The 56,776-nt window shown below is 67.5% G+C and carries 53 protein-coding genes (1 of these 53 only partly in view); 29 read left to right on the forward strand and 24 right to left on the reverse strand.

The annotated features are described in order from the left end of the window. Positions 1-100 precede the first annotated feature (100 nt). The 3 genes from ispE to H609_RS0111430 are packed head-to-tail and all read right to left on the reverse strand — an operon-like array spanning position 101 to position 3,353. Complete coding sequence (ispE, locus tag H609_RS0111420) at positions 101-982, reverse strand: 4-(cytidine 5'-diphospho)-2-C-methyl-D-erythritol kinase (protein ID WP_028484990.1); 882 nt, start codon at positions 980-982, stop codon at positions 101-103. Further along, entirely contained in the window at positions 979-1,623 is a 645-nt protein-coding gene (gene lolB / locus H609_RS0111425) for a lipoprotein insertase outer membrane protein LolB (protein WP_028484991.1), read from the reverse strand. Before lolB ends, ispE begins: the two co-directional genes overlap by 4 nt. Before the next feature lie 14 nt (positions 1,624-1,637). Then, positions 1,638-3,353, reverse strand: coding sequence for a tetratricopeptide repeat protein (locus H609_RS0111430; RefSeq protein ID WP_369773673.1), 1,716 nt, complete (start codon positions 3,351-3,353; stop codon positions 1,638-1,640). A gap of 158 nt (positions 3,354-3,511) precedes the next feature. On the opposite strand from H609_RS0111430, the gene hemA reads away from it, so the two are divergent. From hemA to prmC, 3 genes are read left to right on the forward strand one after another with little or no spacing between them, the layout of a single operon-like run. Beyond that, positions 3,512-4,810 (forward strand): glutamyl-tRNA reductase, encoded by a 1,299-nt coding sequence (gene hemA / locus H609_RS0111435; RefSeq protein ID WP_018865851.1) that lies wholly within the window; start codon positions 3,512-3,514, stop codon positions 4,808-4,810. After that, positions 4,807-5,892: a peptide chain release factor 1 gene (prfA, locus tag H609_RS0111440; RefSeq protein ID WP_018876034.1), complete on the forward strand. Its 1,086-nt coding sequence runs from the start codon at positions 4,807-4,809 to the stop codon at positions 5,890-5,892. Before hemA ends, prfA begins: the two co-directional genes overlap by 4 nt. Further along, on the forward strand, positions 5,892-6,746 hold the full coding sequence (gene prmC, locus H609_RS0111445) for a peptide chain release factor N(5)-glutamine methyltransferase (protein ID WP_028484993.1): 855 nt from the start codon (positions 5,892-5,894) through the stop codon (positions 6,744-6,746). The genes prfA and prmC overlap by 1 nt, the downstream gene beginning before the upstream one ends. Before the next feature lie 94 nt (positions 6,747-6,840). Here prmC and H609_RS0111450 read toward each other — a convergent pair whose 3' ends face one another. Next, positions 6,841-7,203 (reverse strand): hypothetical protein, encoded by a 363-nt coding sequence (locus H609_RS0111450; RefSeq protein ID WP_028484994.1) that lies wholly within the window; start codon positions 7,201-7,203, stop codon positions 6,841-6,843. A 179-nt stretch (positions 7,204-7,382) separates the two neighbouring features. On the opposite strand from H609_RS0111450, the gene H609_RS0111455 reads away from it, so the two are divergent. Then, entirely contained in the window at positions 7,383-8,138 is a 756-nt protein-coding gene (locus tag H609_RS0111455; RefSeq protein WP_028484995.1) for a molybdopterin-synthase adenylyltransferase MoeB, read from the forward strand. An 18-nt stretch (positions 8,139-8,156) separates the two neighbouring features. Here the strand turns inward: H609_RS0111455 and H609_RS0111460 are convergent, their stop codons facing one another. From H609_RS0111460 to gatC, 5 genes are all read right to left on the reverse strand, one after another. After that, entirely contained in the window at positions 8,157-8,573 is a 417-nt protein-coding gene (locus H609_RS0111460; RefSeq protein ID WP_018865856.1) for a hypothetical protein, read from the reverse strand. Positions 8,574-8,720: 147 nt separating this feature from the next. Continuing rightward, complete coding sequence (gene hslO, locus H609_RS0111465; RefSeq protein WP_028484996.1) at positions 8,721-9,617, reverse strand: Hsp33 family molecular chaperone HslO; 897 nt, start codon at positions 9,615-9,617, stop codon at positions 8,721-8,723. A 21-nt stretch (positions 9,618-9,638) separates the two neighbouring features. Continuing rightward, positions 9,639-11,072 (reverse strand): Asp-tRNA(Asn)/Glu-tRNA(Gln) amidotransferase subunit GatB, encoded by a 1,434-nt coding sequence (gatB, locus tag H609_RS0111470; protein ID WP_028484997.1) that lies wholly within the window; start codon positions 11,070-11,072, stop codon positions 9,639-9,641. A 10-nt stretch (positions 11,073-11,082) separates the two neighbouring features. After that, entirely contained in the window at positions 11,083-12,537 is a 1,455-nt protein-coding gene (gatA, locus tag H609_RS0111475) for an Asp-tRNA(Asn)/Glu-tRNA(Gln) amidotransferase subunit GatA (RefSeq protein ID WP_018877269.1), read from the reverse strand. An 81-nt stretch (positions 12,538-12,618) separates the two neighbouring features. Next, positions 12,619-12,906 carry an Asp-tRNA(Asn)/Glu-tRNA(Gln) amidotransferase subunit GatC gene (gatC, locus tag H609_RS0111480; RefSeq protein ID WP_018865860.1) on the reverse strand — a complete coding sequence of 96 codons (288 nt, stop codon included), beginning with the start codon at positions 12,904-12,906 and terminating at the stop codon, positions 12,619-12,621. 128 nt (positions 12,907-13,034) lie between these two features. Between gatC and H609_RS0111485 the strand changes: the two genes are divergently transcribed. From H609_RS0111485 to rnd, 5 genes are all read left to right on the forward strand, one after another. Then, positions 13,035-14,081 carry a rod shape-determining protein gene (locus H609_RS0111485; RefSeq protein WP_018865861.1) on the forward strand — a complete coding sequence of 349 codons (1,047 nt, stop codon included), beginning with the start codon at positions 13,035-13,037 and terminating at the stop codon, positions 14,079-14,081. A gap of 221 nt (positions 14,082-14,302) precedes the next feature. Next, positions 14,303-15,154, forward strand: coding sequence for a rod shape-determining protein MreC (mreC, locus tag H609_RS0111490; protein ID WP_028484998.1), 852 nt, complete (start codon positions 14,303-14,305; stop codon positions 15,152-15,154). Beyond that, the gene (mreD, locus tag H609_RS0111495; RefSeq protein WP_028484999.1) at positions 15,151-15,642 is read left to right on the forward strand and encodes a rod shape-determining protein MreD; all 492 of its coding nucleotides are present in this window, start codon (positions 15,151-15,153) and stop codon (positions 15,640-15,642) included. The genes mreC and mreD overlap by 4 nt, the downstream gene beginning before the upstream one ends. A 98-nt stretch (positions 15,643-15,740) precedes the next feature. Continuing rightward, positions 15,741-16,043, forward strand: a complete 303-nt coding sequence (locus H609_RS0111500; RefSeq protein ID WP_018877268.1) for a DUF1244 domain-containing protein — start codon at positions 15,741-15,743, stop codon at positions 16,041-16,043. Further along, entirely contained in the window at positions 16,036-17,184 is a 1,149-nt protein-coding gene (rnd, locus tag H609_RS0111505; RefSeq protein ID WP_028485000.1) for a ribonuclease D, read from the forward strand. Before H609_RS0111500 ends, rnd begins: the two co-directional genes overlap by 8 nt. Positions 17,185-17,212: 28 nt before the next feature. Here rnd and H609_RS0111510 read toward each other — a convergent pair whose 3' ends face one another. Beyond that, positions 17,213-17,659 (reverse strand): hypothetical protein, encoded by a 447-nt coding sequence (locus H609_RS0111510; RefSeq protein WP_028485001.1) that lies wholly within the window; start codon positions 17,657-17,659, stop codon positions 17,213-17,215. A gap of 380 nt (positions 17,660-18,039) precedes the next feature. On the opposite strand from H609_RS0111510, the gene H609_RS14035 reads away from it, so the two are divergent. Continuing rightward, positions 18,040-18,603 (forward strand): SprT-like domain-containing protein, encoded by a 564-nt coding sequence (locus H609_RS14035; RefSeq protein WP_231366510.1) that lies wholly within the window; start codon positions 18,040-18,042, stop codon positions 18,601-18,603. 73 nt (positions 18,604-18,676) lie between these two features. Here H609_RS14035 and H609_RS0111520 read toward each other — a convergent pair whose 3' ends face one another. After that, positions 18,677-19,939: a 3-deoxy-D-manno-octulosonic acid transferase gene (locus tag H609_RS0111520; RefSeq protein WP_028485002.1), complete on the reverse strand. Its 1,263-nt coding sequence runs from the start codon at positions 19,937-19,939 to the stop codon at positions 18,677-18,679. 20 nt (positions 19,940-19,959) lie between these two features. On the opposite strand from H609_RS0111520, the gene lpxL reads away from it, so the two are divergent. After that, positions 19,960-20,889, forward strand: coding sequence for an LpxL/LpxP family Kdo(2)-lipid IV(A) lauroyl/palmitoleoyl acyltransferase (lpxL, locus tag H609_RS0111525; RefSeq protein WP_255349536.1), 930 nt, complete (start codon positions 19,960-19,962; stop codon positions 20,887-20,889). Between the two features lie 181 nt (positions 20,890-21,070). Next, positions 21,071-21,814 (forward strand): FkbM family methyltransferase, encoded by a 744-nt coding sequence (locus H609_RS0111535; protein ID WP_231366511.1) that lies wholly within the window; start codon positions 21,071-21,073, stop codon positions 21,812-21,814. A 110-nt stretch (positions 21,815-21,924) separates the two neighbouring features. Here H609_RS0111535 and H609_RS0111540 read toward each other — a convergent pair whose 3' ends face one another. Both H609_RS0111540 and H609_RS0111545 read right to left on the reverse strand, forming a co-directional pair. Continuing rightward, complete coding sequence (locus tag H609_RS0111540; protein ID WP_028485004.1) at positions 21,925-22,896, reverse strand: mitochondrial fission ELM1 family protein; 972 nt, start codon at positions 22,894-22,896, stop codon at positions 21,925-21,927. Between the two features lie 28 nt (positions 22,897-22,924). Next, entirely contained in the window at positions 22,925-23,596 is a 672-nt protein-coding gene (locus H609_RS0111545; protein ID WP_028485005.1) for a 2OG-Fe(II) oxygenase, read from the reverse strand. 115 nt (positions 23,597-23,711) lie between these two features. Between H609_RS0111545 and H609_RS0111550 the strand changes: the two genes are divergently transcribed. Next, entirely contained in the window at positions 23,712-24,821 is a 1,110-nt protein-coding gene (locus H609_RS0111550; protein ID WP_028485006.1) for a glycosyltransferase family 4 protein, read from the forward strand. Here H609_RS0111550 and H609_RS0111555 read toward each other — a convergent pair. Continuing rightward, a complete protein-coding gene (locus H609_RS0111555; protein ID WP_028485007.1) occupies positions 24,797-26,110 on the reverse strand; it encodes an O-antigen ligase in 1,314 nt (437 codons plus the stop codon). The two genes, H609_RS0111550 and H609_RS0111555, sit on opposite strands and share 25 nt — an antisense overlap. Before the next feature lie 138 nt (positions 26,111-26,248). Between H609_RS0111555 and H609_RS0111560 the strand changes: the two genes are divergently transcribed. After that, positions 26,249-26,656, forward strand: coding sequence for a DUF6165 family protein (locus tag H609_RS0111560; RefSeq protein WP_018877257.1), 408 nt, complete (start codon positions 26,249-26,251; stop codon positions 26,654-26,656). On the opposite strand, the gene H609_RS0111565 is transcribed toward H609_RS0111560, so the two are convergent. The 4 genes from H609_RS0111565 to glnE form a co-directional block, all read right to left on the reverse strand. Further along, positions 26,653-27,564, reverse strand: coding sequence for a glycosyltransferase family 9 protein (locus tag H609_RS0111565; RefSeq protein ID WP_018877256.1), 912 nt, complete (start codon positions 27,562-27,564; stop codon positions 26,653-26,655). The genes H609_RS0111560 and H609_RS0111565 overlap by 4 nt on opposite strands. Positions 27,565-27,631: 67 nt before the next feature. Then, entirely contained in the window at positions 27,632-27,856 is a 225-nt protein-coding gene (locus tag H609_RS0111570) for a zinc-finger domain-containing protein (RefSeq protein ID WP_018877255.1), read from the reverse strand. A 39-nt stretch (positions 27,857-27,895) separates the two neighbouring features. Then, a complete protein-coding gene (locus H609_RS0111575) occupies positions 27,896-28,816 on the reverse strand; it encodes a branched-chain amino acid transaminase (protein WP_018865877.1) in 921 nt (306 codons plus the stop codon). Between the two features lie 12 nt (positions 28,817-28,828). Continuing rightward, positions 28,829-31,756 (reverse strand): bifunctional [glutamate--ammonia ligase]-adenylyl-L-tyrosine phosphorylase/[glutamate--ammonia-ligase] adenylyltransferase, encoded by a 2,928-nt coding sequence (gene glnE / locus H609_RS0111580; RefSeq protein ID WP_028485008.1) that lies wholly within the window; start codon positions 31,754-31,756, stop codon positions 28,829-28,831. A 152-nt stretch (positions 31,757-31,908) separates the two neighbouring features. Here glnE and H609_RS0111585 point away from each other — a divergent pair, with 152 nt between their 5' ends. From H609_RS0111585 to H609_RS0111605, 5 genes are all read left to right on the forward strand, one after another. Then, the gene (locus H609_RS0111585) at positions 31,909-32,946 is read left to right on the forward strand and encodes a Fe(3+) ABC transporter substrate-binding protein (protein ID WP_018865879.1); all 1,038 of its coding nucleotides are present in this window, start codon (positions 31,909-31,911) and stop codon (positions 32,944-32,946) included. Between the two features lie 181 nt (positions 32,947-33,127). After that, positions 33,128-34,894, forward strand: coding sequence for an iron ABC transporter permease (locus H609_RS0111590; protein WP_038028299.1), 1,767 nt, complete (start codon positions 33,128-33,130; stop codon positions 34,892-34,894). 11 nt (positions 34,895-34,905) lie between these two features. Continuing rightward, positions 34,906-36,015 (forward strand): ABC transporter ATP-binding protein, encoded by a 1,110-nt coding sequence (locus H609_RS0111595; RefSeq protein ID WP_038028334.1) that lies wholly within the window; start codon positions 34,906-34,908, stop codon positions 36,013-36,015. A 66-nt stretch (positions 36,016-36,081) separates the two neighbouring features. After that, on the forward strand, positions 36,082-37,905 hold the full coding sequence (locus H609_RS0111600) for an autotransporter assembly complex family protein (protein ID WP_028485010.1): 1,824 nt from the start codon (positions 36,082-36,084) through the stop codon (positions 37,903-37,905). 8 nt (positions 37,906-37,913) lie between these two features. Beyond that, positions 37,914-42,053, forward strand: coding sequence for a translocation/assembly module TamB domain-containing protein (locus tag H609_RS0111605; protein ID WP_028485011.1), 4,140 nt, complete (start codon positions 37,914-37,916; stop codon positions 42,051-42,053). Between the two features lie 292 nt (positions 42,054-42,345). On the opposite strand, the gene H609_RS0111610 is transcribed toward H609_RS0111605, so the two are convergent. From H609_RS0111610 to H609_RS0111630, 5 genes are all read right to left on the reverse strand, one after another. Beyond that, positions 42,346-42,846 (reverse strand): thioredoxin fold domain-containing protein, encoded by a 501-nt coding sequence (locus H609_RS0111610; RefSeq protein WP_018876009.1) that lies wholly within the window; start codon positions 42,844-42,846, stop codon positions 42,346-42,348. 209 nt (positions 42,847-43,055) lie between these two features. After that, entirely contained in the window at positions 43,056-43,697 is a 642-nt protein-coding gene (locus tag H609_RS0111615) for an OmpA family protein (RefSeq protein ID WP_018865885.1), read from the reverse strand. A 427-nt stretch (positions 43,698-44,124) separates the two neighbouring features. Further along, the gene (gene groL / locus H609_RS0111620) at positions 44,125-45,789 is read right to left on the reverse strand and encodes a chaperonin GroEL (protein WP_018865886.1); all 1,665 of its coding nucleotides are present in this window, start codon (positions 45,787-45,789) and stop codon (positions 44,125-44,127) included. A gap of 50 nt (positions 45,790-45,839) precedes the next feature. Next, positions 45,840-46,130 carry a co-chaperone GroES gene (groES, locus tag H609_RS0111625; RefSeq protein WP_017942807.1) on the reverse strand — a complete coding sequence of 97 codons (291 nt, stop codon included), beginning with the start codon at positions 46,128-46,130 and terminating at the stop codon, positions 45,840-45,842. 150 nt (positions 46,131-46,280) lie between these two features. Further along, positions 46,281-46,763 (reverse strand): FxsA family protein, encoded by a 483-nt coding sequence (locus tag H609_RS0111630; protein WP_018865887.1) that lies wholly within the window; start codon positions 46,761-46,763, stop codon positions 46,281-46,283. 217 nt (positions 46,764-46,980) lie between these two features. Here H609_RS0111630 and H609_RS0111635 point away from each other — a divergent pair, with 217 nt between their 5' ends. From H609_RS0111635 to ubiA, 7 genes are all read left to right on the forward strand, one after another. Continuing rightward, positions 46,981-47,520, forward strand: a complete 540-nt coding sequence (locus H609_RS0111635; protein ID WP_018865888.1) for a thioredoxin family protein — start codon at positions 46,981-46,983, stop codon at positions 47,518-47,520. Between the two features lie 35 nt (positions 47,521-47,555). Continuing rightward, complete coding sequence (locus H609_RS0111640) at positions 47,556-48,932, forward strand: TolC family protein (protein ID WP_018865889.1); 1,377 nt, start codon at positions 47,556-47,558, stop codon at positions 48,930-48,932. 38 nt (positions 48,933-48,970) lie between these two features. Next, positions 48,971-49,768, forward strand: coding sequence for an efflux RND transporter periplasmic adaptor subunit (locus H609_RS0111645; protein WP_028485012.1), 798 nt, complete (start codon positions 48,971-48,973; stop codon positions 49,766-49,768). Between the two features lie 3 nt (positions 49,769-49,771). Next, positions 49,772-50,113 (forward strand): divalent-cation tolerance protein CutA, encoded by a 342-nt coding sequence (cutA, locus tag H609_RS0111650; RefSeq protein WP_018876006.1) that lies wholly within the window; start codon positions 49,772-49,774, stop codon positions 50,111-50,113. Further along, the gene (gene dsbD / locus H609_RS0111655) at positions 50,101-52,431 is read left to right on the forward strand and encodes a protein-disulfide reductase DsbD (protein ID WP_018877246.1); all 2,331 of its coding nucleotides are present in this window, start codon (positions 50,101-50,103) and stop codon (positions 52,429-52,431) included. The genes cutA and dsbD overlap by 13 nt, the downstream gene beginning before the upstream one ends. Continuing rightward, the gene (locus tag H609_RS0111660; RefSeq protein WP_038036298.1) at positions 52,428-52,994 is read left to right on the forward strand and encodes a peroxiredoxin; all 567 of its coding nucleotides are present in this window, start codon (positions 52,428-52,430) and stop codon (positions 52,992-52,994) included. Before dsbD ends, H609_RS0111660 begins: the two co-directional genes overlap by 4 nt. A 350-nt stretch (positions 52,995-53,344) precedes the next feature. Continuing rightward, complete coding sequence (gene ubiA / locus H609_RS0111665; protein ID WP_018865894.1) at positions 53,345-54,214, forward strand: 4-hydroxybenzoate octaprenyltransferase; 870 nt, start codon at positions 53,345-53,347, stop codon at positions 54,212-54,214. 17 nt (positions 54,215-54,231) lie between these two features. Here ubiA and H609_RS0111670 read toward each other — a convergent pair whose 3' ends face one another. Then, positions 54,232-54,792, reverse strand: a complete 561-nt coding sequence (locus H609_RS0111670; RefSeq protein ID WP_019558430.1) for a ComF family protein — start codon at positions 54,790-54,792, stop codon at positions 54,232-54,234. Between the two features lie 246 nt (positions 54,793-55,038). Here H609_RS0111670 and H609_RS0111675 point away from each other — a divergent pair, with 246 nt between their 5' ends. The 3 genes in view from H609_RS0111675 to H609_RS0111685 are tightly spaced (at most 12 nt apart) and all read left to right on the forward strand, a layout consistent with a single transcriptional unit that may run on beyond the window. Then, a complete protein-coding gene (locus H609_RS0111675; RefSeq protein WP_026329810.1) occupies positions 55,039-55,497 on the forward strand; it encodes a hypothetical protein in 459 nt (152 codons plus the stop codon). Next, the gene (gene bioB / locus H609_RS0111680; RefSeq protein WP_028485014.1) at positions 55,494-56,489 is read left to right on the forward strand and encodes a biotin synthase BioB; all 996 of its coding nucleotides are present in this window, start codon (positions 55,494-55,496) and stop codon (positions 56,487-56,489) included. The genes H609_RS0111675 and bioB overlap by 4 nt, the downstream gene beginning before the upstream one ends. A gap of 12 nt (positions 56,490-56,501) precedes the next feature. Beyond that, positions 56,502-56,776, forward strand: the 5' end (the start) of a protein-coding gene (locus H609_RS0111685) for a methyltransferase domain-containing protein (protein WP_028485015.1). Its footprint extends 478 nt past the window's final position; the window shows 275 of its 753 coding nt (coding positions 1-275); its start codon is at positions 56,502-56,504; the stop codon falls past the right edge of the window.

Consider the following 56,776-nt stretch of genomic DNA (forward strand, 5'->3'; position numbering starts at 1 on the left):
GCGACGGTCGGTCGCGGCTGCGCCGCTCGCGTCGAACCTGCGCATGGCGGGATCAAAACCCGCTGCCTTACCGCTTGGCTACGGCCCAATAACTCTGGACTTATTCTGTCTCGACACCGCCTGGCGGCAGCCAGGCCCGCAGGGGCGACACGTTTACCAGCGGTGTCACCCAGCTGCGCCACGGAGCCGGCTGCGCGGACTGCGCCGCCCCAGCTGCCGCTTCGTCGGGGAACACCCCGAACACGCAACCGCCACTCCCGCTCAGGCGCGCCCGCGGCGTCTGCTCCGCCAGCCAGTGCAGCGCCCGATCCACCTCCGGATAACGAGCCCGCACCACCGGTTCGAACACGTTGACGAACCGGCTGGCGTCGACGGCGGACGAAATTGTCTCGGTGGGGCAGTCGCGTGTCAATTCCGCACACCCGAACATCGCTCCGGTGGCGACCGAAACCCCGGGGTCGATCAGCAGGATCCAGCCGGTATCCGGGACCACGGCCGTGAGCCGCTCGCCCACACCCTCGGCCCAGGCTGCCTGGCCGACCACGAACACCGGTACGTCGGCACCCAGCTCCAGGCCGATCCCCACCAGCTGCTCGACATCACACCCCAGCTCGAACAGGGCATTCAAAGCCACCAGCGTGGTGGCGGCATCGGAACTGCCGCCCCCCAGGCCACCGCCCACCGGGATCCGCTTGTCGAGATGGATACGCACGCCAAAAGGGGTCTTCGCCACCCGGGCCAGGCGCCGGGCCGCGCGCAGGCACAGGTTGTCGGCCCCGTCGATGGCCGCGCCCGCCATCTCGAAGCGCCCCGCCGGCAGGGGCTCGAAGCGCAGGCGATCCTCCAGCCCGAGGAACTGGAACACCGTCTGCAGCTCGTGATATCCGTCCGCCCGCCGGCCGGTGATATGCAGGAATCGATTGATCTTGGCGGGCGCGGGAAAAGTGGTGTCGAAGGCCCCGCCCGCGACGGCAGCGGTCATGACGGATCACCACCAAGCTGCCAGCGACCGATGCGGGCCCGCAATTCCACCCCTTCGCGCTCCAGCACCATGGTGACCGGCATCGCCAGGCCGTCGATTTCCTCGAACTCGTTGTACTCGATGGTCCAGCCGGACTGGTGGATCTCCAGTGGCCGCCCGTCCGCGTCGATATCCAGCTGGTACGAGGCCTCGGGGTGGAGGAGGCCACGCACCCAGTAGACCATGCCGCTGACCGGGATCGACTCGCCCAGGACCCGCGCGACGAGCGCATCCGGGTCCTGCGCCTGGAAACGCTCGCCGGACCGGGTCACCAGCAGCGCGCGCCCGCTTTCGGACAGCGTCAGCCGACCACCACCGCGCCCCATCGGGCCGGACAGGTCCAGCACGTGCTGACCTTCCTGCACCCGCCAGTTGAGCTGGGCGGACCAGTATTCCTCGCCGGAGGCCAGCCCCAGGCGCGCGACCAGTCGCCAGCTGTCCAGCGCCTCCAGCTGTGCGGTGCGGGCCTCGAAGGCGGCCTCGGCGGCCGGCGAGGTATCCGCCTCCGGCAGGGGCGCGGCACAGCCACCCAGCAGAAGACCCAGGCCGACCAGCAGACCGGCCAGCCTCGCCCCGCCCGCAAGACTCTCGGGCTTCCGCATCCCCGCAGCCCGGCTCATTCGATCAGGTCGTTGCGTACGCGCTGCAGGCGTTCATGATCGGGCTCGCGCTCCAGCGCAGCCTCGAGGATCTCCCGCGCCTCGTCGCGCGCACCTCGCTCCCAGAGGACGACGGCCAGATTGCTGGCGATCTCGCCGTCGTCCGACAGCGAGTACGCCCGGCGAAGCTGCGTCTCGGCCTCCTCCAGCCGGCCCAGGCGGTACAACACCCAGCCGTAGCTGTCGATGATGGCGGCATCGTCCGGCTCCTGCTCGTAGGCACGCAGGATCAGGTCATAGGCCTCGTCATACCGCTCGGTGCGATCCGCCAGGGTGTACCCCAGCGCGTTCAGGGCCGCGACGTTCTCGGGATCGGACTCGAGGATCGTGCGGAAATCGGCCTCGGCGGCCGCGATGTCGTCTTCGCGCTCGTGGACCAGACCCCGCAGGTACAGCAGCCGGGTATCCCCGGGGAACTGCACCAGCCCGCGATTCAACCGGGCGCGTGCCTCGGCATAGTCGCCGATCTCGCGCAGTGCGTTCGCCTCCGCCAGATAGGCGCGCCGGGCCAGATCGTCGTCCACGCCCTGCTGCATCGGCGCAAACAAGTCGCGCGCCGCTTCTTGGCCGTCGTGCCGCAGCGTCAGGCGCGCACTGCGCAGGCGTGCATCATCGGCGTGATCGCCCCCCTCTACGCGGCCATAGGCGGCCAGGGCGGCGTCCGGCTCGTCGGCCATCTCGTGCAGCCGACCGAGGTAGTAGGCGACATCGTTCTCGCGCTCCCCCAGTGCGTCCAGGCGCTCCAGATAATCCCGGGCCGGCCCCAACTGCTCCGCCTCCAGGTTCATCAGGGCCAGCGCCAGCAGGAGCTGGGTATCCTCCGGCGCCAGCTCCACCAGGCGATCCATCTCCTCGCGGGCGAAGGCGTCATCCTCCATTTCGGTCAGGACGCGCGCGTAGCCCAGCCGGGCCTCGCGGCTCTCCGGATGCGCCTCCACCGTCGCGCGCAGGGTCTCGATCGCGGCGTCCTCCTGCCCGGCCTCGCTCTGGGCGCGCGCATGCAGCAGCTGCAGCGGCACCGAATCCGGGAAGCGCTCGCTGGCCGGCCCGGTCACCGCCAGCACCTCCTCGCCCGGCTCGCCGAAGCGCAGCGCGGCCTCGGCCAGTACACGGTGGACACCGACATCGTCGCTGCGCCGCTCGGCGAGCAGCCGCATGGTCTCCAGGGCGGCGGCCTGGTCCTGGGCCTGGCCGATCACACCGCCCAGCGTGGCGTTGGGGTCGCCACCCTGCACCACCACCCGATTCATCAGCGAATCCAGCTGCTCGGCCGCCTGTTCGGCATCCCCCGCATTGATCCGCAGCACCGTCGAGACCTGGCTGGCCTCCATGCTCTCCGGCGCGAGCCGCAGCCAGCGGTCGGCCGACCGCTGGGCCTGCTCGTGATCGCGCGCGAACAGCGCGATGCGCGTGGCGCGTTCGGCAATGGCGGGATCGTTACTCAGCAGAGCCGCCGCCCCGTAGTAACGCGCGGCCTCGGCATGCTCGCCGGAACGCACCGCGATCTCGGCGGCCAGCACGCTGAACATCAGCGCGGCCTCCGGATCCTCGGTCTGCATCAGCGGGAGCACCTCGGGGCGATCCGACTCCGGCGGTTCCGAGGCATCCAGTTGGGTGTGCGCGCAGCCCGCCAGGGAAAGCACGGCGGTCAGCGCGAGCAGGCTTCGAATCATCTTGTATCCAGTCGGCATCAGCTCGGGCATACCGGGTGGGACGGGCCAGGCAGCTGCGGGGTTCCATCCCCGCCGCAATCCAACGCAAGCCTACAGCACAGTACACTATCGGGAAATTCGGCCACGCGCCCGCGTTTTCCGGCACAATACGCGCCAGCATGCTGTTCACTCTCGGGATCAATCACAAGACGGCACCGGTCGCCATTCGCGAACGGCTTTCCGTCAACGAGCACGAGCTCGGCGAGGCCCTGCACTCGCTGCGCTCCGGCGTGCTGCTGCCGGAAACCGCGATCCTGTCGACCTGCAACCGCACCGAGGTCTACTTCCGCGAGGGCGACCCCCACAGCGAACAGCGCGTGCTCGACTGGATCGGCGGCTACCACGGCATCGACCGCGACGAACTGAAGCCCTACCTCTATCTGCACCACGACGGCTCCGCCGTGCGCCACACCCTGCGCGTGGCCAGCGGGCTGGACTCCATGGTCCTGGGCGAGCCGCAGATCCTGGGACAGATGAAGACCGCCTACCAACATGCCCACGACGCCGGCACGCTGGGGCGCTCGCTGGAACGGCTGTTTCAGCACGCCTTCGCCACCGCCAAGGACGTACGCACCCAGACCGCCATCGGCCAGAGCGCCGTCTCGGTCGCCTTCGCCGCGGTCTCGCTGGCACGCCAGATCTTCGGTGACCTGAAGCCCCTGACCGCGCTGGTCATCGGTGCCGGCGAGACCATCGAACTGGCCCTGCAGCACCTCTCCGGTGGCGGCATTGGCAACGTGATCGTGGCCAACCGCACGGTCGAGCGCGCCCGCGCGGTGGCCGGGCGTTTCGACGCCGAGGCCATCAGCCTCGACCAGCTCCCGGACCGCCTGGCCGATGCCGATATCGTGATCTCCTCCACCGCCGCGCCGTTGCCCATCCTGGGCAAGGGGGCGGTGGAACGCGCCCTGCGCAAGCGGCGCCACAAGCCGATGTTCATGGTGGACATCGCCGTGCCGCGCGACATCGAGCCCGAAGTCGGCCAGCTCGAGGACGTCTACCTCTACACCGTCGACGACCTGCAGGAGGTCATCGACGAAAACATGGCCTCGCGCCAGGCCGCGGCCGAACAGGCCGAAGAGATCATCACCCAGCGCGCCGGCGAATTCATGCGCTGGCTGCGGGCCCGCGACTCGGTGGACAGCATCCGCCAGCTGCGCCAGCGCGCCGACAGCGTGAAGGCGGAAGCCTTGGCGAAGGCCGAGGCGATGCTGCGCGCCGGCAAGTCGCCGGAGGAGGCGATGCAGCTCCTGGCGCACAACCTGACCAACAAGCTGATGCACGCCCCCTGCAAATCGCTGAACACCGCGGCCCACGAGGGCGACGCCCGCCTGCTGGAGGCCGCGCACCGCCTGTTCCAGCTACCAGCCCCGGAAGACGACCCCGGCAACGATCCCGACTCCGGCACCCATTCGTGAAGGCCTCGTTCCGCACCAAGCTCGAGGGCCTGGCCGAGCGCCACGCCGAGATCGCGCAACTGCTGGCCACCCCGGATGCCGCCGAGGACCCGGACCAGCTGCGTCGTCTGTCTCAGGAATACAGCCAGCTGGAGCCGGTCGCCGAGGCCTGGAAGGCCTGGCACGAAAACCACGCCGCACTGGACGAGGCGCGCGCGATGCTCGCGGAGGACGACCCCGAACTGCGTGCGATGGCCGAGGCCGAGATCGAGGCCCTGACCGAGCAGACCGAGGCCCTGGAGGCCGAGCTCTACCGCCACCTGATCCCGAAGGACCCGCACGACAACGCCAACGTGTTCCTCGAGATCCGCGCCGGCACCGGCGGTGACGAGGCCGCGCTGTTCGCCGGCGACCTACTGCGCATGTACACCCGCTACGCCGAGCAGAAGAACTGGAAGCTGGAGATCCTCAGCGCCAGCGAAGGCGAACATGGCGGCTACCGCGAGGTGATCGGGCGCCTGGCCGGTCAGGGCGCCTACTCGCGACTCAAGTTCGAATCCGGCGCCCATCGCGTGCAGCGCGTCCCCGAGACCGAATCCCAGGGCCGCATCCACACCTCCGCCGCGACCGTCGCCATCCTGCCGGAACTGGAGGAGGTCGAGATGCCGGAGATCAACCCGGCCGACCTGCGCGTGGACACCTTCCGCGCCTCCGGCGCCGGGGGCCAGCACGTCAACAAGACCGACTCCGCGGTGCGCCTGACCCACCTGCCCACCGGCATCGTGGTCGAGTGCCAGGAAGAACGCTCGCAGCACAAGAACCGCGCCAAGGCCATGACCTACCTGGCCGCGCGCATGTTCGAGGCCGAACGCGAGGCCCAGGCCGCCGCGCAGAGCGCGGAACGCAAGGGCCTGGTCGGCAGCGGCGACCGCTCCGAGCGCATCCGCACCTACAACTTCCCGCAGGGCCGCGTAACCGACCACCGCATCAACCTGACCCTGTACAAGCTGGAACAGGTGATGGCCGGTGATCTCGACCCGGTCATCGACCCGCTGATCCACGAATACCAGGCCGAGCAGCTCGCCACCCTCTCCGAAACGTAATGGAAACCCCGGCCACGCTGGACAGCCTGCTGCGGGACCTGCGTGCCCGCCTGGAGGCCGCCGGGATCGAGGCGCCCGGACTCGAGGCCCGCATGCTGCTGGGCGCCGCCACCGGCCTGGACACCGCGCAGCTGATCGCCCACGGCACCGACCCCGCCACGGCCGAACAGGCCGCCCGCGCCGACACGCTCTGCCAGCGCCGCTGCGCCGGCGAACCGATGGCCCACATCCTCGGCCGACGCAGCTTCTGGACACTGGACCTGGGCGTCTCCCCCGCCTGCCTGATCCCGCGCCCCGAAACCGAGCTGCTGGTGGAACAGGCCCTCCTGGCCATCGACACGCTCGCAACCGACACCCCCTGGGTGCTGGACCTCGGCACCGGCCCCGGTACCATCATCCTGGCACTGAAAAGCGAACGCCCGCGCATCCGGGCCTTCGCCAGCGACCGCAGTCATGCGGCGCTGCAACAGGCGCAGACCAACGCGCGCGACCTGGGGCTGCCGGTCGGGCTGTGGCAGGGCGACTGGCTGGACGCGCTGACGCCAACGGCAGGGCTGGACATCATCACCTGCAACCCGCCGTACATCGACCCGGATGATCCGCACCTGACCCGTGGCGACCTGCGCTTCGAACCGCGCTCGGCCCTGGCGGCGGACGCCCATGGCCTGGCCGACCTGTACCGGGTGATCGATACCGCCCGGCCCCACCTGAATCGCGGCGGATGGCTGCTGCTGGAACACGGCTTCGATCAGGGCCCGGCCGTGCGGGACCGCCTGCAACAGGCGGGCTACCGGGCGATCCGGACCTTGAGGGACCCCGCCGGCCACGAACGGACCACGCTGGGGATGCACTGACCCGGGGCAACCACTGAATCGGTTGGCGCTTGCAACCATCACAATAAGCCCCGGCCAGGGGCCGGGGCTCGCGTTGCATCAGGCTGCGTCCGGATCAGAGCGGCAGGCGCAGGTGCAGGTTGACCGAGCCACTGGGCGAAGAGCGGTGGCGGTAGCGGCTCGAGGGGTTGTCGTAGTAGTGATAGTGATGATGCTCGTAGCTGCGCGAGCCCTTGTGATGGCCGCGGCCGCGGTGTTTCGCGCGCTTCGCCTGCTTGTGGCCATGCGCCCCCGGATGCCCACGGTAGTGCTTGTGTCCGCGCGAATGGCCATGCCGCACCGGTTGCAGCGCGGCGGCATCGAAGCTGGCGGCACCCGCCGCCTGCATCGGGCCGGAGACCGGATGGGCCGCATGGGTGGGGGCGGCCAGGGCAAGCGCCAGCAGAGCCGCAGGTACCAGAATCGTGAGTCGCTTCATGAGTGATCCCTCCTTCCATTCGGGTCGTCCGCGCGCTCCTCAGGAGCGTCGACCGACCCGTGGTTGTGGCAGGATTGCCAGGATTCAGCCTATTCCGCGTTCCTGAACGGTACCCAACTGAGGCCGCCGGCGAGCGTGACGCCGGTTACAATTTCGGCCTTTCTCCGGAGACCTGCTCCATGGATGACGACCAGCTCCTGCGGTACAGCCGCCAGATCATGCTCCCCGGCGTGGGGGTGGAGGGTCAGGAGGCCCTGCAGCAGGCGCATGCGGTGATCATGGGACTGGGCGGACTGGGCTCTCCGGTCGCCGCCTACCTGGCCGCAGCCGGCGTGGGCCGCCTGACCCTGGTGGACCCGGACCACGTCGAGGTGACCAACCTGCAGCGCCAGATCCTGCATACCGATGCCGACATCGGCCGCGACAAGGTCGCCTCGGCGACCGACCGCATCGCCGCGATGAACCCCGCCTGCCGGGTGGAGGCGCGCGCCGAACGTCTCGACGACGCGGCCATGCGCCGGCTGTTCGCCGACGCCGACGCGGTCGTGGACGGCACGGACAACTTCGCCGCCCGCGGGGCCATCAGCCGGGCCGCGCTGGCGGCCGGCACGCCACTGGTCTCCGGCGCCGTGATCCGTTTCGAGGGGCAGCTGACCACCTTCGACTACCGCGATCCCGGGGCGGCATGCTACCACTGTCTCTACGGCGAAGGGGGCGGCGACGAGGACACCTGCGCCGCGAACGGGGTGCTGGCCAGCCTGCCCGGCGTGGTCGGCAGCCTGCAGGCCACCGAGGCGCTGAAGCTGCTGATGGGCCTGCCGACCCTGAGCGGCCGGCTGCTGATCCTCGACGGACTGGCCATGCAGTTCCGGGAGATTCGCCTGCGGCGCGACCCCGGCTGCCCCGCGTGTGGCCACCGCCACGCCCCGTCCTGAACCCGGGGCAACCCCGATTCAGGCGCAGGAGCGCGGATTAAACGGCAGGACCTTGCCGGAGGCCGCCGGCGGCCCGGCCTCGGCCAGTGCGGCCGCGAGCTCCGGCTCCATCGCCGACAGGGTGCGGTTCATCACCATGCTGGCCATGGCGTGGAACAGCAGCAGTTCGCAGGCCACTGGGCGATGCAGGCTGCGCCGCCCCCGGGAGTGAAAGGCGGTCCAGGCGACCACCGGCATATCGTTCAGCACCCGGTCGACCACAATCCACGCATCGCGCTGGAGGATCAGATCCAGATGCTTCAGCCCGGGCGGCGACAGGCGCACCTCCGGCCCCAGACGGGCCAGGGCACGCCGCACCTGGTTGAAGTAACGCGCCTCCACCAGCCAGCCGGGGCGGACATCCAGGGTCGGGATTTCGGTATGCCGGGAATACATTGCGCCCCCGTCTGCGAACGCTGCAAGGTCAGTCCTGCATCTATAGCAAGACCGCGGACGCTCGGGGGCACAGCCCACATCCGACTGGCCCCCGGGGGTCACGGCCGGCTAACGAGAGGGTACGTCCGAAGGATCGTACGGGGCGGACTACTGACGGGTATCCGGGGTCGGCGGCTGGGCACCCTCGGCGGCACACAGCGCCTCGGCATCGACCGGGTCGAAGTGGTAGTGGGCGTTGCAGAACTCACAGGTTACGTCCACCGAGCCCTGCTCCTCGATGATGCTGCGGATCTCGTCACGGCCCAGGCTACGCAGGGTTTCGCCGATGCGCTCGCGGGAGCAGGGGCAGTGGAAGCTGACACCGGTGCCGTCGAACAGGCGCACGCGCTCCTCGGCGAACAGCCGGCCCAGCAGGGTCCCGGCATCCAGCTCCAGCAGCTCGTCGGCGGTGGTGGTCTCGGCCAGGATCGTCGCGCGGTTCCATTCCTCCGAGTCCCGGGTCACCGCATCGCCACCCTCGCCCGGGAGCGCCTGCAGCAGCATGCCGGCCGCGGACTGCGCCCCACTGGCCAGCCACAGCCGGGTCGGCAGCTGCTCGGAACGCTCGAAGTAGACGTTCATCGCGTCCGCGAGGGTCTCGCCCTCCAGCTCGACCACGCCCTGATAGCGCTCGCCGCCATCCCCCGGGTCCAGGGTCAGCATCAGCCGTGCGTCCTCGCCGGCGCACTCGGCCAGTGTCGCGCCCTCGGGCGGCGTCTCGCGAAAGCGGGCCAGCCCGCGCAGCCGCCCCTGGCCGTCGGCCTGGGCCACGATCATGTGCACCGGGCCGGGGCCGGTGACCTGCAGGATCAGCGAGCCGTCGAACTTGAGGGTGGCCGCGGTCAGGGCGACCGCCGCATAGGCCTGGCCCAGCAGGTCGCGCACCACGGGCGGGTACTCGTGGCGTTCCAGCAGGGCCTGCCAGGCGGCATCCAGGTGCACCCATTCGCCGCGCACCCCGGCCTCCTCCAGCATGAACCGGTGCAAGGTATCGGCCTCACGCATCGCGGCTGACCTCGGACATGATCAAGCGTCGAGTTTCGCCTTCAGGCGCTCGTTCACCTGGGCGGGGTTGGCCTTGCCCTGGGTGGCCTTCATCACCTGGCCAACGAAGAAGCCAAACAGCTTGTCCTTGCCGCCCCGGTACTGCTCGAGCTGCTGCGGGTTGCTGGCCATCACCTCGTCGATGATGGCGTCGATCGCGCCGGTATCGGTGATCTGCTTGAGGCCCTTGGCCTCGATCACCGCATCGGCGTCGCCCTCGCCGTTCCACATCGCCTCGAAGACCTCCTTGGCGATCTTGCCGGAGATGGTCTCGTCCTGGATGCGCGCGAGGAGGCCGGCCAGCGCCTCGGCGTTCACCGGGGCATCCTCCAGTTCCACCTCGGACCGGTTGAGCGCGGCGGAGAACTCGCCCATCACCCAGTTGGCGGCCAGCTTGGGGGCATCGCAGCCGGCGGCCACGGCCTCGTAGAAGTCGCCCATCTCGCGGGTCGCGGTGAGCACACCGGCATCGTAATCGGACAGGCCGTACTGCTCGACGAAGCGGGCGCGCTTGGCGTCCGGCAGCTCCGGCAGCTTTTCGCGCACGGAGTCGATGAAGGCACCGTCCACGACCAGCGGCAGCAGGTCCGGATCCGGGAAATAGCGGTAGTCGTTCGCCTCTTCCTTGCTGCGCATGGAACGCGTCTCGTCGCGGTCCGGGTCGTACAGGCGGGTCTCCTGGACCACCGTGCCGCCACTCTCGATCACGTCGATCTGGCGTTCGACCTCGAAGTTGATCGCGCGCTCGACGAAGCGGAAGGAGTTCAGGTTTTTCAGCTCCGCGCGGGTACCGAACTCGGTCTGCCCCTTCGGCCGGATCGAGACGTTCGCATCACAGCGGAAGCTGCCTTCCTGCATGTTGCCGTCACAGATATCGAGATAGCGCACCAGCGAGTGCAGCTTCTTCATGTAGGCCACGGCCTCCTTCGCGGAGCGCAGCTCCGGCTCGGAGACGATCTCGATCAGCGGGGTACCGGCGCGGTTGAGGTCGATACCGGTCATCGCCTCGAAGCCCTCGTGCAGGCTCTTGCCGGCGTCCTCCTCGAGGTGCGCGCGGGTCACCCCGATGCGCTTGGTCGTGCCGTCTTCCAGCTCGATATCCAGGTACCCCAGGCCCACGATCGGCAGCTCGAACTGCGAGATCTGGTAGCCCTTGGGGAGATCCGGATAGAAGTAGTTCTTGCGCGCGAACACCGAGCGCGGGGTGATCTCGGCGTTGATCGCCAGCCCCAGCATCACGGCCCGCTCCACCGCGCCCTGGTTCAGGACGGGCAGCACACCCGGCATGCCCAGATCCACCGGGCAAGCCTGGCGGTTGGGCTCGGCGCCGTAGGCGGTGGGCGCCCCGGAGAAGATCTTGGAGACGGTATTGAGCTGGGCATGAATCTCCAGCCCGATGACGGTTTCCCATTCCATGCGGCGATCCTCAGGCGAAGGCCGCCGGCACACGCGTGTGCCAGTCGGTCTCTTGCTGATACTGGTGGGCGACGCCGAGCAGGCGCGCCTCGTCGAAGTAGTTGCCGATCAGCTGCAGGCCCACCGGCAGGCCGTCGATCTCGCCGGCCGGCAGCGACATCGCCGGCAGCCCGGCGAGGTTCGCGGCGATGGTGTAGATGTCGGACAGGTACATGCTGACCGGGTCGGCCTTGGCACCGAGTGCGAACGGCAGCTCCGGGGTGGTCGGGGCCAGCAGCACGTCCACGTCCGCAAACGCGCGGCGGAAGTCATCGGCGATGATACGGCGGACCTTCTGTGCCTTCAGGTAGTAGGCGTCGTAATAGCCGGCGGACAGCACGTAGGTGCCGACCATGATGCGCCGCTTCACCTCGTCGCCGAAGCCCTCCCCGCGCGAGCGGGTGTAGAGGTCCATCAGGTCCTCGGGGTTCTCGCAGCGATAGCCATAGCGCACGCCGTCGAAACGCGCGAGGTTGGAGGAACACTCCGCCGGGGCGACCACGTAGTAGGCCGGTACCGACAGGTGGCTGTTGGGCAGACCGACCTCGCGCACCTCGGCGCCGCGGCCCTTGAGCACCTCGATGGCCGCGTCGATCACGCCGCGCACGCGCTCGTCGAGGCCCGCCTCGCCGAAGAACTCGGTCGGCAGCCCGATGCGCAGGCCCTTGAGGTCCTGGTTCAGACCGGCGGTGAAGTCCTCGGCGGGGCGTTCGACGCTGGTGGAGTCGCGCTCGTCGAAGCCCGCCATCGCGTTCAGCATCCGGCCGCAGTCCTCGGCGGTCGCGGCCATCGGCCCGCCCTGGTCGAGACTGGAGGCGAAGGCGATCATCCCGTAGCGCGAGACGCGGCCGTAGGTCGGCTTGAGCCCGGTAATGCCGCAGAACGCGGCCGGCTGGCGGATCGAGCCGCCGGTGTCGGTGCCGGTGGCCCCCGGCACCAGGCGCGCGCCCACCGCGGCGGCGGAGCCCCCGGAGGAACCACCCGGGACACGCTCGGTATCCCAGGGATTGCGCACGGGCCCGTAGAAACTGGTCTCGTTGGAGGAGCCCATCGCGAACTCGTCCATGTTGGTCTTGCCCAGCATCACCGCCCCGGCGGCGTTCATGCGCTCGACCACGGTGGCGTTATAGGGCGAGACGAACGGATCCAGCATGCGCGAGCCGCAGGAGGTGCGCACGCCCTCGGTGCAGAAGATGTCCTTCTGCGCGATCGGCACACCCAGCAACGGCGCTTGCTCGCCCTGGGCCAGACGCGCATCGGCGGCGTCGGCCTGCGCCAGCGCCTGCTCGGCGGTCACGGTGATAAAGCTGTTCAGTTGCGGATCGAGGCGCTCGATCCGGTCCAGATACAGCTGGGTCAGTTCGCGCGAACTGATCTCGCGGGCCTGGAGCTTGCGCACCCAGCCGGACAGGGTTTCCTGGGCCATGGTTTCGGGGACTCTTGCTGGCTAGAAGCGTGACGGATTCAACAGAACGGTGACAACGTGGAGTGGATCACGCGCGGGGGATCACTCGATCACGCGCGGGACCAGGTACAGCCCGCCCTCGACGGCCGGGGCGATCGCCTGGTAGGCCTCGCGCCGGTCCGGCTCGGTGACCGCATCCGGGCGCAGGCGCTGCTCGGCGTCCAGCGGGTGGGCCATCGGCTCGACACCCTCGATGGCCGCCCCATCCAGTTGTTCGACAAAGGCAAAGATATCGCTCAGCCCTCCCGCGAAATCCCGGGCCTGGTCGTCATTCATGGCCAGACGGGAGAGGTGGGCGATGCGCCGGACTTCGGAGGTATCGACGGACATGGCGGGAAGGGTCCTGTTGCGGGCAAAACGGAGCGCAAACTTACCACAAAGCCGTTGTTGCCCAAACCCCGGGCGCTTGCTAGAGTCGACGGCTTTCCCGCCCGCCCACTCAAGCAGGTTTCTTCTTCATGTTCAAACGCCTTCTGGGGTTGTTCTCCAACGACATCTCCATCGATCTCGGCACCGCCAACACCCTTATCTATATGCGCGGCCAGGGCATCGTCCTGAACGAACCCTCCGTGGTCGCCATTCGTCAGGACCGCGGCCCGGGCGGCCCGCGCTCCATCGAGGCCGTGGGGATCGAGGCGAAGAAGATGCTCGGCCGTACGCCGGAGCACGTGGTCACGGTGCGCCCGATGAAGGACGGCGTGATCGCCGACTTCACCACCACCGAGAAGATGCTGCAGTACTTCATCAAGAAGGTGCACGAACGCCGGATCTTCCGGCCCAGCCCGCGCGTGCTGGTCTGCGTGCCCTGCGGGGCCACCCAGGTGGAACGCCGCGCGATCCGCGAATCGGCCTTCGGCGCCGGGGCGCGCAAGGTCTACCTGCTGCAGGAACCGGTGGCCGCGGCCATTGGCGCCGGCATCCCGCTGGACGAAGCGGTCGGTTCGATGGTGCTGGACATCGGCGGCGGCACCTCCGAGGTGGCCGTGCTGTCGATGAACGGCATCGTCTACTCCGAATCCGTGCGCATCGGCGGTGACACCTTCGACGAGGCCATCATGGCCTATGTGCGCCGCAACTACGGCGTGCTGATCGGCGAGGCCACGGCCGAACGCATCAAGCACGCGGTGGGCTCCGCCTATCCGGGCAAGGAGCTGCTGGAGATCGAGGTCAAGGGCCGCAACCTGGCCGAGGGCGTGCCGCGCTCGTTCACCCTGAACTCCAACGAGATCCTCGAGGCCCTGCAGGACCCGCTGTACGGCATCGTCTCCGCCGTGCGTACCGCGCTGGAGCAGACCCCGCCGGAACTGGGCGCGGACGTTGCCGAGCGCGGCATCGTGCTGACCGGCGGCTCCGCCCTGCTGCAGCAGCTGGACCGCCTGCTGATGGAGGAAACCGGCATTCCGGTGGTCATCGCCGACGACCCGCTGACCTGCGTCGCCCGCGGCGGCGGCCGCGTGCTCGAGATGCTCGACGAAAAGCGGGTCGACTTCCTGGCAATGGAATAACCCCCACTCCGGCCACGGGGCCCCGGCTCTCCCGCGGCCGGTGACTCGGGTTACACTCCGGACCGCAACTGGTCGGCAGGATCGCGGGTACAACACTCCGCAACCCTGCCTCGTCGACGCGATCCGCAACCGGAGGTCACGCCATCAGCAAGCCGCTGTTCAGACTGGGTGTCTCGCCCACTCTGCGCCTGCTCGCGGTCATCCTGCTGGGCCTGGCGCTGATGGCGCTGGACCACCGCGTCAATGAACTGCAGTTTGTCCGCAGCACCATGGCCACCGTGACCTACCCGCTGCAAGTCGCAGTGGACACACCGGTCCGTGCGGTCAGCCGGGTGTTCGAGTCGTTCACCCGCCGCGAGGACCTGATCACCGAGAACCGCATCCTGCGCAGCGAGAACGCGGAACTGCGCGCCCGCCAGCTGCGTTTCGAGGCCCTGCAGCAGGAGAACGACCGCCTGCGGGCCCTGCTCAATACCGCGCAGCAGGCCGAGGAACGCGTCGAGATCGCCAAGCTGCTGGCCGTGGACCTGGACCCCTTCCGCCAGCAGATCGTGCTCAACAAGGGGCGCGCGGACGACGTCTACGCGGGCCAGCCGGTCATCAATGCCGACGGCGTGATCGGTCAGGTCCTGTCCACCCGCCTGACCAGTTCCGTGGCCCTGCTGATCTCCGATCCCAGCCATGCCCTGCCGGTGCTCAGCGCGCGCACGGGCCTGCGGGGGCTGGTGGTCGGGACCGGCAACCCGCAGCGCCTCGAGATGCGCCACGTCCCGCTGCAGGAAGACGTCGAACCCGGCGACCTGTTGCTGACCTCCGGACTGGGCGGCCGTTTCCCGGCCGACTATCCAGTCGCCCGGGTCACCTCCGTCGAGCGCCCGCAGGGCCAGCCCTTTCTGAGCATCCAGGCCGAGCCGCTGGCGGCGCTGGATCGTTCCCGCGAGGTCCTGCTGCTGTGGACCGAGGGTATCATGCCGGGCATCGCCCCCCTTGAACTGGATGAGGACGCGGAGGCAAGGCCGGGCGCATTCACGCCGGAACCCGAGCCGGACGACAACGCGCCGGCAACGCCATGACCCGCGCCATCGGCATCCCCTGGCCGGTGGCGCTGACCCTGCTGGCGGCCCTGGCCCTGGCCATCGTGCCAATCCCCGAGACCCTGCGCCCCGCTCGGCCGGAGTGGCTGGCACTGGTCCTGATCTACTGGGCCATGGCATTTCCGACCCGCGCGGGCATCCTGACCGCCTTTGTCGCCGGCTTGCTGCTGGATACCCTGATGGGGCAACTGCTGGGGCAGAACGCCATCGCCCTGGCGGTGATCATCTACATCGTGCTGCAGATCCATCCGCGCCTGCGGGTGTACCCGGTCTGGCAGCAGATGATGGTGGTCGCGATCCTGATCGCCCTGTACAAGCTGCTGGCCCTGTGGCCCCAGGGGATTACCGGTTTTCCACCGGACCGGATTACGTACTGGGCTCCGGTGATCACCAGCGCCCTGCTCTGGCCGCTGATCTTTTTCCTGCTGCGCGACGTGCGCCGGCGCTGGCTCCTGCACCTGACCTGAGGGAGACGCCGATTCGTGCACATACCCGCGCCCGGCTCGAAGCAGCGTGAACGGTCACGCATACTGTGCCCCGCCAACCCGAAACAAGGAGCCCTGCCATGGACACGAACAAGCAAACCGAGATCGAGGCCGCCGTATTCCGCCGCCTGCTGCAGCATCTGGACGAGCGCAAGGACGTGCAGAACATCGACTTGATGAACCTGGCCGGCTTCTGCCGCAACTGCCTGTCCAAATGGTACGTGGCCGCCGCCGAGGAACGCGGCGAGTCGATCGACTACGAAGGGGCGCGCGAGATCGTCTACGGCATGCCCTACAGCGAATGGAAGGCGCGCTACCAGAAAGAAGCGACCCCCGAGCAGAAGGCGGCATTCGAGGCCAGCCAGAAATCGCACGATGCATGATCATGGCCTGATCGAGACCCCGGAGGCCCTGCAGGGCTTTCTCGACACCATTGCCGGGACCGACTGGATCGCGCTGGACACCGAGTTCATGCGCGAGAAGACCTACTACCCGCGCCTGTGCCTGATCCAGCTGGCCACCCTCGACCAGATCGCCTGTGTCGACCCGCTGCGGCTGGATATGGGCCTGCTTGAGCCCCTGCTGTTCGATGCCGGCGTGACCAAGGTCTTCCATTCGGCATCACAGGATCTCGAGGTCCTGTATCGCGAGCTCGGGCGCGTCCCCGCCCCGGTATTCGATACCCAGATCGCCGCCAGCATGCTCGGCTACGGCGAGCAGATCGGCTATGCCAACCTGGTCAAGGCGATCCTCGACCGCGACCTCGACAAGAGCCAGACCCGCACCGACTGGTCACGCCGCCCGCTAAGCGAACAGCAGATCCACTACGCCGCGGACGACGTGCGCTTTCTGGCCACGGTATTCATGCGCCTGCTGCATGAACTGGAGAGCCACGACCGCATGCACTGGCTGCGCCCGGAGATGGAGGCGCTGAGCAACCCAGCCCTCTACGAGCCGGACCCCGAAGGTGCCTGGCAGCGCGTCTCCGGCGTCAAGCGGCTCAAGCCGCGCGAGCGCGGCGTGCTGAAGGCCGTGGCGGCCTGGCGCGAACGCGCCGCACAGGCGAGTGATCGCCCGCGACGCTGGATCCTGGCCGACGATATCCTGATCGACATCGCCCGGCGCACCCCTCAGGACACCGCGGCCCTGCACCAGCTGCGCGGCTTCCCCGACGGCATGAAGCCGCCGCGTCAGGAAGAACTGCTGGAGGCGATCCGCGAGGGCCAGGCCCTGCCGCGTGAGGAATGGCCACAGCTCCCGGAGAAGGCGAAGCTCACCGAGGCCGAGGAGGTCCTGGCCGACATCGGCATGGCCCTGCTGCGCGAATGCGCGCGGCGCAACCAGATCACCGCCGCCGCCATCGCCCAGCGCAAAGATGTCATCGAGCTGCTGAAAGGAGACGGCACAACCGGCCGCCTGGGCAGCGGCTGGCGCCACGAGATCGCCGGAAAGACCATCGCCCGCTGGTTTGCGGGCGATGGCGAACTGGCACGTACGGAGGAGGGCTTGCAGATCCGCCCGTGAGCATCGAACGGGCGGATCTGCGGGGCGGTCAGGCCGCCTTGTAGATCCCGCGACGCGGCGAGGTCAGCCGGCCCTGGCGCTTCAGGTAGGCCAGGGTCTGGCTGATGTTCTTGGTATCCAGACCGATCTTCTTGGCCTCGGCCTTGATCTCCTTGATACCCATCTCCGGCTTTTTCGCGACAATCTCGCACAGCTTCTGGCTGATCGACTCGACTCCGGCGCGCCGCCCGCGACGACCACCGCCGGTGCTGGCGGCTCGGCCCACACGGCCGCCCAGTTCGCGGATCTGGCGCTCCAGCTCGTTGAGCTCCTTGCGGTGGCGCGCCAGCATCTCCTTGCGCTTTTCCATCAGCTTCTCGCGCTTCTCGCGGCGCTCGGCCTCCTTGCGCTCGGCCTCTTCCTTTTCCCGCTGGCGCGCGAGGGCGTACAGTTCTTCGGCTGAAAGATCGGAGGCCTTCTTGTTATCCATGCTCATGCAACACTCCCGGATTCTGAAAAATCGATTCAATGACAGGTCTGGGCCACAGGGGTTCATAACCCCGCCCCATTCTCTAAAACTAGGGAAACACTGGTTAATGTACACACTCACGTTGGCTCCCCAGGTTTTCCGAGCCAAGGCGCGGTGTGCAGCCGGTAGTGGTTCTACCGGCAAGGGCGGCAACGCAGGATTGGGGAACCTGGGGTGCCAACCCCGAAGGGGCTCGGCCGCTTTTGTGCGTGAACGGCGTTGCGGCTCCCTTGTGCAGAATGACTGCACGGCAGTCACCGCGCCTTGTTCGCACACAAAAGCGACTCGAGCGTGAGCGTGTACATTAACCAGTGTTTCCCTTGGCCACGGCAGAATAATACGAACCCATGGAACGATGCCAGAAAGATTATAAGAATACGCAGGAAATACAAGCGTCCGCTCGCACTCTTTCTCCTGAAAAGAGAAAGCAGATATGTGACGAGGTGGCACGGCTGTATCATTTGATCGAAGGCACACCGGGCAAAGACCTCCCGGCCATTCGATTTGATCTGAAAGGCCGGGCAGCCGGGCAATGGCGCCTGAGCAAGAATGCGGAAACCCTGCGCTTCAATCCGGAAGCCTTCAGCCTGGAATGGGATCAGCATTTTCCCGAGACGGTGGCGCACGAGGTGGCCCACTCGCTGGTCTACCGCGCCCACGGCATACGAAGGGTTCGGCCCCATGGCCCCGAATGGAAAGGGCTGATGCGGGCGCTGGGTTTCCCCAATCCGAGTGTCACGCATGCGACGGCGCTGACCACTCGCACGATGCGCCAGTACGACTATGTATGCGGATGCGGTCCCCAGCCCCTGAGCGCCCGCCGACACTTTCTCATTAACAAGCGCGGCTATCGGTACCAATGCCGCCAATGCGGCCAGTGGCTGCGACGCTCCGGCAGGAGTTGCAGCTGATACCGCGCGCACCCACGATCAAGCACACGCATCCGGGCGCGCCGGGATCATATGAAAACCCGGCACCCCGCCGTCATCGTCCCGGGAAGGAATGTCGGTTCAGATACTCCAGTAAACGCGCCGTTGCACCCTGATTCTCTGCAATAAAAGCGGTTGCGCGCTGCCGAGTAATCTCGCGTCGGGACTCACCCTCCCCCAGCCACGCAGCCATCCGCGCGACCGCCTCCTCGGCATTCCTTGAACGCCATAGCAGATCCGCGGCCTCCATGCGTTCCACCAGAAGTTCAAAGTTGTCGACATGCGGCCCCATGACGACCGGACAATTCCACAATGCGGCCTCCAGCGGGTTGTGGCCACCAACACCGACCAGTGACCCCCCAATAAAGGCGACACCGGCCAGGCCAAAGAAACGTTTCAACTCCCCCAGCGTGTCCAGCAGCCAGAAATGCGTGGCGGCATCCGGCACACCTTCGCTGCGGCGAATGAAGCTTTGCCCGGAACGTTCCAGCAGGTCTGCCACTTCGGGAAACCGCTGCGGATGGCGTGGTGCCACGATCACCAGAAGGCGTGGATACTCGGCGCGCAAGGCGTTCAGCCCCGGCAGCAATTGGGCCTCTTCGTCGGCATGGGTACTGGCGAGAATCACCACCGGGCGCCCGTCAACCACCGGACGCAGAGACCGGACCTCCTGGCGATCGTCCTCCTCGATGTGGATGTCGAACTTGATATCGCCATTGACCGTCACGCGATCGGGCACGGCCCCAAGGGCGACGAAGCGCTCCCGGTCCAGCGCATTGCGACAGGCAATCCAGTCAAATCCGCTCATGGCCGGCGCGATCAGCCGCGGGATCCGGGCATAGCGTCGGGCCGAACGTCCGGACATCCGGGCGTTCGCCAGCACGACCGGCACCGCGGCACGCCGCGCCTCCGCCAGCATGTTCGGCCAGATCTCGGTCTCCATGACCACGATGGCGCGCGGTCGCACGGCACGCAGGAATCGGCGCTGCAGCCAGGGCAGGTCCAGTGGCAGGAAACGATGCATGACCTGACCGCCGAGCCGCTCCGTCAGCATGGCGGCACTGGTCGGCGTCGTGGTCGTCACCAGAATGCGCCGCGGGCCGGCGTCCAGCAGCCGGCGAATCAGGGGTTCCGCCGCCAGCACCTCGCCGACCGATACCGCATGAATCCAGATCTCGGCCGGCTCCGGCGCGCGCGCCCAGCCCATGACCTCGCCCAGCCGGACACGCACCGAAGCCCGACGGCTGCGCAAGCCGTGGCGGATCAGCAACAAGGGGGTCAGCAACGCAAGCAGCGCCGTGTAGACTACGCGGGTCATTCGCAGGGAGACTCCGATACGTGACGGCACGGCCCGAACCATCGAGCGCGACCGAACGCCCACCCCGCGGTCCCGCCACCTGGCCCATGTGGGCGGTCATCGGCCTGGCACGGCTGGTCATCCAGCTGCCCATCCGCTGGCAGCAGGCGCTCGGCCGCGGCATCGGGCGACTGTTCTACCGCTTCGGCCGCGAGCGTCGTGCGATCGCCCGGACCAACCTCGAACTGTGCTTTCCCGACCACTCCGCCGAGCAGCGCGAACAGTGGCTGCACGAGCACTTCGAGGCGGCCGGAATGGGGGTCCTCGAGATGGCCATGGCCTGGTGGGGACGCGACACACAACTCAAGGGACATTACACAATCCACGGGCTGGAACATCTGGACAGGGCACTGGAGCAGGGCAAAGGGGCCCTGCTGGTCAGCGCCCATTTCACCACACTCGAGCTCTGCGGGCGCCTGCTGGGCCTGCACCGGGACTTTGCCGCGATGTACCGGCCCAGCGAGCGCCCGCTGATCAATTACCTGTTCAAGGTCAACCGCGACCGGCACACGGCGGGCGTGATCGCCCGCGACGACGTGAAGGGCCTGCTGCGCACCCTGCGCAACAACATGCCCGTGTGGTACGCGCCCGACCAGGCCACCAGCGGGCGCCAGACCGAACTGGTCCCGTTCTTCGGCGAACCCGCGAACACGCAAACGGCCACCCATCGCATCGCCCGGGTCAGCGGCGCCCCGGTCCTGCCCTTCTTCGGCTACCGCCGGGACGACGGCCACTATGTCGTGACCATCCACCCCCCGGTGGAAGACTTCCCCACCGAGGACGCCTACGCCGACACCCTGCGCATCAACCACATCATCGAAGAAGCCGTGATGGACGCCCCGGGCCAGTACTTCTGGACCCACAAGCGCTTCAAGAAGCGCGCGGGCCTGCCCGATCCTTACGCGCACTAAGCGGAACTCTCAAAGGGCCATCGTCGGGCGGAAAGCAAACCCAGCGCTAACGGGTGATCTCAATACAGCAGCTATACTGGTGGCGTATTACAGCCGCCGTACTGAAGGTACTCAACTAGGCTTGCAACCGCGAGACGGCTTGTCCACTTCCCCCGTCCGAACCCAGCTGGATAAGAAACCTATGGAATTACCAAAAGAGCCTGTCTACTCACACTGGCGCCAACGCTTTGCCTGGTGGCTCCATTACCTGAAGGCCCGCCACAATCCCAAGGAACGCCCCCGTGTACAACGTCTCGCACATTTCATCCCTAAAGGCGGAACCGTCTTCGACGTTGGCGCACATTTTGGCTACCTGGCCAAGGAGTTCGCACTGATTCATGACGGCAGCTGCGAGGTCCATTGTTTTGAACCAGTCCCGTACACACGATCTATCCTCGAACGAGTGGTGGGTGGTTTCGACAACGTTCGCATTGATTCACGCGCTTTGTCGAACCAGGCGGGAAGCGAGAGGATCAGCATCCCTATCAAGGAATCTGGTCGGCTGGGTATCGGGCTAGCGCATTTTGGTGACGAGACAAAACGGGACCGGTACATCGTGGAAACCGTAGAAACAGTCACCTTGGACACGTACGTCGCCGAACGAGAACTGTCTCGGCTCGACTTCATCAAGATGGACGTGGAAGGTGCCGAGTTGCAGATTCTTCGGGGCGGAGAGAAGACTTTGAGGGAATTTCGTCCTCTCGTCTACTGCGAGATTGGCCCGGAAACCTGTGCACGCATGGGATACGAGCCCGACAATGTCTTCGATTTCTTTTCTCGATTCGGCTATTCGGCAGCCGTGCTGGATCAATCAGGAGGAAAATGCCCAGTGGGAGGGCTGGTCGAGGGCGAGGAGGATTATCTGTTCTACCCTGAAGACTCTTAGTCTTGGGATCCCGTCCGGGTTCAGCCCATTCACGTGGGCGAGGCAGAACCAACCGTAATCTTCAGCCCCATGCCACTTGGCAACACAGGCAAGCCTGACCGCCTGCTGGATTAGGGGCTGAATTCCCCGTCCAGACCCAATTCGCGGCGGATATGCGCAGCCACCTTCGGCGTATCGTTGACCGGCGCGTAGGACCACTGATCGAGCGCCCCGGTGAACGGTCGGGTCACGCCTTCCGCCTCCAGGGCAGAGTGAAAGGCCTGCAGGCGACGGCCGAGCGGCCCCAGGGCCACCGTGTATACGGGGACACCGGTCGCCGCCGCCTCCGAGACCATGGACACGGAATCGGCACTGACCACGATATGGTCGGCTGTTGCCAGCATTGCCATAAAGGGGTTCTCGCCCTGCCCGTCCCAGACAAACCCGGGAACATCCGCCAGCCCCTCGACCAGTCGTCGCGTACTGGCCGCGCCCGTCCGCCGCGAGGGCGTGACCAGCACACTCCCCCCGGAGGCTTCTGCGGCCGAACGCAGGTCACGGATCAGGGCATCCAGTCGCTCCTGCCCCAGATCACCGCGCTGGGTAGCACCCCCGATCAGCACCGCGACCCAGGGCCGGGGAAACGCCGCCCAGGCGTCACCCAGCCCCCTGCGCGCAGCCTCCAGCCGCTCGGCTGTCACCCGGTGCAGGGCGCCACGCGTCGCAATCACGTTGGGGCCGGCCAACCCGTCGTGACGCGGCGGCACCACCCAATCGAAGTGGCGCGGAGAGATCTGCGGGTCCTGCACATGCACGGTCATGATGGCGCCACCACTGGCGCGCTTGAGAGCGACCGCGACCGCAGCGCTCCGCCGCCCGCAAGAGATCAGCAGGCGTGGCCAGGGGGGCTCCAGAGCATCACTGCCAGCGGTCAGGCCCCGCAGCACACCGGGGACAAAGGAGCCGGGCATCCAGCGCCAGGGGCGTCGCAGCCCCACCGTCTTGTGCTCGTAGGGCAGCCCGACGGCCTCGGCCAGGCCACGGACCTGACTGGTCATCCCGGCCTCGCCGGTGGTCAGGGTCCAGCACGAGATCTCGTTCACAGCCAAGCGGCCCGCGTCCGGCTTTCGCTCAAGCGGGCACACCCCTCTGCACAGGGGTATCCGGCGAGGCCAGTTCGTGGCGATTGCGCCACTCTTCGGTGACGTAGTTGATGATCAGGGACCGGCGTACACCTTCAAGCGGGCGCCGATGATAGCCGTGCCAAGTGTTGTCGGCCGGCACAAATACCAAGGCGCTGTTATACGTACCGGGGGCGGTCTCGTAGTGCGTCTCGGCGTCCACGTACACATCCGTGCCCCAGTTCTCGTAGCCCGGATCGGTGGACAGGTACAGCAGCATGGTGAATTTCTTCACACCCAGGTCCGTATGCGGTGCCAACCAGAAACCCTCCGTATCCAGGCAGTGCTCAATGCGCAGGTAATTGCCGCTCACGTCCACGCCGCACACCTCAAAGATCGCATCCAGCACCTGCGGACTCTCGAAGGCCGCCGCAACGCTCTCGCAGACCTCGAAGGCCTTCCGATTCTCGGCGTCGAAGAAGCGGCGGGAGCTGTTGTGCGTCTCGCGCTTGCCCTCGGTATCGCCGATCGCCGGCGCTTCGAACGGCAGTGCCTCCACCGCTCGCGCCGCCGCCTCGGGCAGCACCGCCTGCGGATACCACCGCCGATACGGATACCCCTCGGACGGCGCCCCGCGCAACGACGCTTCAACCTGCTCTGCCACTTCGACCGCTGAAATCATTCAAGACACCTGAGGTTCCACTGGGATCATTGTATGCCCTTCGGAAGAGACGCCCAACCGCACCCATCCCTCGGCCGCCTGATAGACTCACGGTTTTTCTCCACCCGCGTGCGCCATGGCTACCGTCCTTCAGATCGTGCCCGCCCTGGAATCCGGCGGCGTGGAACGCGGCACCCTCGAGGTCGCGCAGGCCCTGGTCGAAAACGGGCATCGCTCTCTGGTGATCTCGGCAGGCGGCCGCATGGTGACCGAACTCGAGTCCCGCGGCAGCGAGCACTTCGCCTGGTCAATCGGGGAGAAGTCCCCCTGGACCTTCCGGCTGGTGCGCCCACTACGCCGTTTTCTGCAACAACAACGCGTGGACGTGATTGATGTTCGCTCGCGCATGCCGGCCTGGGTCGTCTGGCGGGCCTGGTCGCGGATGCCCGCAGTCACCCGCCCCCGGCTGGTGACTTCGGTGCACGGATTCAATTCCGTTAACCGCTACAGCGAGATCCTCACCCGGGGCGAACGGGTCGTGACAGTATCCGAGACCCTCAGAGAATTTTTGATCGCTCAATATCCACGGCTTGATCATGAGCGCATTGAAGTGATCCATCGCGGAATCGACACACGCGACTATAACCCCGATTTCCAGCCCTCAACTTCCTGGGTCACCCAGTGGCAAACCACCTTCCCGCAGCTTCAGGGGCGGTACATCCTCACGCTTCCGGGCCGCATTACCCGACTGAAGGGGCACTTCGACGCCCTGGACATACTGCAGGGCCTGCTACAGCGGGGAATCCCCGCGCACCTGCTGATGGCAGGCGGCACCGATCCGCGCAAGCAGACTTATCATCGCGAACTGGAAGGCCGCATCTCGCAACTCGGACTTGAGCCCCGTGTGACCTTCACGGGCCAGCGTTCCGATCTACGCGAAATCCTGGCGGTTTCGGATGTGGTGTTATCACTCTCCACCCAACCCGAGTCTTTCGGGCGCACCACCCTGGAGGCGCTCAGCCTGGGGCGCCCTGTGCTCGGTTATGATCACGGCGGCGTTGGCGAACAACTCACAGAACTGCTGCCCGAAGGGCGCATACCCCCTGGACAAACCTCGACCGCGATTGAGCGTCTTGCCGACTGGGCGGGAGGAGATGCCCCGACACCTCGATGGCCCCACGCGTGGGACCTGGACACCATGCGCCGCCGGACGATCGATCTCTACGAGGCACTCGCCGGCCGCTGACCGGCTGGTCGGCCCTGGCGGGCCGCCGCCTCCCCTCGCACCAGAGGCGCCAGCGCGAGCGCGACCACCAGCCACAACACCGCTGTCGTGTAGGAACTGTAGATCGTCCAGTGGACATTGACTGGATTCAGTGCCACGAAGATCGCCACGCCTCCAACGACGTAGAGCGGAAGAAGGTCTCGCTCGCTTCTCCTCGCGCGTCGCCACAATGCCAGGAGGATCGCCAGCAACATCCCCATGTAGGCCACCAGCCCGACGATCCCGGTCGAAACTAACACATCGAGGAAATACAAATGGATGTGGGCAAAGGCCATATCCGTATAGCCGCGGGCTTCGGCCACAGGCTCAACACCGCGCACCCCCACACCCAGGATCGGCTCGTCCATCGCCACGCGCCAGGAAGCAAGCCAGATCGTCCCGCGCCTCGCCGTCGCCTCATCGATGGCTTCGATGCTGAGCTCAGAGGCCTTCGAGACGACCGCCAGACGATCCCGAGTCTCGGGCGACGCCCACAGCGCCACGACAATCCCCAGTACGAGGATGCTCAGGAACGCGCTCACCGTACGCATACGCAGCTGGTAATACCCGACGAGGAAGAGACCGTAAACGAACAATACGATCAAGGTCGCCACCATGGCCGCCCGGGAACCCGAGAGGAGTATCGCGACGATCACGATCAGAGGCAGCAGGGCCGCCAGCCGATTGGTATAGGTCAGGCGCCGCGACGCCTCCAGAACAAACGGCAGGAAATGCGCCAGCACGATGCCTAACCGCATGTTCGGATGAAACAGCCCGTCAATACGGCGTCCGTTGTACGGGTACCCCAATACGTTCGCGCCGGTGACAAACTGAAAGATCCCGTCCAGCGACCAGAAAACGGCCAGCGCCAGCACAACGTATAGCAGGGGCGTACCCACATCACGGCGACGCGCGAACCACAGCAGGGGGAGGATCGCGATGGCAAACAAGGGGTAAGTAAGGGCTGTCCGTAGCGCTCGGTCAAAATCGACCGCCACGATCAGCGATAGTAGTTGCGGAACCCAGAGCGCCAGCAACAGCAACAACGCCCAGCGAATCCAACGCTCCGCCCACAATCCAGGCAGTCCGACGGCGAGCAAGACAAGGCCAGCGAGAGAGAGCGCCGCCAGGGGGAAAAAAACCCCTGTCCCAAACGGCAGCACAAAAAGGGCCAGCCCCGCCAAGGCCAACACCAACATCAGACTGAAGGACCAACGCTCTTGCGCGCCCCCTGCCGAACCGTGCCTGGATTCCTTGCCTAGAAAAATCATGCCCACCCCATTCGCAGGCGCGTGATATTAACCCAAAGTAGCGTGGTCGTTAGCCGACCACACCAACTCCAGCTCCGTGCCATGACACGACATCCAGCCCTGGGGGATAATCACGTCAGCACATCAATCGGGGGCCCCATGCAAGAACAACCAGGTTCAGTAACCATTGAGGTCGGTGCCGGCGAGCTGCTGGACAAGATCACGATCCTGAAGATCAAGAACGAGCGCATCAGCGACACCGAGAAGCTCCGGAACATTCGCCATGAGCTGAATGTACTTCAGGAAACCTGGATTCAGGCCGGTCTGGACGGCCCCGAGGTTGAAGGTCTAGAGCGGGACCTGCGCGAAGTGAACTCGAAGCTCTGGGAGATCGAGGACGAGATCCGCGAGTGCGAAGCGAAGAAGGACTTCGGCGAGCGTTTCGTGGAATTGGCGCGTTCGGTCTACATCACCAATGACGAGCGCGCCCGCATCAAAAAGGCCGTCAACACGCTTTGCAACTCGGCGATCGTCGAGGAAAAGTCGTATTCGGACTACGAGAGCTAGCCAGGCCGAAGATCCGCAATCACCTCGCGCAACACAGTCTCCACCGGGAGACCCTTCAGGTCGTCCGCCTCGATCGCCCGGAAGTGGGCGCGGGACAGCCCGGTTCGAACGGGCGACGCATGCGGCCCGAACAGGGCCAGTCCCGGCTTGCCGAGGCAGGCCGCAACATGCGTCGGCCCCGTGTCGTTTCCGACCACGTATGAGGCGCCCCGGATCGCCCCCGCTAACCCGAACCAGTCGAGCACCTCGTCATGGGCGCCAAACAGGGGCGTCGCAGGGATTGCCCGACAGAGCTCGATCTCGTCGGGCCCCGGTACGGTGACCACTTGATACTCCGTCTGGTTAGCGATTGCTGACGCAAGGGCCGCGTAATGGGGCCAGCGCTTCTCGGGGTGACGGGCCGAGGACCCCGGAATCAAAACGATGTACTTTTCGGTCACACCGCGGGCCTGAAGGATGGGCGCGACATCCTCCGCCATCCATCCCACATCAGGATCCAGGGTGTGCGTGGTTTCCAGTCCGGCAGCCGCCAACTGCCTCTGGAATGCCGAAAGGGGGGACTCCTCGCCTCGCCTGCGCTCGCCACAGATCCAGGTCGGTTGCCTCAGGATACGGCGCCGATAGAACGATGTTCGGCTCGAATTCTGCAGATCGTAGACACGATCAAACCGTTCGGACCGAAGCACCCGCGCCAGACGCCACCAGAGTACGAGCTTCCAAGCCTTCGGACGTGTCTCCGTCAGGACGCGATCCACATGCGGGCAACGCTCGAAGATCGAACGGTATGGGGGCGTTGTAAGAATCACCAGTTCATCATCCGGGTGGTGCCGGCGGATATCGCGTAACGCACCATCCGTTTGCACGACATCGCCGAAAGCGCCGTGCTTGATTACCAGAATCTTGCCCATTCCGCTCCCTCGTGGAAGGCGGCGGCTTCTCGCCAGGCGGCCAACTTCGGCGTCGCCGAAGCCAGGTTCAGCCGTCGTCCTTGAGGATGAACTGGGTGCCGCAGTAGGGGCACTGGTAGCGGCCGTCCGGAGTCTCGTCGATCGGAAGGAAGACACGCGGGTGCGAGGCCCACAGGGCCATCTTGGGCGTGGGGCAGTGCAGCGGCAGGTCCTTGCGCGTGACCGTGATCTCGGTCTGGGCGTTCGGTGTCTGGTACTGGTCCTGATGGTGGGCGGTATCGGGATTCACCATGATTCTTCTCGCTTCCGGTTGACGGAAAATTCGGGCGCCTCAGACGAAGGTCAGCCAGCCCTCGTGGCGGCTGTCGCGCCCCTGCACCACGTCGAAGTAGCGTGACTGCAGGCGCTCGGTGATCGGGCCGCGGGTGCCGGTGCCGATCGGGCGATCGTCGACCTCGCGGATCGGGGTCACCTCGGCGGCGGTGCCAGTGAAAAAGGCCTCGTCGGCAATGTACACCTCGTCGCGGGTGATGCGCTTCTCAATGACCTCCAGCCCCTCCTCACGCGCCAGCTCAATCACCGTGCGGCGGGTGATGCCGTCCAGCGCGGAGGTCAGGTCCGGGGTAAACAGCACGCCGTCGTGCACGATGAAGATGTTCTCGCCACTGCCCTCGGCCACGAAGCCCTCGGTATCCAGCAGCATGGCCTCGTCGTAGCCGCAGCGGGTGGCCTCCTGCAGGGCCATCATGGAGTTCATGTAGTTGCCGTTGGCCTTGGCCTTGCACATGGTCACGTTCACGTGGTGGCGGCTGTAGGAAGAGGTGCGGATGCGGATTCCCTTCTCGATCCCCTCGTCGCCCAGGTAGCTGCCCCAGTGCCAGGCCGCGACCATCGCGTGCACCAGCAGGTTGTCGGCGCGCAGCCCCATGCCCTCGGAGCCGAGAAAACACATCGGCCGCAGGTAGGCGCTTTCCAGCCCGTTGTCGCGCACGGACGCGATCTGCGCCTCGTTCAGCGCCTCGGCGGTGTAGGGGATGGTCATCCCGACGATCTTGGCCGAGTTGAACAGCCGTCGGGTGTGATCCTGCAGGCGGAAGATCGCCGGGCCCCGCGCGGTCTTGTAGGCGCGCACGCCCTCGAACACCCCCATGCCGTAGTGCAGGGTGTGGGTCAGTACGTGGGTCTGCGCCTCGCGCCAGGGCACCATCTGCCCGTCCAGCCAGATCACCCCGTCGCGGTCGGCCATCGACATCGTCTTGTTCCTCTATGCGTTCTGGTTCGCGGCCGCTTGCGGCTCGCCGAACAGGTCATTCCAGGCTTCGATCACGCGATCGCGCACGGCGCAGAGCGCGTCGTCGGGCGCCTCGACTCGGGCATCCGACCCCGCCAGCGTGAGGCGGTGGATGCGATTGCGCAGATCCCGGTAGGCATCCGCCAGCGCCGCGCTCAGGCTCGCGTCGATCACACCCTCGCGCCCGAGCGCCTCCAGCGTGCGGATCTTGTCCGGCCAGTCGCAGACGGCGGGGTGCTCGTGCGCGGATACCAAAACCCAGTATTGAACCATGAATTCAATATCAGTGATACCGCCACGGTCGCGCTTGAGATGGAAGCCCTGGCCCTTCTTCGAGGCGTGTTCCGCCAGCATGCGATCGCGCATCTCGACGACCTCGGCCCGCAGCGCCCCGGCGTCGCGCTCGCGGGTCAGGACCTCGCGGCGCAGGGCGTGAAAGCGCTCGCCCAGCTCGGCATCCCCGGTCACGAAGCGGGCCCGCACCAGCGCCTGGTGTTCCCAGGTCCAGGCGGACTCGTCCTGGTAGCGCCGGAACGCCTGCAGGCCACTGACCAGCAACCCCGCCGTGCCACTGGGCCGCAGCCGGGTATCCACCTCGTACAGGCGGCCCGCCGGGGTAAAGGCCCCCAGCAGGTGCACCACCCGCTGGGCCACCCGCGCGAAGAACTCGGTGTTGTCGATCACCTTCGGGCCCGCCGTCTGGGCTTCATCGCCTTCACTGTCGTGCAGGAACACCACGTCCAGATCCGAACCATAGCCCAGCTCGAAGCCGCCCAGCTTGCCGTAGCCAATCACCGCGAAGCGCGCCACCCGCCGCGCGTCCGACGCCCCGCACTGCGGCTCGCCGTGGCGCTCGACCATCTTCTCCCACGCCAGTTGCAGCACCCGCTCCAGCAGGACCTCGGCAAGCCAGGTCAGGTGATCGGAGACCTTCATCAGCGGCAGGAAGCCCATGATGTCGGCGGCCGCCACGCGCAGCGTCTGCACCTGCTTGAACTGCCGCAGGCGGTCCAGCATCTGTTCGTGGTCCTGCTCGGGAAACTGCGCCAGTTCGGCCTCCAGCTCCTCGCGCAGCCCGTCGCGATCCGGCGGTGCGTAGAGCGCACGCGGATCCAGCAGCTCGTCCAGCAGCACTGGATGCCGGGTCAGCTGTTCGTTGATCCACGGGCTGGCGGCCACCAGCTTCACCAGCTGGGACAGCGCCAGCGGGTTTTCCACCAGCAGCGACAGGTAGACCGAACGCCGGGCGATGGTGCGCACCATCTGCAGGGCCCGGGGCAGCACCGCATCCGGGGCCTCCATCTCCGCGATGGCCCCGATCAGCAGCGGCATCAGGCGGTCCAGCCGCTGGCGCCCGGTCACGCTCATCGCACGCACGCCCGGGCTCTCGCGTAGATCGGCGATGCCGCGCAGGGCCTCGTCCGCATGCTGGAAGTCCATCGCCTCCAGTACCGCGCGGGCATCATCCTCCGGGAGCGCCCCCTGCCAGAGACGATTCAGCTGCTGCTCGCGATCCGCCTCCGGCGAGGCCTCCATGGCCGCCCCGTCCGCGCGCTGCGGGGCGCTGAAGACCTGCTCGAAGTGGGCATGCACCCGCCGCTGCTCGCGCAGCAGCGCCATCTCGAACGCGGCCTCGTCGTCGAAACCCAGCGACAGCGCCAGGCGGTGGCGGTCATCCCCGTTGGAGGGCAGGCGGTGCGTCTGCTGATCATTCAGCATCTGCAGGCGATTCTCCACGCGGCGCAGGAAGCGATAGGAACGCTCCAGCTGCTCGACCGCGTAGGCCGGCAGGAGCTCGCGCTCGCGCAGCACCCCCATCACCCCCAGCAGGTCGCGACGCTGCAGCGCCTGGTCGCGTCCGCCCCGGATCAGCTGGAACGACTGCGCGATGAACTCGATCTCGCGGATCCCGCCCTCGCCGTGCTTCACGTCCTCGAATCGGCCGCGCCGCGCCGACTCGTCGTTGATCATCTGCTTCAGCTCGCGCAGGTTGGCGAGGGTGCCGTAGTCCAGGTAGCGCCGATAGATGAACGGGCGCAGCCGCCGCATCAGCCGCGCGCCAGCCTCGGGGTCACCGGCCAGCGGGCTGGCCTTGATCAGGGCGTAGCGCTCCCACTCGCGCCCGTGCGCCTGGTAGTAGTCCTCCATGGCGTCGAAGTGCATCACCAGCGGGCCGGAATCGCCGAAGGGGCGCAGGCGCATGTCCACGCGATAGCAGAAGCCATCCGCGGTCACATCCGACAGCACCGCGATGAGCTGCCGCCCCAGGCGCTGGAAAAACGCCTGGTTCTCGATCACCCGTTCGCCATCAGTCTCGCCCGCCTCCTCGAAGGCGAAGATCAGATCGATGTCGGAGGAGAAATTGAGCTCACCGCCCCCCAGCTTGCCCAGCCCCAGGACCACCATGGACTGGGCCTCGCCCTCCGGCCCGCGGGGCTGGCCGTAACGCTCCTGCAAGTGCCGGTCCAACCACTGCAGCCCGCCCTCGATCAGGGATCGGGCCAGCCGGCTCAGGTCGTGCATCACCTCGTCGAGGTCTGCCTGGCCCGACAGATCGCGCCAGGCCACGCGGATCATCTCGCGATGCCGGGTCTCGCGCAGCACATGCCGCAGCGCGGCCTCGTCGGTGGCACCTTCCAGTCGCGCCTGGAGGGTGCGTTCGAAAGCGGCATCGTCGCAGGCCGCCACCCGGCCCTCCGGGTCCAGGGCCTCGAGCAGGTATTCCGGGTGCTGGCGCACCGTCTGCGCCAGGTAATGGCTGAAGGCCAGCGCCACGGGCGTCGCCGCGAGGAAGGTATCCGGCCAGGCGCATTTCTCGTCCAGCTCGGCCAGCAGGTCGCGAACCTCCTGCTGCAATGACGCGGGCAGGGACGCGGGGGATTCGGGCAGAGGCTTGTCCATGTGCCAAGCCTATCAGCGTTGCACCCGATTGGGTGCCCGGCCCAGCGCGCCGCCGATGCCTCGGGTATTGACACGGGATGAGAACACAAATAACAATCGTTCTCGTCTACTAGATACCAACACCTGACCATTCTTCAATGAGGAACCGCACCATGACGCTTCGTCCACTTGCCTGGCTGATCGGCACCGCCGCGGCCATCGCCGTCAGCATGCCGCTGGTCGGCTGCAGCCCCGCCGATCAGGACGAGGTCAACCTCTATTCGGCGCGCCAGGAAAACCTGATCAAGCCGCTGCTCGACGACTTCACCGATCAGACCGGCATTCAGGTCAACCTGGTGACCGGCGGTGCGGACAGCCTGCTGCAGCGCCTGCGCCACGAGGGCCGCAACTCCCCGGCCGATCTCTTCATCACCGTGGATGCGGCGCGCCTGCATCAGGCCCGCGAGGCCGGCGTGCTGCAGGGAATCGAGTCCGAGGTGCTGCACGAGAACATCCCCGAACGTTATCGCGACCCCGACGGGCTGTGGTTCGGCCTGTCCTCGCGGGCCCGCCCGATCCTTTATCACGAGGATCGCGTCGACCCGTCCGAGCTGTCGACCTACGAGGCCCTGACCGATAGCCAATGGGAAGGCCGCATCTGCATACGCTCCTCCAGCAACGTCTACAACCAGTCGCTGGTGGCCGCGATGATCGCGACCGAGGGCACCGACGCCGCCCAGGAGTGGGCCAACGGAATCGTCGCCAACATGGCGCGCCAGCCGCAGGGCGGGGATCGCGACCAGATCCGCGCGGTGGCCGACGGGGTCTGCGACATCGCGATCGCCAACACCTACTACCTGGGCCTGATGCTGGACGGCGAAGGGCGTGACCGCGAAGTCGCCGAACAGATCGGCGTCTTCTGGCCCAACCAGGACGACCGCGGTACGCACGTCAACATCAGCGGCGCCGGTGTCACCGCGCACGCCCCGAACCGGGACAACGCGATCCGCCTGCTGGAGTTCCTCTCCGCCACCGAGGCCCAGGAGTGGTACGCCGAGGTCAACCAGGAGTACCCGATCCGCGACGACGTCCCGGCGAGCGAGATCCTTCAGGGATTCGGCGACTTCAAGGCCGACAACATCGAGCTCTACCGGCTGGGCAACCACAACGCCGAGGCCGTGCGCGTGATGGATCGGGCCCGCTGGCGCTGAGTCTGCCCCATCACACTATGTACCCCCACTCGCCCCCGGCCCTCCGGGGGCGTTTTGTTTGCACTCCGGAAGACATCGGAGACTCGGATGCAAAGAGCCCGCCATCGCGCCGGCGTTAATCCGCCAGTCCTGAAGCGGCCATAGTGGTATTCGAAACAAGAACCTTTACTATTCGCACTCCATGAGCGCACAGACGACCAGTACGGCCGCCCCAGCGGCACCCCACGCGACCCGCCGGCGCCTGCCGTCGAGTCCGTGGACGGCGATTGCCCTCGTCGTGGCGCTGACCCTCGCCCTGCCGATCCTGGTCATCTTCGGGCACGTATTCATCCCCGCCGGGGAGGTCTGGACCCATCTGCGCGAGACTGTCCTCGCGGATTACGTGTTCAATTCCCTGGCGCTGCTGATCGGGGTCGGTATCGGGGTCCTGCTGATCGGGGTGCCGGTGGCCTGGCTGGTCAGCGTCTGCGACTTTCCCGGGCGCGGCATCTTCCAGTGGGCGCTGATGCTGCCGCTGGCCATGCCGGCCTACATCATTGCCTATACCTATACCGGCATGCTGGATTTCAGCGGCCCGGTACAGGTGCTGATCCGCGACCTGACCGGCCTGGGCTACGGCGAATACTGGTTCCCCGAGATCCGCTCGCTCGGCGGCGCCATGGCCATGCTCACACTGGTGCTGTACCCCTATGTCTACCTGCTCAGCCGGGCCGCCTTCCTGGAACAGTCGGTGTGCGTTCTGGAGGTCTCCCGCACCCTGGGCGCCGGCCCGTTCGGCGGTTTTCGCCGGGTCGCCCTGCCGCTCGCGCGCCCGGCCATCATCGCCGGACTGACCCTCGCCCTGATGGAGGTCCTGGCCGACTACGGCACGGTCGCCTACTTCGGCGTCAGCACCTTCACCACCGGGATCTTCCGCACCTGGTACGGCCTGGGCGACCCGGCCGCCGCCGCCCAGCTGTCGGCCGTACTGCTGACCTTCGTCTTCGTGCTGATCGTGCTGGAACGCTGGTCCCGGGCTCGGGCACGCTTCCATCACACCAGCCGCCGCTACTCCACCCTTCCGCGCTATCAACTGCGCGGCTGGAAGGGGGCCGCGGCCTTCGTCGGCTGCCTGCTGCCAGTGCTGCTGGGCTTCCTGCTGCCGGCCCTCCAGCTCGGCCTGTGGACCATGCAGACCACCGACCACTGGATGAACCCGGCCTTCGGGCGCCTGGTCTTCAACAGCTTCTGGCTGGCGATCGCGGCTGCCGTGATCGCCGTCGCCCTGGCCCTGCTCCTTGCCTATGCCCGGCGCATGGAAGGCGGTCGTTTCACGAACGCCGCTGTACGCGTCGCCGGGATGGGCTATGCGGTGCCCGGCATCGTGATCGCGATCGGGGTGATGATCCCGTTCGCCGCGTTCGACAACGCCCTGGACGGCTTCATGCGCGACACCTTCGGGCTGTCCACCGGATTGCTGCTGTCGGGTACCGTCTTCGCCCTGCTGTTCGCCTACACCGTGCGCTTCCTGGCGGTCTCGCTGCAGACGGTCGAGGCGGGGCTGGGCAAGATCCAGCCGAGCATGGATGACGCCGCCCGCTCGCTCGGGATGCGCCCCCTGCAGACCCTGACGCGGGTGCACCTGCCGATCATGCGCGGCACCCTGCTGACCGCGCTGCTGCTGGTGTTCGTCGACGTACTCAAGGAGCTGCCCGCCACGCTGATCCTGCGCCCGTTCGACTTCAACACCCTCGCGGTGCGCGCCTTCGAGCTGGCCGGCGACGAACGCCTGGCCGAATCCTCCTCCGCCGCACTGGCGATCGTGCTGGTGGGCCTGGTTCCCGTTATCCTGCTGTCCGTGACCATCGGCCGCTCGCGCCCCGGCCAGCAGGGCCCGACCCGCGCGGCGGACGAACAGCCGCCGCAGAAACCCCTCGCCATGCCCGCAGGCACGACGAATTCCCCATGACCCAGCCCGCCATGACCCAGCCCATCGACACCAGCCTGCAGGTGCCTCACACGCCGCTGATCGCCCTCGATCAGGTGGACATCGGCTACGACGGCACCGCCGTGGTACACCAGGTATCGCTGGCCCTGCCCAAGGGCCAGATCGGGTGCCTGCTGGGCCCCTCCGGCTGCGGCAAGACCACGCTCCTGCGCGCCATCGCCGGGTTCGAGCCGCTGATGGCCGGCAGCATCCAGCTGGACGGGCGCAGCGTCAGCGACGCCCGGGGCACGGTGCCGCCGGAGAAGCGCGGGGTCGGCATGGTGTTCCAGGACTTCGCCCTGTTCCCGCACTTGAGCGTGGCCGACAACATCGCCTTCGGCATTCGCCACTGGGGCCGCGAGGATCGCGACGAGCGCATCCGCTCGCTGCTCAAGCTGGTGGGCCTGTCGGGCTATGGCGAGTCCTTCCCGCATGCCCTGTCCGGCGGCCAGCAGCAGCGCATCGCGCTGGCCCGGGCCCTGGCCCCGCGGCCCAAACTGCTGTTGCTGGACGAGCCCTTCTCCAGCATGGACGTGGAGCTGCGCAGCGAGCTCGCGCGCGAAGTGCGGCGTATCCTGCGCGCGGAGAACACCACCGCCATCCTGGTCACCCATGACCAGCACGAGGCCTTCGCCTTCGCCGACCGCATCGCGGTCATCCACCAGGGCCGCGTGGCCCAGTGGGATACCGCCTACAACCTCTACCACCGCCCGGCGGATCGCTTCGTCGCCGACTTCGTCGGCGAGGGCACGCTGATCCCCGGCATGGTCTGCGCCGAGCATGTGGTGGATACCGCCTTCGGCGAGATCGAGGGGACTCTGTCGGAGCAGCTGCCGCCCGGCACGGCCGTGGATGTCCTGGTCCGCCCGGACGACATCGCGATCGACAACGAGGCCGGCACCATCCGCACCGAGATCCTCGACAAGGCCTTCCGCGGAGCGGACTTCCTCTACACCCTGCGTCTGCCGGACGGGCTCAGCGTGCTGTGCATGGCCCCGTCCCACGACAACTTCGTGATCGGCGAACACGTACGCCTGCGTCTCGATTTCACCCACCTGGTGGTGTTCTCGCGGGGCAGCGGGGTGGACTGCCCGGCGACCTGATCCGCCGCCGGCGTAACGCAACGGCCGGTCGGGCGGGCGGGAACTCGCGTGAGTTGGCGCGTTCCGATCCTCACACGCGCCCCGCTTCGCAACCGCTATCATCGTTCCATGACCCGTCTCCGCGCCCTGTTCATTCGCCGGTTAGCCCTGTCGCGCGTCGGCGGGGTCGCACTGGTAATGCTGGCGCTCGCGGGCCTGGCAAGCCCGGCCGCCGCCGAGAATGGCGCCACCCCGGGTCTGCAGATCGAGGGCGGAACCGACGCCCAGCGCGAGAACATCCGCAACAGCATCAACCTGGCGCGGCACCCCTGCGACCTGCCGGGGTTTCGCGAACGCCGGGTCCTGCGCGACACCGAGGAACGCGCCCGCAACGCCCTGCGCGCCATCGGCTTCTACGACGCCGAGCTGGAGCTGGACTTCGAGCGCGGCGAGGACTGCTGGGACGTCCGTATCACCCTGGACCCCGGGCCACCCACCACGGTCGAGCGGATCGATATCCAGATCACTGGCGAGGGGGCCGACGACCTGGGCTTCGAGGCCGTGCGCAGCCAGACCGAGATCCGCGTGGGTGACACCCTGCGCCATGATCGCTACGAGGCCCTGCGCAACCGTATGACGCGGATCGCCGCCGATCGCGGCTACTTCGACGCCGATCTCCACACCCGGCGCCTCGAGGTAGACCGCGACGCGCGCGCCGCCACCATCCGCCTGCACATGGAGACCGGGGATCGCTACCGCATGGGCCAGGTCCGTATCGACCAGGACATCCTCGCCGACGACTTCGTCCAGCGCATGGTGCCCTTCGAGGCCGGCGACCCGTACAGCTCGGCGCAGATCATCGCACTGCAACGCAACCTGAACGACAGCGGCTACTTCGGCGGCGTCCGCGTGCGCCCGCGGCGCGATGCGGCGGACGGGCTGGAAGTCCCGATCCTCGCGGAGCTGGAACCACGCAAACGCCACAGCTACGAGGCCGGCATCGGCTACTCCACCGATATCGGACCGCGCATCCGCCTGCGCTACGAACATCGCTACGCCAACACCCGGGGCCACCGCTACCAGGCCGAGATCGAGGCGTCCCCGGTGCGATCCGGCATCGGCTACAACTACGAGATCCCGCTGCGCGACCCGCTGCGTGAACGCCTGAACCTGTTCACCACCTACCGCACGGAAAAGACGGACACCCAGGAATCCGACCGCTTCCAGATCGGGGCCAACCGTATCCTGCAGCGCCGCAGTGGCTGGCAGACCACCGAGGGGCTGCGCTACGAATACGAGGACTACACCGCCGGCGAGGACGACAGCGGCCGCAGCCAGCTGCTGATCCCGTCCTACCGCATCAGCCGCATGGATGCGGACGATCCGATGACCCCGCGGCGCGGCTACCGCTTCGAGGCCACCGTGCAGGGCGCGCGCGAAGAGATCCTGTCCAGCACCTCGTTTGCGCAGGTACTGGCCAGCGGCAAGATCGTGCGCGGCCTCGGCCCCGGACGGGTACTGGCGCGCGCGGACGCCGGTTTCACCGAGGTCGACGCGGTGCAGGACCTGCCCAGCTCCCTGCGCTTCTACGCCGGCGGTGACGCCAGCATCCGCGGCTACGGCTATCAGCGGGTCGGCCCGCGCAACGAGGACGGCGATGTGATCGGCGGGCGCCACAAGGTGGTTGGAAGCCTGGAGTACGACTACCCGGTCGTCGGCAACTGGAGCGCCGCGGCCTTCGTGGACGCCGGCAACGTGGTCAACGAGTGGGACGAATTCGACCCGGTCTACGGGGTCGGGATCGGCGTGCGCTGGCGCTCCCCGGTCGGTCCCATCCGCGTGGACCTGGCCCACGGCCCGGATTCGGAAGACGACTTCCGCATCCACTTCTCCATGGGGCCGGACCTGTGAAGCCCGTTCTGCGCGCCAGCCTGTGGGGGCTGTCCACGCTCCTGACCCTGGTGATCATCCTGCTGGGGACCCTCGGCGCCCTGCTCGCCACCGAATCCGGTACCCGCTGGCTGGCCGCCCAGGGCGAGCGCCTGGTCCCGGTCGAGCTGCGCATCGACCGGGTCGAGGGAACGCTGTTTACCGAACTGCGGCTGCACGGCCTGTACCTGGCGCTCCCCGATGGCCCGGAGATCGATCTGCCCGCGGGCCGCATCGGCGTCAGTGCCCGCAGCCTGCTGCGCGGGGAACTGAACATCCGGGTGCTGGCCGCCACGGGCATGCGCGTCGATCTCCCGCCGCCCGACCCGGAGGCGGTCTCCGACGACGAGCCCTTCGCGCTACCCGAATCCATCCGGCTACCGCTGGCAGTGCGCCTGGGCCAGCTACTCGTCGAGGATCTGGCGATCCTTCAGACCGGCGAGCCACTGGCCACCATCACCCGCCTGACGGCCGGCGCCCGGGCGCGCGGTTCGCGGGTCGAGCTGCAGGCGCTGGCACTGGATATGCCGGAGATCCGCGCCCGACTGACCGGGGAGATCGAGACCGACGGGGACTATCCGCTCGAGCTGCGCGGCCAGTGGCAGGCCCCCCTGCCCGAGACGGCCGCCGAGGGCCTGGGAACCGACGAGGCACACGGCGAGCTGCGGGTCACCGGGGCCCTGCGGGAACGCGTACAGGTGGACCATGACCTGCGCGCCGGCATCGAGCTGAGCCTGCATGCCAGCGCCCGCGAACTGTTCGCCACGCCAGAGCTGGAACTGACCGCGCAGTGGCAGCCCTTCGCCTTCCACATCGATCCGGAACAGCACGTCGACATGGAGGCCGGGCGCCTTGAGGTGCACGGCACACCGGAGGCCTGGGCCCTGGAGATCGACACGGCCGCCACCCTCGCACCCTGGCCGCGCATCGCCGTGAGCACCCGTGCACGGGGAGACCTCGAATCGCTGCAGCTTGAAGGTCTCGAGATCGCTTCCGAAGCCGGTCGGATCGCCCTGTCCGGCCCGGTCCGCTTCGACGACGCCCTGGACTGGGATCTGGCCCTGGAGGCCCGTCAACTGACGCCGGCGCCGCTGGGCCTGGAAGTGGATGCCGGGATCGAGCATCTCAAGGCGCAGCTGCAGGGTCACCTGCCGCTGGGGACCAACGCCCCGCCCCTGGCCGCCCTCGAGGCACGCGCGAGCGTCACCGAACTGGAAGGACATTTCGAGGATCACCCGATCAGCGGGCGCCTGAACGCGTGGGTGGCCGACGGCGAGGCCGGCATCGAGGACACCCGCCTGGCCATCCGCGACCTCGCGCGGCTGGATCTGGCGGGTGCGGCCACGGGCCTGGCCGGCGACCTGACCGATCCCGATCACCGCATCGCCTTCGACCTCGGGCTGGACCTCGCGGCCCCGGAACTGGCACGCCTGCACCCGGAGCTGGACGGCCGCATCGAACAACTGCGCGTGGCACTGGACGGCGACTACGTCCCCGCCAGCGGCGGGCTGGCCGCGCAGCTCGAGCTGGCCCCGCTGCAGGCCGGCCTGCGCGGGATCGACATCACGGGTGACGCCCGGGTCGCGCTGAGCGAGACCGGCGGCCAGATCGAACGACTGCAGCTCGCTGCCGACACAGGTGCCCGGCTGGCCCTGAGCGGCGACCTCGACTGGTCCGAAGGCCTGGCGTGGGATCTCGCGCTGGACGGCGAGGGGCTGGACCCGTCGCTGGTGGCCGCCGAACTCCCCGGTCAGCTCGCGCTGGCCCTGACCAGCAAGGGACACCTGGACGCCGACGGCCGCCCGCGCCTCCAGGCCCGACTACAGCGCCTGGAGGGCCGCCTGCGCGAACAGCCCGTTTCCGGTCAGGCGGACCTCGCGCTGGAGGGCGAACACCTGCGCGTGGACCGCCTGGACCTGGCACTGGGGCGCAACACGCTGAGCGCCCGCGGCGAGTGGACCAACGCCCTCGACTTCGAACTGCAACTGGATGCACCGGAGCTGGACCGGGCCTGGCCCGACCTTGGCGGCCGACTGGAACTGGATGCGCGTATCACGGGGGACCCCGAGCGTCCGCGCGTCGCGGCGCGCGGCAGCGGCGCCGGCCTGCGACTGGCGGACATCACCCTGGAACGGCTGGAATTGCAGGCCGATGCGGGCCTCGAGGTGGCCGCACCCGCCGAGATCGAGCTGCGCCTGACCGGGCTCGAACCGGGCGACGGTACGCGGGTGGAGTCTTTGCGGCTGGACGCCTCCGGCCGCGTGGATGAACACCGCATCACCCTCGCCGCAGATGCGACAGACCTGGGTTCGCTGGAACTGGCGCTGCGCGGCGGCCTGGACCCCGAGACCCTGCACTGGCGCGGACAGCTCGCACGACTGGACCTGGACCAGCCCGCCGCCGGGGCCTGGCGCCTGACAGAACCGGTCGCGCTGGAGGGGGGGCCCGAACAGGCACGGCTGGAGCGCCTGTGCCTGGCGCGGGACGACGCGCGCCTGTGTACCGAGGCCCGCTGGAGCGGCACCGCAGGGGCGGAATTCGATGCCGACATCCGGGCCCTGGACCTGGCGTGGCTGGAACCCTTCCTGCCGCCGGAACTGGCCATCGCCGGCGAGCTGAACGCCGACGCCAGCGGCCGCCTCGAGCCCGACGGCACCCTGGCGGCCGACCTGGCCGTGACGCCGACCGACGGCCACCTGATCGTGCGGGACGAGGACGGGGATCTCGAGGAAGTCCCCTACCGCGACGTACGCCTGACCGCCCGGATACGCGACCGCGACGTGGACGCCGCCCTGCGCCTCGACTCCCTGGAGGGCGGAACCGCCCGCAGCGACATCCGCCTGCGCCCGGACGGCGAGGACCTGCGCCTGGACGGTGACTTTGTCGCGCGGCTCGAGGACCTGGCCTGGCTGGCCGCCCTGAGCCCCGAGATCCAGCGCCTGAGAGGGTCGCTGGACGCCCGCCTGGACTTTGGTGGCCGCCTCGACGCACCGCTGGTGGAGGGTGAGGTGGCCTTCCGCGACGGGGGCGTGCTGATCCCGGAGGCGGGTATCGACGTCGTGATCCCCGAGATCACGGCCCGCGTGGTGTCGGCCGAGGAGCTGACGCTCGCCGGGCGGCTGGAGTCGGGCGATGGCGGCATCGACCTCGACGGCCGGGTCGATCTCGGGGGCGACGGCCCGCGCGCCGAACTGAATCTGGCCGGCACGGACTTCCTGGTGGTCAATCGGGTGGACGCGGAGGCCCGCATCACACCGGACCTGCAGCTGGTCTTCACCCCCGCCGACGGCATTCGCGTGCGCGGCGAGGTGTTCCTGCCCTGGGCGCGCATCCGCCCGCCGGACCTGCCGCCGGGCGCGATCCGGGTCTCCGGCGACGAGATCATCCTCGGCGAGGAGATCCAGGAGGCCCAGGGGCTGAAGACCGACATCCGGATCCGGATCCGGCTGGGCGACGACGTGCGCTTCGACGGCTTCGGCCTGACCGCGCGCTTCGCCGGCGAGGTGGATGTCGAGGAGATCACCGGGCAGCCCACCCAGCTCTTCGGCGAGATCACCATCCCCGAGGGCCAGTACAGCGACTACGGCCAGGACCTGCGGGTGGAACGCGGCAGCCTCGTCTTCCAGGGGCCGGCGGAGAACCCGGAACTGGACCTGCGCGCGATGCGCACCGTGCGCGAGTACAACGTGACGGTCGGCCTGGAGATCCGCGGCACGCCGGACAACCTGCGCTCGCGGGTGATCTCCGACCCGCCGATGGACGAGACCGAGGCGATGGCGTTCCTGCTGACCGGTCGCCCCCTGTCGGGCGCATCACAATCGGACGGCAACATGATCGCCGCCGCCGCGGCGGCCTACGGCCTGGAACAGGGTGCGGTCATCACCGAGCGCATCGGCCGCGAACTGGGCCTGGACGAGGTGGAACTGGATACCGAGGGCGGGCTGGACGAGAGCGCGCTGACGCTGGGTCTGTACCTCTCGCCAAGACTCCTGCTGCGCTACTCCATCGGGTTGTTCGACAACACCTCGAAGGTCCTGCTGCGCTATGAACTGACCCGCAACCTGAGCGTGGAAACCGCCTCCGGCACCACGGAACAGTCCGTCGACCTGATCTACCGCATCGAACGCTAGGAGACGCTGCGCCCTGTAAACCCGTTTTTTTCACCACGAAGCGCACGAAGGCACGAAGAAAAAGCGGTTCGGATGCAGGCATTAGCACACCAAGCTCACCGAAACACCGCGCTTTCTCGCAACGGCTGACCGACACTCGAATCACGACTACTCCCCGAGAATCTTCTCGAGGCCGGCGCTGACCGACCGGTCATCGCGAGGAGCGAAGCGACGTGGCGATCGGTGAGGCATCCACTCCAACGCGCCCACGTCACCACGCCGAACCGACACGGTGGGCGTCCAGAGTTCCCTGTTAGCTCGAGGCGTCGCGGGCCCCGTTGCGCGCCGCCTCGATGCGGGTGCGGATCTGGCTGCGGTACAGCTGCTCGTTGGGGATGCCCACCAGCGGCGTCCCGGCCGGACGACCCTCGGCATCGAAGGCCATGATGGTCGGCACGACGCGCACCCCGTAGTTCCGGCCGAGGCGATTCCCGGGCAGCGTCTCGCCATCAAAGTCGCGGACCTCGTCCCGGTCCAGCATCACCTTACGGATATGCACTCCGGCAAAGGCCGGATCCTCGGCCATCGGGCCCAAGTGCTGTTGTTCCGCCCGGTCACAGTAGGGGCAGCTACTGGAGGCGAACATGATCACGGTCGGCCGACCATCACCGTTACCGGCCAGGGCCCGCAGATCGGTCGCGCGTTCCACGCCGCCGGCGGCCGCGGGGGTCGTCAGCAGCAAGCCCGCCATCAGGGTAACGCCCCCCAGCAGGGCCGCGAACGGATTGCGTCTCGGGATTCGATGGATCGTCATGATGATCGGCCTCTCCAGATATCTGGTCCCAGTCTAGGGGCACAAGATTAACGCAGACTGAAGGGGGTTTCGCGCCAACCCGGCCAGCCCGGGAGCGGAGAGGGGTTCATCGGCGACCTGGCGGGGAAACTCGCACAAAAAAGCCCCGCTGGAGCGGGGCCTTGCACCGGCTCGCCGGCGAACCGGCGACCGGGGTGTTGCGAGCGACCTTAGTTGGCGCGCTGGCGCACGTCGGAGGTCACTTCCACGCGGCGGTTGGCCTCGCGGCCGGCCTGGGTGGAGTTGTCGGCGGTCGGGCGGTCTTCGCCGTAGCCGACGGTGCGGATGTCGCTTTCACGCACGCCTTCGCTGGCCAGGAAGTCGGCGACGGCCTGGGCACGACGCTCGGACAGACCCTGGTTGTAGTCGGCCGGGCCGATGGTGCAGGTGTGACCTTCGACCAGCACCGAGCTGTACTCGGCGTCGTCGGCGGTCAGGCTGCGGGCCAGGTCACGCAGGGCGGAACGGCCTTCGGAGCGCAGCTCGGCGCTGTCGAAGTCGAACAGCGCCTGGGCGCTCAGCGTGGTAGTGGTGAATTCCGGCTCCGGCTCCGGCTGCGGGGCAGCGGCGGGCTCGGGCTCGGGGGCTTCGGCGGTTTCCTGGATGTAGCCCGCGCACTGTTCGAACTTCACGTTTTCCGGGGCCCAGGAACGCGTGCGCACGCACTCGCCAGAGCGATCGACCACGACCTTGCCGCTGCGGTCAGTGACGTTCGCGGCCGGCGGTTCCTGCGCAACGACCTGCCCGGCGGCGCCCAGCACCAGCGAAGCCACGGACGCGGCCAGAAGATTCTTAACGAGCTTATGATTCATTGCATAGCCTCCTTGTAAAAACAATCGACGTCGGACCCCGTTTGCGGTCGTGCGGAAATCAGTGGTCGCACGCGCATCCGCAATCCAAAGCAGCGAGCTCCTTACGCCAAGCCCTCTACAGTACCCTGATACTGGCACACAAGTTCGGGTTTTGCACGCAACGAGACGCAATTTTTGTGTCGGCATCACAACGCCGTCACATTCCGCAAACTGGCCGGGATCCAGCCACTTTCGGCCGAACTGTCACGTCATTGCAACAGCCCCTGCGGGGATCCCGCGTATCTCAAGGGACACACAGTCGCATTAAGGGTTCCCTGACGCGGCGCCGACCCACGAGACCACACTGGGGCCGATCGTCTCGCCAGACAAAAAGACCCCGCCGAAGCGGGGTCCCGGGTACATCGGCGATGTACGGAGAAGGCGCGGCTTACATCATGCCGCCCATGCCTCCCATACCGCCCATGCCACCCATGCCGCCCATGTCGTCGCCACCGGCGCCGCCACCGTCATCCTTCTTCGGGATGTCGGCGATCATGGCCTCGGTGGTGATCAGCAGGGCTGCCACGGACGCGGCGTTCTGCAGTGCGGAACGGGTCACCTTGGTCGGATCCAGGATGCCCATGTCGATCATGTCGCCGAACTCGCCAGTGGCGGCGTTGTAGCCGTAGTTGCCCTTGCCTTCGAGGACCTGGTTCAGGACCACGGACGGCTCGTCACCGGAGTTGTAGACGATCTGGCGCAGCGGCTCTTCCATCGCACGGCGGCAGATGTTGATACCCGCGGTCTGCTCTTCGTTGTCGCCCTTGAGCTTGGTGATCGCGGCGCAGGCACGCAGCAGGGCCACGCCACCGCCAGGGACCACGCCTTCTTCCACCGCCGCACGCGTGGCGTGCAGGGCGTCTTCGACGCGGGCCTTCTTCTCTTTCATCTCGACCTCGGTGGCGGCGCCGACCTTGATCACCGCAACACCGCCGGCCAGCTTGGCCACGCGTTCCTGCAGCTTTTCCTTGTCGTAGTCGGAGGTCGCTTCCTCGATCTGCGCACGGATCTGGTCAACACGGCCCTTGATGTCCTTGTTGGTGCCCATGCCGTCGATGATGGTGGTGTTTTCCTTGGTCACCTGCACCTTCTTGGCGCGACCCAGGTCTTCCACCGTGGTCTTCTCCAGCGACAGGCCGACCTCTTCCGAGATCACCTGGCCGCCCGTCAGCACGGCGATGTCCTGCAGCATGGCCTTGCGGCGATCGCCGAAGCCCGGGGCCTTCACGGCGGCGACCTTCACGATGCCGCGCATGGAGTTCACCACCAGCGTGGCCAGGGCCTCGCCCTCGATGTCCTCGGCGATAATCAGCAGCGGCTTGTTGGCCTTGGCGACGCCTTCCAGGATCGGCAGCAGATCACGGATGTTCGAGATCTTCTTGTCGAACAGCAGGATGTAGGCATCCTCCAGCTCGGCGCTCATGTTCTGCTGGTTGTTGATGAAGTAGGGCGACAGGTAGCCGCGATCGAACTGCATGCCTTCCACGACATCCAGCTCGTTTTCCAGCGAGGAACCTTCCTCGACGGTGATCACGCCTTCCTTGCCGACCTTGTCCATCGCATCGGCAATGATCTCGCCGATGGCGGTATCGGAGTTCGCGGAGATCGAACCGACCTGCGCGATCGCCTTGTGCTCGGTGCACGGCTTGGACAGCTTCTTCAGCTCTTCGGTCGCGGACTTCACGGCCTTGTCGATACCGCGCTTGAGGTCCATCGGGTTCATGCCGGCGGTGACCGCCTTCATGCCTTCGCGGACGATGGACTGGGCCAGCACGGTCGCGGTGGTGGTGCCGTCACCGGCGGCGTCGGAGGTCTGCGAGGAGACTTCCTTGACCAGCTGCGCGCCCATGTTCTCGAACTTGTCTTCCAGTTCGATCTCCTTGGCCACGGACACACCGTCCTTGGTCACGGTCGGGGCGCCGAAGGCCTTGTCCAGGACCACGTTGCGGCCCTTGGGACCGAGGGTGACCTTCACGGCGTTGGCCAGGGTGTTCACGCCCTTGGCCATGCGGGTACGGGCGTCGGTACCAAAGCGTACTTCTTTAGCGCTCATGATTCGTTCTACTCCTGAAAATTCGTGTTAGACGGACGCGGGACGGGGGCTCAGCCCTCGATGACGGCCATGATGTCGTCTTCGCGCATCACCAGGACGTCTTCGCCCTCGACCTTGACCTCGGTGCCGGAATACTTGCCAAACAGGACCTTGTCACCGGCCTTCACGTCCAGCGGACGAGACTCGCCGTTATCCAGGATCTTGCCGTTGCCCACCGCCAGGACCTCGCCGCGGATCGGCTTTTCGGCCGCGGAATCCGGGATCACGATGCCGCCGGGGGTGGTGCGCTCTTCTTCCATACGCTTCACGATGACTCGATCGTGCAAAGGCCGCAGGTTCATGGTGCGAACTCCTTATAAAGTGTCTGCAACAGGAAAGTTGGGGTGTCGGACGGGCACCCTGTTAGCACCCGCCCCTGACGAGTGCCAATAATAGGGGCACACAAAGGCGAGTCAAGGGCGCGCGTTACAAATCCGGAGACCGCGGGGAGATCAGCGACGGTCGTCGTGATCGAGCCGGTCGTCAGGCGGCTCGCCACCGTCCTCGTGACGGCGGAACTCGCCCTCGATGGTGTCGCTGCCCTGTGCGCCGCCAGGGCCAGCCCCACGCGCGCGGACCATGCCGCGACGCAGGATGCCGTCCGCCGCCCAGCGCCGCAGCGGCGGGATCAACAGCACGAAGCCGGCGGCATCGGTGAAAAAACCCGGCAGCAACAGCAACACGGCGGCGCTCATCAGCAGCCAGCCTTCGACCAGACCCCGCGCCGGCACCTCCCCGCGCGCCAGGCTCTGCTGCAGACGGCGCCAGTGGTAGAAACCCTGCAACCGGAACAGCAGCAGCCCGGCCGCGGCCGTGATAATCACCAGCGCCACCGTCATCAGGGCGCCCACGGCGTCACCTACCCAGGCAAAGCCGAAGATCTCGAGCAGTACCAGACCAAGAAAGACAAACAGGGGAAAGAGGGGGTTGCGCATCGAGGGGGTTCCGCAGATCAGGCCCGATTATTGGAACATGCCCCCCGGGTGCTGTCGATTGGAACCCCGGTGCGACGCGGATACTCCAAAAACCATTGACACCGGAACGCGCTGGCCGCGACCCGTTTTGTCCTTGCAAGGGGAAGGGAATTAAGCCAGTCTTCCGCACGTCTTTGGTGCATACGCCTGACGAGATATTCCGGAGAGCAAACGAACCATGCTGCGCACACCGATCCTGATGCTGGCCCTGCTGGCCTTCCTCGTCCCGGCCCTGACGACCGCCGCCGTGGAAGACCCGCGCGATCCGGAACACCACTTCTTCGACCCGACCTTCGGCGAGTTCCCCGAGGAGCTGGAGGAGGCGCGCGCGGCCGGCAAGAAGGGCATCCTGATCTTCTTCGAGATGGCCGACTGCCCGTTCTGCCACCGCATGAAGAACCAGGTGCTGAACCAGCCCGAGGTTCAGGAATACTTCAGCGAGCACTTTCTCGTATTCAGCGTCGACGTCGAGGGCGCCATCGAGATCGTCACCTTCGAGGGCGAGACCAAGACCCAAATGGACTGGGCCACCCGTGACTACCGGGTGCGCGCCACGCCCGTGTTCCAGTTCTTCAACCTCGAGGGCGAACCCATCGCCCGGTTCACCGGGGCCACGCGCGACGTCCGCGAGTTCCTCCAGCTGGGCGAGTTCGTAGCCGAGGGGCATTACAAGGACCAGAACTTCACGCGCTTCAAGCGCGAACAAGACGGCCGCTGAGCCCCATCCGCTCAACCCGCGAGGATCGACGCCTGATGTCGCCGATGCACCCCCGCTCGTCCGGCCCCCACCACCGGCGCCGACTGGCCCGCCTGCTGCTGGCCGGCCTGCTCCTGTGGCCGCTGGCCGGAGCGGTAATGGCACAGGACAGCGTCGGCGCGGCCGATGCCGGGCCCTTGCCCAACCCCATGCGGGTCGGTGACGCACTGGAACGCGTCGACGCCCTGCACCCACGGGTGCGCGCAGCACGCGCCGAACGCGAGCAGGCCCGCGCGGAGCTGGAAGCGACCCGTGCCGAACGCGACGTCAGCGTAAACGCGCGGCTCGAGGCCCGCTGGATCGAACCCAACGACCAGATCGAGGACCGCAGCCGCAACGACTCACGCGCCGCCATCGTGGCGCGCAAGCTGCTGAGCGACTTCGGCCAGTCCCACGCGCGCGAATCGGCCAGCGAGCAGCGTCTGGTTGCCGCCCGCCAGCACGAGGAACTGGCCCACGCCCGCCACCGCATCCACGTCCTCGAGCGCTACTTCGATGTGCTGCTGGCCGATCTGGCCTTTGCCCGCGACACCGAGGCAATGGCCGCGGCCTACGTCTCCAAGGAACGCGCCGAGGAGCGCAACCAGCGCGGTCAGGTGTCGGATATCGAGGTCTTTCGCCTTGAATCCGAATATCAGACCCTGCGCGTTCAGCGCACCCGCGCCCTGCAGAACCAGGCCCGCACCCGCGCCGCCCTGGCCGAGGCCCTGAACCGCCCGGACCGGCGTGTGCGCACCGTGCTCGCCCCCATGCTTCCGCTGGACCTGCCGGAACTGCCGGATCTGGACACCCTGCTGGCCGAGCTCGACAACACCAGCCCGCGCCTGCTGGCCGAACGCCGCCAGGTCGAGGCCGCCAGCCGCGAGGTGGCCGCCTCGCGCGCCCAGCGCCGTCCGCGCCTGTATGCGGAGGCCGAATCCGGCTGGTGGAACCGCGACCTCGGCGGCGGAGACCGCAACCCGTTCGCCGCCGGCCTGGTGCTGGAGATCCCGCTGTACGAAGGCCGTCGCCACGACAGCCGCGTCGGCCAGGCCGTCGCCGCCCGTCACCGCGCCGAGGCCGAACTGGGCCAGGCACGCATCGAGGCCCGCAACCGCCTGCGCGAACTGCACGACGAGATCCGTGCCCTGCGCACCCAGCGCGACGAGGCCGCCTGGCGCATGGACTACCGCGAGCTCTACATCGACCGCGCGCGCTACCTCTACGACATCGAGGACCAGGCCGATCTGGGCGACTCGATGGTGCAGCAAAGTGCCGCGGCGCATTTCAATGCCAGCACCGAATACCAACTGGCCCTGGCCTACGAGCGCCTGGCCCTGCTAAGCGGCCGTGACGAGTTGAGCCCGTTCCGCGCCACCCAGGAAACCCCTTGAGCCGCCGGCCCACTGGCGACCGGACGGGAGAACTGCCCATGTCCCGCGTATTCACGAGCCCATCCCTGCTGACCACGGCCAGCCTGCTGGCCCTGCTCGCCGTCACCCCGGCGCCCGTGCTGGCCGAGGACGGCTTCGCGGCCCAGCTCGACTGGGGCGAGCGCTACCGCATCACCGCCCCGGTTGCCGGCCGCATCGAGTCGATCGAGGCCCGCGCCGGCGATCAGGTCGAAGCCGATGCCGTGCTGTTCCGCCTGGACACTCGACGCACCGATGCCGACCTGCGGGCCGCCCGGGCCACGCTGGAGCGCCTGCAGATGGAACTGGACGAGGCCGAACGCGAACGCGACAAGGCCGAGGACCTCTACGACCAGACCCTGATCGCCGCGCGCGAGCTGGAACTGGCCCGCATCGACTACGCGACGGTCGCCGCGCGCCTGGCCGAGGCCCGCGCCCAGCGTGACCGCATCCGCGCCGATCTTGACGACGCCACCATCCGCGCCCCGGCCAGCGGGCGCCTGGTGCGCGTCGAGGCCAACCCCGGCCAGTACGTGAACCCGGCCCTGCTGCCGCCGGTGCTCGCGATCCTCGGCACCACCGACCCGATGCGTGCCACGGCGACCGTCCCGGCCGACACGGCCACGACCCTGGAACCCGGGACCGAGGTTACGGTCGTAGTCGGCGACCAGCGCCTGCCCGGCACCATCGCGCGCGTGGGCTGGGAGCCGACCGGCGAGGAGCCCGAACGCGGCTACCGCGTCGAGGTCGAGTTCTCCCCGGCGGACGGTGTGCCGCTGCGGCCGGGCCAGACAGCGCGCATCGAACGGGATTCCTGAACCATGACTACCACCCGGCAAGCCACCGAAGCCCGCGCCTGGCTGGTGATCACCACCCTGGATGACCCGGCCGCGGCCGACACCCTGGCCGGCACCCTGGTGGAACAGGGCCTGGCGGCCTGCGTGCACATCCTGCCGCCCGGACGCTCGGTCTACCTGTGGAAAGGGAATATCGAGATCGACGCGGAAGTCACTCTACTGATCAAGACCTCGCCCGCACGTCTCGACGAACTCCAGACGCGCCTGGCGGACCAACACCCCTACGAGACACCCGAGATCATCGCCCTGCCGATCGAACACGGGCTGCCCGATTACCTGGACTGGATTACACAATGCACCTCCTGAACCCGCGCACCTGGCTGGCGAGCCTGCTCCTCGCCTTGACGCTGCTGCCCGCCCTGGCCCAGGCCGTCTTCGAGGACGACCTGCTGGACCCGGACGACGCCTTCGCCCTCAGTGCCGAAGCGATCGACGCCGACACTGTGCGCCTCACCTGGGACATCGCGGACGAGTACTACATGTACCGCGAGCAATTCGAGTTCACGCCGGAGAGCGACGGACTCGAACTGGGCGAAGCCCGGATCCCGGACGGCGAGGTCAAGGAAGACGAGTTCTTCGGCCGGGTCGAGACCTATCGTGGCCAGGTGCAGGTCGAGCTGCCGATCGTGGCGGCCGAGAGCACAACCATCGAACTGACCGCGCGCTCGCAGGGCTGCGCGGATCTCGGCGTGTGCTATCCGCCGCATTTCCAGACCGTCTCCATCGAGCTGCCCGGCCTGCCGGGCGGGAACGGCGAGGCCGACGCGGACGAAGAACCCCGCGACGAGCCCGCGGAGGAACGCAGCGCGCTGGGCGACCTTGGCGAACTGTCCGGTGATCTGGGCGCCGCCGATGACCTGCTGGAACCGGAAAAGGCCTTCGCCGCATCGCTGGAGGCCATCAGCCAGAACGCGGTGATCCTGCGCTTCGATATCGCCGAGGGCTACTACCTCTACCGCGAACAGCTGGATGTGCGCATCGCCGAGGGCGACGGCATCGAACTGGGCCCGGTCAACCCGCCGGACGGCGAGCTGCAGGAAGACGAATTCTTCGGCGAGAGCCAGGTGTTTCGCGACCAGGTCGAGATCCTCGTCCCGGTGCTGCGTGACGCGGACGACGTCGCCGACATCACCCTGGCGATCGATTACCAGGGCTGCGCCGACGCCGGCGTGTGCTACCCGCCGCTGACCCAGGAGGTGTCGGTCACCTTCGCCTCCGACCTGGCTGCCGAGGCCGACACCGATGCCCTGCCGGAGACCGGCGACGAGCCGCGCGAGGACGACGAGGCCGCCGCGCCCGTCACCCAGCAGGACCGCATCGCGGCCCAGCTGGCCGACGGCCAGATCTGGCTGGTGGCGCTGGCGTTCTTCGGCTTCGGGCTGCTGCTGACGTTCACGCCCTGCGTGTTCCCGATGATCCCGATCCTGTCGAACATCATCATCGGGCAGAAGAACCTGACCACGCGCAAGGCGTTCCTGATCTCGCTGGTGTTCGTGCTGGCGATGGCGGTGACCTACACCGTGGCCGGGGTGTTCGCGGGCCTGGCGGGTGCCAACCTGCAGGCCGCGTTCCAGAACCCCTGGATCATCGGCACCTTCGTCGCCATCTTCATCGCGCTGGCGATGTCGATGTTCGGCTTCTACGACCTGCAGATGCCGGCCGGGGTACAGAGCAAGCTGTCGCAGATCAGCAACAAGCAGGAAGGCGGCACCTACGTCGGCGCCGGGATCATGGGCTTCCTCTCCGCCCTGATCGTCGGACCCTGCGTGACCGCGCCGCTGATCGGTGCCCTGCTCTACATCAGCCACACCGGCGACGCGGTGCTGGGCGGTATCGCCCTGTTCTCGCTGAGCATGGGCATGGGTGCCCCGCTGCTGGCCATCGGCACCTCCGCCGGGCGCCTGCTGCCGAAGGCCGGCCCGTGGATGGACACCATCAAGGCGGCCTTCGGGGTCGGCCTGCTGGCCATTGGCATCTGGCTGCTCGAACGGGTCATCCCGGGCGAGATCGCGATGTTCCTGTGGGCCATCCTGCTGATCGTGACCGCGGTCTATATGGGTGCACTCAAGACCCTGCCGGAGGGCACCTCCGGCTGGCACACCCTGTGGAAAGGCCTGGGCGTGGTGCTCCTGATCTACGGCGTGCTGCTGATGCTGGGCGCGGCCACCGGCGGCAAGGACATCTTCCGCCCGCTGGCCACGCTCAATCAGCCCGCGGTGACCGCCAGCGGCGAACAGGCCGGGCCGACGGAGATGCAGTTCACCTACATCGACAGCCTCGAAGATCTCGAACGCGAGCTGGAGCAGGCACAGGGCAATAACCAGCCGGTGTTCCTGGACTTCTACGCCGACTGGTGCGTGGACTGCGTGCGCCTGGACCGCACCACCTTCCAGGACCAGCGCGTCATCAACGCGATGGCGGACGTGCACCTGCTCAAGGCCGATGTCACCGACAACACCTCGGAGCACCGCAACCTGATGCGCGAGTTCAACCTGTTCGGGCCCCCGGCCATGATCTTCTGGGACGCCGACGGCAATGAACTGCGCAACTACCGCAACGTCGGGTACCTGAATGCCGACCGTTTCCTGGCGCATGTGGAAAGCGCCATCGGGGTGACGCCATGAGGCCTCACTCGCACGCGCTCACCGGGCTGGCAGTCGCCACGGCCGGCGCCTTCCTTCTGGCCGCCTGCGGCGATCCGGAGCCGGAGATGGATACCGCGGGCGCCACCGCCGACGCGGCCCCCGAGGTCGCGGCCGAGGCGGCCTCGGGCAACCAGCGCATCGACTTCACCCTGCCCGATCTCGCGGGGGACGAACGCCAGCTCAGCGAATGGGACGGCGACCTGATCGTGCTGAACTTCTGGGCCACCTGGTGTCCGCCCTGCAAGAAGGAAATGCCACTGTTCCAGGACACCTACGAGGCCCACCGGGACGACGGCTTCACCATCGTCGCGGTGGCGGTGGACGAACAGACAGCCACCCAGCACTTCGTGGACGACTTCGGCATCGAATTCCCGGTCCTGATCGGCCAGGACGAGGCGGTCGCCGTGGGCCGCGAATACGGCAACCGCATTGGCGCCCTGCCCTACACCGTGCTGATCGCCCGCGATGGCACCATCCTCGACACCCATCGCGGCGAGGTGGAACCGGAAGACCTGGACGGGTGGCTGGAGGCGCACCTATAGCATCCCCAAGTGCCGGAGTGGCGCGCCCGGCGCCCTTGCGCCACAAGGCTGGTAAGTTAGGGAGACACTGATTGGATTGCACGCTCGCGTTGGTACCCCCTGTTTCTCGAGACAAGGCGCGGTGCGCAGCCGGTAGTGGTTCTACCGGCAAGGGCCGCAACGCAGGATCGGGGAACAGGGGGTGCCACCCCCACAATTTATTTCACGAAGGGGCTCGGCCGCTTTTGCGTGGGAACGGCGTTACGGTTCCCTTGTGCAGAATGACTGCACGGCAGTCACCGTGCCTTGTTCGCACGCAAAAGCGACTCGAGCGCGAGCGTGCAATCCAATCAGTGTCTCCCTAAGCCGCCATGACCGAGCGCGAACGCCTGTGGGAACTCGCCCGCCTGATCCGACTGGATCGCCCGGTGGGCATCTACCTGCTACTGTGGCCCACCTTCTGGGCCCTGTGGGTAGCGGCCGACGGCTGGCCGCCCGCCTATCTGATCTTCATCTTCACCGCCGGCGTGGTCCTGATGCGCTCGGCCGGCTGCGCGATCAACGACTACGCCGACCGTGACTTCGACGCCCACGTGGCCCGTACCCGCGACCGTCCGCTGGCGATCGGCACGATCACCCCGCGCGAGGCCCTGGGCACCTTCGTGGCGCTCAGCGTGGTCGCCTTCGTGCTGGTGCTGTTCACCAATGTGCTGACCATCCTGTATTCCCTGGTGGCCGTTGCGCTGGCCGGCACCTATCCGTTCTCCAAGCGCTTCCACCACTTCCCGCAGGTCCATCTGGGCGCGGCCTTTGCCTGGGCCGTGCCAATGGCCTTCACCGCGGTCACCGGCGAGCATCCACCGCCCGTCGCCTGGCTGCTGTTCGTGACGGTTCTGGCCTGGACCGTGGTGTACGACACCTTCTACGGCATGGTGGATCGCGAGGACGATCTGAAGATCGGCGTGAAGTCCACCGCGATCGCCTTCGGCGAGCTGGACCGCCTGATCACCGCCGGGCTGCAGGTCCTGGTCTGGTACGGGCTCTACCTGGTCGGCCAGCACGCCGGGTTCGGGGGCTACTACACGGCCGGGCTGGTGATCGTGGCGATGCTGATGTTCTACCAGCAGTTCCTGATCTTCGAGCGCGAGCCTGCCGACTGCCTGCGGGCCTTCAAAAACAACCACTACCTGGGCGCCGTGGTCCTGCTGGCGATGATCGCCGACCATCACCTCGGCGCCTGACGCGCCCCCTGGGCGGCTCAGGCACGCGCCAGTACCAGCCCCTCCACTCGCTCGGCACCCGCCCGCCGCAGCACGCCGGCCAGCGCCGACAGCGTCGCCCCGGTGGTGGCCACATCATCCACCAGCAGCACATTCCGCCCCGCGAGATCCTCGCCGCGCCAGGCAAAGGCCCCCTTCACATTGCTCCGGCGGGCCTTGCGGCCCAGCGCCTGTTGCGACGCAGTGGCCCGAATGCGCCGCAAAGCCCGGGTCTCCAGCGCCGCCCCCAGTTCCGCCGCCACGCGCCGAGCCAGGACATCCGACTGATTGAAACCGCGCTCGCGCAGCCGCCGCCCGTGCAGCGGCACCGGCAGCACCGTATCGGGCGAGGACCGACGTCCCTGGCCGCCACCGTCAAAGGCCACCCGGGCGACATGGCCCGCCAGCGCCGCCAGGGCCCGCTCGGCCCGAACATTGCCGCCATGCTTGTAGGCGAGGATCAACTGGTCCAGCGGCCAGGCATAGGCCCATCCAGCGTGCAGCGCGTCCAGCGCCGGGGGCTGGCGCACGCAGGCCGGGCACACCCCGGCCGTCGGCAAGGGGAGCGCACAGGTGGGACACGGGCGCTCCAGTGGTGGCAGATCGCCCCGGCAGCCCGTGCAGACCGCCGGTCCGGGCGCCAGGCACAGGCCGCAATGGGACGGGTACAGGGCCTCCGCCAGCCACTCGGCGCAGGCAGCGGACCAGGCCGTCCAGCGCGCGGCCACGGCATGCACAGGGCCCGGTTGCGATGAAGGGGTCAGGGGCATGATGGTATGCTCTGCGTTTTGCATGCAGGGTAGACCATGGCCACCAGGACCGTCTCCGGGCGCAGCTCTCGGCGCGCCGCGTCGATGTTCGACATCGGCAACCTGATCAGCGTGTCGATCGCCGGCATTCCGCTGTTCGTGGTCAGCAGCGAGGGCGTCGGGGTCGGTTTCATCATCGCCGCGATCATGGGGATCGTCCCGCTGGTACTGTGGTTCGGCGGCTCCATGCTGGTCTACGCCCTGAACAAACACCATCCCGATCCGCGGGTCGGCCACCACACCCAGTGGGCCGCGTACCGCTATTACGCCCTGATGGGCGCGCTGATCGTGGTCGCCACCTTCTTCCCGCCGGATCTCGACTATTACCGCGCCTACTGGGCGATCGCCGCGGCCATCCTGCTGCCCTGGACGATCTACGCGCTGTTCACCATCTACCGCGAGCCCTGGGCGGACGTCGAGATCCCCGCCGAATCCGACAAGGACCACCACCTATGAGCACACCCCGCCACGACTGGAATACCGACGAGGTCGAGGCCCTGCTCGACCTGCCGCTGAACGACCTGATCTTTCGCGCGCAGACGGTGCATCGGGAGCACTTCGACCCCAATGCGGTGCAGGTGAGCACGCTGCTGTCGATCAAGACCGGGGCCTGCCCGGAGGACTGCGCCTACTGCCCGCAGAGCGCGCACCACGACGTGGAGCTGGAGCGCGAGCGCCTGCTGCCGCTGGAGGAAGTGCTCGAGGCCGCGCGCAATGCCCGCGCCCAGGGCGCGACCCGCTTCTGCATGGGGGCCGCCTGGCGCAACCCCACCGACAAGAACCTGGAGCGCGTGATCGAGATGGTGCGCGCCGTCAAGGACGAGGGGCTGGAGACCTGCATGACCCTCGGCATGCTGAAGGCCGATCAGGCGAAACGCCTGTCCGAGGCGGGGCTGGACTACTACAACCACAACCTCGACACCTCGCCGGAGTTCTACGGGCACATCATCTCCACGCGCACCTACGAGGACCGCCTGGAGACCCTGGAGCATGTGCGCGAGGCCGGCATGAACGTCTGTTGCGGCGGCATCCTCGGCATGGGCGAGTCGCGGCGCGACCGCGCGCGCCTGCTGCAGCAGATGGCCAACCTGCCGAAGCACCCGGAATCGGTCCCCATCAATCAGCTGATCCAGGTCGAGGGCACGCCGCTGCACGGGATCGAGGACCTCGACCCGCTGGAGTTCGTGCGCACCATCGCCGCGACCCGCATCCTGATGCCGGCCTCCTACGTGCGCCTCTCCGCCGGGCGCACCGAGATGTCCGACGAGATGCAGGCCCTGTGCTTCCTGGCCGGCGCCAACTCGCTGTTCTACGGCGACACCCTGCTGACCACGCCGAACCCCGGCGAGAATCACGACCTCGCGCTGTTCGAACGCCTGGGCCTGCGCCCGGAGACCGGGCCGGAAGCCCCTGCGGAATCGGACCGGCCCGCCTCCGCATCGGCCTGAGCCAAGCGGCCGGTGGCGGGCGACTTTCCCGATCATTTCTCGGCGGTGGCGGCGGCGTATGCCCGCCACCGCCCGGACTACCCCGCCGAGCTGTTTGACTGGCTGGCCGCGCACACCCCGCGCCACGAACGGGCCTGGGACTGCGCCAGCGGCAACGGCCAGGCCGCGCAGGGCCTGCAGCCGCACTTCCCGCAGGTCGTGGCGACGGATGCCGCCCCGGCCCTGCTGGCCGCCCTGCCGGCGACCACCGGCATCGACCGCATCGCCTGCGCCGCCGAGGCCTGCGC

Source organism: Thioalkalivibrio sp. ALE17 (genome assembly GCF_000425605.1).
Lineage (GTDB): Bacteria > Pseudomonadota > Gammaproteobacteria > Ectothiorhodospirales > Ectothiorhodospiraceae > Thioalkalivibrio.

Bases quoted from the DNA above. Each gene is read 5' to 3' on its own strand.
- H609_RS0111575 (WP_018865877.1), bottom strand. From the start codon at position 28,816: ATGTCGATGGCCGACCGCGACGGGGTGATCTGGCTGGACGGGCAGATG.
- dsbD (WP_018877246.1), top strand. From the start codon at position 50,101: ATGCACCTCCTGAACCCGCGCACCTGGCTGGCGAGCCTGCTCCTCGCC.
- H609_RS0111500 (WP_018877268.1), top strand. From the start codon at position 15,741: ATGGACACGAACAAGCAAACCGAGATCGAGGCCGCCGTATTCCGCCGC.
- gatC (WP_018865860.1), bottom strand. From the start codon at position 12,906: ATGTCCGTCGATACCTCCGAAGTCCGGCGCATCGCCCACCTCTCCCGT.
- H609_RS0111430 (WP_369773673.1), bottom strand. From the start codon at position 3,353: ATGATTCGAAGCCTGCTCGCGCTGACCGCCGTGCTTTCCCTGGCGGGC.
- H609_RS0111550 (WP_028485006.1), top strand. From the start codon at position 23,712: ATGGCTACCGTCCTTCAGATCGTGCCCGCCCTGGAATCCGGCGGCGTG.
- H609_RS0111630 (WP_018865887.1), bottom strand. From the start codon at position 46,763: ATGCGCAACCCCCTCTTTCCCCTGTTTGTCTTTCTTGGTCTGGTACTG.
- cutA (WP_018876006.1), top strand. From the start codon at position 49,772: ATGACTACCACCCGGCAAGCCACCGAAGCCCGCGCCTGGCTGGTGATC.
- mreC (WP_028484998.1), top strand. From the start codon at position 14,303: ATGGCGCTGGACCACCGCGTCAATGAACTGCAGTTTGTCCGCAGCACC.
- gatA (WP_018877269.1), bottom strand. From the start codon at position 12,537: ATGGCCCAGGAAACCCTGTCCGGCTGGGTGCGCAAGCTCCAGGCCCGC.
- lolB (WP_028484991.1), bottom strand. From the start codon at position 1,623: ATGCGGAAGCCCGAGAGTCTTGCGGGCGGGGCGAGGCTGGCCGGTCTG.
- gatB (WP_028484997.1), bottom strand. From the start codon at position 11,072: ATGGAATGGGAAACCGTCATCGGGCTGGAGATTCATGCCCAGCTCAAT.
- H609_RS0111635 (WP_018865888.1), top strand. From the start codon at position 46,981: ATGCTGCGCACACCGATCCTGATGCTGGCCCTGCTGGCCTTCCTCGTC.
- ispE (WP_028484990.1), bottom strand. From the start codon at position 982: ATGACCGCTGCCGTCGCGGGCGGGGCCTTCGACACCACTTTTCCCGCG.
- H609_RS0111545 (WP_028485005.1), bottom strand. From the start codon at position 23,596: ATGATTTCAGCGGTCGAAGTGGCAGAGCAGGTTGAAGCGTCGTTGCGC.
- hemA (WP_018865851.1), top strand. From the start codon at position 3,512: ATGCTGTTCACTCTCGGGATCAATCACAAGACGGCACCGGTCGCCATT.
- H609_RS0111535 (WP_231366511.1), top strand. From the start codon at position 21,071: ATGGAATTACCAAAAGAGCCTGTCTACTCACACTGGCGCCAACGCTTT.
- rnd (WP_028485000.1), top strand. From the start codon at position 16,036: ATGCATGATCATGGCCTGATCGAGACCCCGGAGGCCCTGCAGGGCTTT.
- H609_RS0111520 (WP_028485002.1), bottom strand. From the start codon at position 19,939: ATGACCCGCGTAGTCTACACGGCGCTGCTTGCGTTGCTGACCCCCTTG.
- H609_RS0111565 (WP_018877256.1), bottom strand. From the start codon at position 27,564: ATGGGCAAGATTCTGGTAATCAAGCACGGCGCTTTCGGCGATGTCGTG.
- H609_RS0111610 (WP_018876009.1), bottom strand. From the start codon at position 42,846: ATGACGATCCATCGAATCCCGAGACGCAATCCGTTCGCGGCCCTGCTG.
- glnE (WP_028485008.1), bottom strand. From the start codon at position 31,756: ATGGACAAGCCTCTGCCCGAATCCCCCGCGTCCCTGCCCGCGTCATTG.
- H609_RS0111485 (WP_018865861.1), top strand. From the start codon at position 13,035: ATGTTCAAACGCCTTCTGGGGTTGTTCTCCAACGACATCTCCATCGAT.
- hslO (WP_028484996.1), bottom strand. From the start codon at position 9,617: ATGCGTGAGGCCGATACCTTGCACCGGTTCATGCTGGAGGAGGCCGGG.
- ubiA (WP_018865894.1), top strand. From the start codon at position 53,345: ATGACCGAGCGCGAACGCCTGTGGGAACTCGCCCGCCTGATCCGACTG.
- groL (WP_018865886.1), bottom strand. From the start codon at position 45,789: ATGAGCGCTAAAGAAGTACGCTTTGGTACCGACGCCCGTACCCGCATG.
- H609_RS0111640 (WP_018865889.1), top strand. From the start codon at position 47,556: ATGTCGCCGATGCACCCCCGCTCGTCCGGCCCCCACCACCGGCGCCGA.
- bioB (WP_028485014.1), top strand. From the start codon at position 55,494: ATGAGCACACCCCGCCACGACTGGAATACCGACGAGGTCGAGGCCCTG.
- mreD (WP_028484999.1), top strand. From the start codon at position 15,151: ATGACCCGCGCCATCGGCATCCCCTGGCCGGTGGCGCTGACCCTGCTG.
- H609_RS0111555 (WP_028485007.1), bottom strand. From the start codon at position 26,110: ATGATTTTTCTAGGCAAGGAATCCAGGCACGGTTCGGCAGGGGGCGCG.
- H609_RS0111590 (WP_038028299.1), top strand. From the start codon at position 33,128: ATGAGCGCACAGACGACCAGTACGGCCGCCCCAGCGGCACCCCACGCG.
- H609_RS0111615 (WP_018865885.1), bottom strand. From the start codon at position 43,697: ATGAATCATAAGCTCGTTAAGAATCTTCTGGCCGCGTCCGTGGCTTCG.
- H609_RS0111560 (WP_018877257.1), top strand. From the start codon at position 26,249: ATGCAAGAACAACCAGGTTCAGTAACCATTGAGGTCGGTGCCGGCGAG.
- H609_RS0111455 (WP_028484995.1), top strand. From the start codon at position 7,383: ATGGATGACGACCAGCTCCTGCGGTACAGCCGCCAGATCATGCTCCCC.
- H609_RS0111570 (WP_018877255.1), bottom strand. From the start codon at position 27,856: ATGGTGAATCCCGATACCGCCCACCATCAGGACCAGTACCAGACACCG.
- H609_RS0111450 (WP_028484994.1), bottom strand. From the start codon at position 7,203: ATGAAGCGACTCACGATTCTGGTACCTGCGGCTCTGCTGGCGCTTGCC.
- H609_RS0111585 (WP_018865879.1), top strand. From the start codon at position 31,909: ATGACGCTTCGTCCACTTGCCTGGCTGATCGGCACCGCCGCGGCCATC.
- H609_RS0111645 (WP_028485012.1), top strand. From the start codon at position 48,971: ATGTCCCGCGTATTCACGAGCCCATCCCTGCTGACCACGGCCAGCCTG.
- prmC (WP_028484993.1), top strand. From the start codon at position 5,892: ATGGAAACCCCGGCCACGCTGGACAGCCTGCTGCGGGACCTGCGTGCC.
- H609_RS0111460 (WP_018865856.1), bottom strand. From the start codon at position 8,573: ATGTATTCCCGGCATACCGAAATCCCGACCCTGGATGTCCGCCCCGGC.
- H609_RS0111675 (WP_026329810.1), top strand. From the start codon at position 55,039: ATGGCCACCAGGACCGTCTCCGGGCGCAGCTCTCGGCGCGCCGCGTCG.
- H609_RS14035 (WP_231366510.1), top strand. From the start codon at position 18,040: ATGGAACGATGCCAGAAAGATTATAAGAATACGCAGGAAATACAAGCG.
- H609_RS0111660 (WP_038036298.1), top strand. From the start codon at position 52,428: ATGAGGCCTCACTCGCACGCGCTCACCGGGCTGGCAGTCGCCACGGCC.
- groES (WP_017942807.1), bottom strand. From the start codon at position 46,130: ATGAACCTGCGGCCTTTGCACGATCGAGTCATCGTGAAGCGTATGGAA.
- H609_RS0111595 (WP_038028334.1), top strand. From the start codon at position 34,906: ATGACCCAGCCCATCGACACCAGCCTGCAGGTGCCTCACACGCCGCTG.
- H609_RS0111510 (WP_028485001.1), bottom strand. From the start codon at position 17,659: ATGAGCATGGATAACAAGAAGGCCTCCGATCTTTCAGCCGAAGAACTG.